At 38.1% G+C, this 54,670-nt stretch carries 69 protein-coding genes, 15 tRNA genes, 1 pseudogene and 1 other annotated feature (1 of these 86 running past the window's edge); of the genes and pseudogenes, 76 read left to right on the forward strand and 9 right to left on the reverse strand.

Translation table 11 applies throughout. The features are described from left to right. Nucleotides 1-42: 42 nt before the first annotated feature. From EPJ90_RS04545 to EPJ90_RS04570, 6 genes are all read right to left on the reverse strand, one after another. A tRNA-Asp gene (locus tag EPJ90_RS04545) sits at nt 43-118 on the reverse strand. A 23-nt stretch (nt 119-141) separates the two neighbouring features. Next, a tRNA-Gly gene (locus tag EPJ90_RS04550) sits at nt 142-215 on the reverse strand. 3 nt (nt 216-218) lie between these two features. Continuing rightward, nucleotides 219-294, reverse strand: a tRNA-Asp gene (locus EPJ90_RS04555). 235 nt (nt 295-529) lie between these two features. Next, nucleotides 530-603, reverse strand: a tRNA-Gly gene (locus tag EPJ90_RS04560). A gap of 7 nt (nt 604-610) precedes the next feature. Beyond that, nucleotides 611-686 (reverse strand) — tRNA-Asp (locus EPJ90_RS04565). A gap of 25 nt (nt 687-711) precedes the next feature. After that, nucleotides 712-802 (reverse strand) — tRNA-Ser (locus EPJ90_RS04570). Between the two features lie 120 nt (nt 803-922). Here EPJ90_RS04570 and EPJ90_RS04575 point away from each other — a divergent pair. The 39 genes from EPJ90_RS04575 to EPJ90_RS04765 all read left to right on the forward strand — a co-directional run bounded on the left by EPJ90_RS04575 (nt 923) and on the right by EPJ90_RS04765 (nt 25,731). Continuing rightward, nucleotides 923-1,459 (forward strand): thermonuclease family protein, encoded by a 537-nt coding sequence (locus tag EPJ90_RS04575; RefSeq protein ID WP_200542730.1) that lies wholly within the window; start codon nt 923-925, stop codon nt 1,457-1,459. 40 nt (nt 1,460-1,499) lie between these two features. Next, nucleotides 1,500-2,603 (forward strand): sporulation integral membrane protein YtvI, encoded by a 1,104-nt coding sequence (ytvI, locus tag EPJ90_RS04580; protein ID WP_125164259.1) that lies wholly within the window; start codon nt 1,500-1,502, stop codon nt 2,601-2,603. 209 nt (nt 2,604-2,812) lie between these two features. Next, nucleotides 2,813-3,232 carry a 30S ribosomal protein S12 gene (gene rpsL, locus EPJ90_RS04585; protein WP_003775175.1) on the forward strand — a complete coding sequence of 140 codons (420 nt, stop codon included), beginning with the start codon at nt 2,813-2,815 and terminating at the stop codon, nt 3,230-3,232. A gap of 30 nt (nt 3,233-3,262) precedes the next feature. After that, nucleotides 3,263-3,733, forward strand: a complete 471-nt coding sequence (gene rpsG, locus EPJ90_RS04590) for a 30S ribosomal protein S7 (protein ID WP_003775176.1) — start codon at nt 3,263-3,265, stop codon at nt 3,731-3,733. Nucleotides 3,734-3,763: 30 nt separating this feature from the next. After that, nucleotides 3,764-5,830, forward strand: coding sequence for an elongation factor G (gene fusA, locus EPJ90_RS04595; RefSeq protein WP_161637319.1), 2,067 nt, complete (start codon nt 3,764-3,766; stop codon nt 5,828-5,830). A gap of 90 nt (nt 5,831-5,920) precedes the next feature. Continuing rightward, complete coding sequence (gene tuf, locus EPJ90_RS04600) at nt 5,921-7,105, forward strand: elongation factor Tu (protein WP_018579501.1); 1,185 nt, start codon at nt 5,921-5,923, stop codon at nt 7,103-7,105. A gap of 362 nt (nt 7,106-7,467) precedes the next feature. Further along, nucleotides 7,468-7,779: a 30S ribosomal protein S10 gene (rpsJ, locus tag EPJ90_RS04605; RefSeq protein ID WP_003775184.1), complete on the forward strand. Its 312-nt coding sequence runs from the start codon at nt 7,468-7,470 to the stop codon at nt 7,777-7,779. A gap of 15 nt (nt 7,780-7,794) precedes the next feature. Beyond that, complete coding sequence (gene rplC / locus EPJ90_RS04610; protein ID WP_125164262.1) at nt 7,795-8,487, forward strand: 50S ribosomal protein L3; 693 nt, start codon at nt 7,795-7,797, stop codon at nt 8,485-8,487. After that, nucleotides 8,480-9,109, forward strand: a complete 630-nt coding sequence (rplD, locus tag EPJ90_RS04615) for a 50S ribosomal protein L4 (protein WP_125164263.1) — start codon at nt 8,480-8,482, stop codon at nt 9,107-9,109. Before rplC ends, rplD begins: the two co-directional genes overlap by 8 nt. After that, nucleotides 9,109-9,393 carry a 50S ribosomal protein L23 gene (gene rplW / locus EPJ90_RS04620; protein WP_003775188.1) on the forward strand — a complete coding sequence of 95 codons (285 nt, stop codon included), beginning with the start codon at nt 9,109-9,111 and terminating at the stop codon, nt 9,391-9,393. Before rplD ends, rplW begins: the two co-directional genes overlap by 1 nt. 64 nt (nt 9,394-9,457) lie before the next feature. Beyond that, entirely contained in the window at nt 9,458-10,294 is an 837-nt protein-coding gene (gene rplB, locus EPJ90_RS04625) for a 50S ribosomal protein L2 (RefSeq protein WP_125164265.1), read from the forward strand. Between the two features lie 21 nt (nt 10,295-10,315). Beyond that, the gene (gene rpsS / locus EPJ90_RS04630; protein WP_003775192.1) at nt 10,316-10,591 is read left to right on the forward strand and encodes a 30S ribosomal protein S19; all 276 of its coding nucleotides are present in this window, start codon (nt 10,316-10,318) and stop codon (nt 10,589-10,591) included. A gap of 1 nt (nt 10,592) precedes the next feature. Then, nucleotides 10,593-10,928, forward strand: coding sequence for a 50S ribosomal protein L22 (rplV, locus tag EPJ90_RS04635; RefSeq protein ID WP_003775195.1), 336 nt, complete (start codon nt 10,593-10,595; stop codon nt 10,926-10,928). A 14-nt stretch (nt 10,929-10,942) separates the two neighbouring features. After that, nucleotides 10,943-11,719, forward strand: a complete 777-nt coding sequence (gene rpsC / locus EPJ90_RS04640; protein ID WP_161637320.1) for a 30S ribosomal protein S3 — start codon at nt 10,943-10,945, stop codon at nt 11,717-11,719. Between the two features lie 2 nt (nt 11,720-11,721). Next, on the forward strand, nt 11,722-12,144 hold the full coding sequence (gene rplP / locus EPJ90_RS04645; RefSeq protein ID WP_125164267.1) for a 50S ribosomal protein L16: 423 nt from the start codon (nt 11,722-11,724) through the stop codon (nt 12,142-12,144). Continuing rightward, nucleotides 12,141-12,344, forward strand: a complete 204-nt coding sequence (gene rpmC, locus EPJ90_RS04650; protein WP_003775201.1) for a 50S ribosomal protein L29 — start codon at nt 12,141-12,143, stop codon at nt 12,342-12,344. Before rplP ends, rpmC begins: the two co-directional genes overlap by 4 nt. Before the next feature lie 14 nt (nt 12,345-12,358). After that, nucleotides 12,359-12,619 (forward strand): 30S ribosomal protein S17, encoded by a 261-nt coding sequence (gene rpsQ, locus EPJ90_RS04655; protein WP_003775202.1) that lies wholly within the window; start codon nt 12,359-12,361, stop codon nt 12,617-12,619. Nucleotides 12,620-12,631: 12 nt separating this feature from the next. Then, nucleotides 12,632-13,000: a 50S ribosomal protein L14 gene (gene rplN / locus EPJ90_RS04660; protein ID WP_125164268.1), complete on the forward strand. Its 369-nt coding sequence runs from the start codon at nt 12,632-12,634 to the stop codon at nt 12,998-13,000. Between the two features lie 9 nt (nt 13,001-13,009). Further along, nucleotides 13,010-13,318 (forward strand): 50S ribosomal protein L24, encoded by a 309-nt coding sequence (gene rplX, locus EPJ90_RS04665; RefSeq protein ID WP_125164269.1) that lies wholly within the window; start codon nt 13,010-13,012, stop codon nt 13,316-13,318. Between the two features lie 14 nt (nt 13,319-13,332). After that, nucleotides 13,333-13,878, forward strand: a complete 546-nt coding sequence (gene rplE / locus EPJ90_RS04670; RefSeq protein ID WP_161637321.1) for a 50S ribosomal protein L5 — start codon at nt 13,333-13,335, stop codon at nt 13,876-13,878. Continuing rightward, a complete protein-coding gene (gene rpsN, locus EPJ90_RS04675; RefSeq protein ID WP_003775210.1) occupies nt 13,878-14,147 on the forward strand; it encodes a 30S ribosomal protein S14 in 270 nt (89 codons plus the stop codon). Before rplE ends, rpsN begins: the two co-directional genes overlap by 1 nt. Nucleotides 14,148-14,168: 21 nt before the next feature. Further along, nucleotides 14,169-14,567 carry a 30S ribosomal protein S8 gene (gene rpsH, locus EPJ90_RS04680; RefSeq protein ID WP_003775212.1) on the forward strand — a complete coding sequence of 133 codons (399 nt, stop codon included), beginning with the start codon at nt 14,169-14,171 and terminating at the stop codon, nt 14,565-14,567. Between the two features lie 15 nt (nt 14,568-14,582). Continuing rightward, entirely contained in the window at nt 14,583-15,128 is a 546-nt protein-coding gene (gene rplF / locus EPJ90_RS04685) for a 50S ribosomal protein L6 (protein WP_161637322.1), read from the forward strand. Between the two features lie 21 nt (nt 15,129-15,149). Beyond that, nucleotides 15,150-15,506: a 50S ribosomal protein L18 gene (rplR, locus tag EPJ90_RS04690; RefSeq protein ID WP_125164273.1), complete on the forward strand. Its 357-nt coding sequence runs from the start codon at nt 15,150-15,152 to the stop codon at nt 15,504-15,506. A gap of 14 nt (nt 15,507-15,520) precedes the next feature. Then, on the forward strand, nt 15,521-16,027 hold the full coding sequence (rpsE, locus tag EPJ90_RS04695) for a 30S ribosomal protein S5 (RefSeq protein WP_125164274.1): 507 nt from the start codon (nt 15,521-15,523) through the stop codon (nt 16,025-16,027). 12 nt (nt 16,028-16,039) lie between these two features. Continuing rightward, nucleotides 16,040-16,480 carry a 50S ribosomal protein L15 gene (gene rplO / locus EPJ90_RS04700; RefSeq protein WP_125164275.1) on the forward strand — a complete coding sequence of 147 codons (441 nt, stop codon included), beginning with the start codon at nt 16,040-16,042 and terminating at the stop codon, nt 16,478-16,480. Beyond that, nucleotides 16,480-17,778, forward strand: a complete 1,299-nt coding sequence (gene secY / locus EPJ90_RS04705; protein WP_161637323.1) for a preprotein translocase subunit SecY — start codon at nt 16,480-16,482, stop codon at nt 17,776-17,778. The genes rplO and secY overlap by 1 nt, the downstream gene beginning before the upstream one ends. 18 nt (nt 17,779-17,796) lie before the next feature. Beyond that, entirely contained in the window at nt 17,797-18,447 is a 651-nt protein-coding gene (locus EPJ90_RS04710) for an adenylate kinase (protein ID WP_125164277.1), read from the forward strand. After that, nucleotides 18,444-19,214, forward strand: a complete 771-nt coding sequence (gene map / locus EPJ90_RS04715) for a type I methionyl aminopeptidase (protein ID WP_125164278.1) — start codon at nt 18,444-18,446, stop codon at nt 19,212-19,214. The genes EPJ90_RS04710 and map overlap by 4 nt, the downstream gene beginning before the upstream one ends. After that, entirely contained in the window at nt 19,211-19,429 is a 219-nt protein-coding gene (gene infA, locus EPJ90_RS04720) for a translation initiation factor IF-1 (protein WP_003775226.1), read from the forward strand. Before map ends, infA begins: the two co-directional genes overlap by 4 nt. A gap of 23 nt (nt 19,430-19,452) precedes the next feature. After that, nucleotides 19,453-19,566 (forward strand): 50S ribosomal protein L36, encoded by a 114-nt coding sequence (gene rpmJ / locus EPJ90_RS04725; protein ID WP_016357297.1) that lies wholly within the window; start codon nt 19,453-19,455, stop codon nt 19,564-19,566. A gap of 15 nt (nt 19,567-19,581) precedes the next feature. Beyond that, nucleotides 19,582-19,947 (forward strand): 30S ribosomal protein S13, encoded by a 366-nt coding sequence (gene rpsM / locus EPJ90_RS04730; protein WP_161637325.1) that lies wholly within the window; start codon nt 19,582-19,584, stop codon nt 19,945-19,947. A gap of 29 nt (nt 19,948-19,976) precedes the next feature. After that, nucleotides 19,977-20,366 carry a 30S ribosomal protein S11 gene (gene rpsK / locus EPJ90_RS04735; protein WP_003775229.1) on the forward strand — a complete coding sequence of 130 codons (390 nt, stop codon included), beginning with the start codon at nt 19,977-19,979 and terminating at the stop codon, nt 20,364-20,366. Between the two features lie 32 nt (nt 20,367-20,398). Beyond that, on the forward strand, nt 20,399-21,358 hold the full coding sequence (locus tag EPJ90_RS04740) for a DNA-directed RNA polymerase subunit alpha (protein ID WP_003775232.1): 960 nt from the start codon (nt 20,399-20,401) through the stop codon (nt 21,356-21,358). An 11-nt stretch (nt 21,359-21,369) separates the two neighbouring features. Continuing rightward, nucleotides 21,370-21,732 (forward strand): 50S ribosomal protein L17, encoded by a 363-nt coding sequence (gene rplQ, locus EPJ90_RS04745; RefSeq protein WP_018579484.1) that lies wholly within the window; start codon nt 21,370-21,372, stop codon nt 21,730-21,732. Nucleotides 21,733-22,092: 360 nt separating this feature from the next. Further along, nucleotides 22,093-23,373, forward strand: a complete 1,281-nt coding sequence (locus tag EPJ90_RS04750; RefSeq protein WP_125164280.1) for a PTS sugar transporter subunit IIC — start codon at nt 22,093-22,095, stop codon at nt 23,371-23,373. A 64-nt stretch (nt 23,374-23,437) separates the two neighbouring features. Next, a complete protein-coding gene (locus EPJ90_RS04755; protein ID WP_125164281.1) occupies nt 23,438-23,743 on the forward strand; it encodes a hypothetical protein in 306 nt (101 codons plus the stop codon). A gap of 9 nt (nt 23,744-23,752) precedes the next feature. Next, nucleotides 23,753-24,841, forward strand: a complete 1,089-nt coding sequence (locus EPJ90_RS04760; protein ID WP_161637327.1) for a DUF871 domain-containing protein — start codon at nt 23,753-23,755, stop codon at nt 24,839-24,841. Next, complete coding sequence (locus EPJ90_RS04765; protein ID WP_161637328.1) at nt 24,838-25,731, forward strand: N-acetylglucosamine kinase; 894 nt, start codon at nt 24,838-24,840, stop codon at nt 25,729-25,731. The genes EPJ90_RS04760 and EPJ90_RS04765 overlap by 4 nt, the downstream gene beginning before the upstream one ends. Here the strand turns inward: EPJ90_RS04765 and EPJ90_RS04770 are convergent. Next, the gene (locus EPJ90_RS04770; RefSeq protein WP_161637329.1) at nt 25,726-25,932 is read right to left on the reverse strand and encodes a helix-turn-helix transcriptional regulator; all 207 of its coding nucleotides are present in this window, start codon (nt 25,930-25,932) and stop codon (nt 25,726-25,728) included. The genes EPJ90_RS04765 and EPJ90_RS04770 overlap by 6 nt on opposite strands. A gap of 11 nt (nt 25,933-25,943) precedes the next feature. Continuing rightward, nucleotides 25,944-26,408: a hypothetical protein gene (locus tag EPJ90_RS04775; protein ID WP_125164283.1), complete on the reverse strand. Its 465-nt coding sequence runs from the start codon at nt 26,406-26,408 to the stop codon at nt 25,944-25,946. Nucleotides 26,409-26,610: 202 nt separating this feature from the next. On the opposite strand from EPJ90_RS04775, the gene EPJ90_RS04780 reads away from it, so the two are divergent. The 23 genes from EPJ90_RS04780 (at nt 26,611) to EPJ90_RS04890 (ending at nt 43,489) form a co-directional block, all read left to right on the forward strand. After that, on the forward strand, nt 26,611-28,758 hold the full coding sequence (locus EPJ90_RS04780) for a 5'-nucleotidase C-terminal domain-containing protein (protein WP_244660379.1): 2,148 nt from the start codon (nt 26,611-26,613) through the stop codon (nt 28,756-28,758). Between the two features lie 131 nt (nt 28,759-28,889). Continuing rightward, nucleotides 28,890-29,072: a hypothetical protein gene (locus tag EPJ90_RS04785; RefSeq protein WP_125164284.1), complete on the forward strand. Its 183-nt coding sequence runs from the start codon at nt 28,890-28,892 to the stop codon at nt 29,070-29,072. A gap of 81 nt (nt 29,073-29,153) precedes the next feature. Continuing rightward, entirely contained in the window at nt 29,154-30,380 is a 1,227-nt protein-coding gene (gene pepT, locus EPJ90_RS04790) for a peptidase T (protein ID WP_200542731.1), read from the forward strand. A gap of 16 nt (nt 30,381-30,396) precedes the next feature. Next, on the forward strand, nt 30,397-31,224 hold the full coding sequence (locus EPJ90_RS04795; RefSeq protein WP_161637331.1) for an energy-coupling factor transporter ATPase: 828 nt from the start codon (nt 30,397-30,399) through the stop codon (nt 31,222-31,224). Continuing rightward, nucleotides 31,200-32,048: an energy-coupling factor transporter ATPase gene (locus EPJ90_RS04800; RefSeq protein WP_200542732.1), complete on the forward strand. Its 849-nt coding sequence runs from the start codon at nt 31,200-31,202 to the stop codon at nt 32,046-32,048. The genes EPJ90_RS04795 and EPJ90_RS04800 overlap by 25 nt, the downstream gene beginning before the upstream one ends. Further along, on the forward strand, nt 32,045-32,842 hold the full coding sequence (locus EPJ90_RS04805; protein WP_125164287.1) for an energy-coupling factor transporter transmembrane component T family protein: 798 nt from the start codon (nt 32,045-32,047) through the stop codon (nt 32,840-32,842). Before EPJ90_RS04800 ends, EPJ90_RS04805 begins: the two co-directional genes overlap by 4 nt. Beyond that, entirely contained in the window at nt 32,842-33,576 is a 735-nt protein-coding gene (gene truA / locus EPJ90_RS04810; RefSeq protein ID WP_200542733.1) for a tRNA pseudouridine(38-40) synthase TruA, read from the forward strand. Before EPJ90_RS04805 ends, truA begins: the two co-directional genes overlap by 1 nt. 104 nt (nt 33,577-33,680) lie before the next feature. Then, nucleotides 33,681-34,118, forward strand: a complete 438-nt coding sequence (gene rplM / locus EPJ90_RS04815) for a 50S ribosomal protein L13 (RefSeq protein ID WP_125164289.1) — start codon at nt 33,681-33,683, stop codon at nt 34,116-34,118. An 8-nt stretch (nt 34,119-34,126) separates the two neighbouring features. Next, on the forward strand, nt 34,127-34,534 hold the full coding sequence (gene rpsI / locus EPJ90_RS04820; RefSeq protein ID WP_018579469.1) for a 30S ribosomal protein S9: 408 nt from the start codon (nt 34,127-34,129) through the stop codon (nt 34,532-34,534). Nucleotides 34,535-34,727: 193 nt separating this feature from the next. Then, a tRNA-Ile gene (locus EPJ90_RS04825) sits at nt 34,728-34,804 on the forward strand. A gap of 18 nt (nt 34,805-34,822) precedes the next feature. Next, nucleotides 34,823-34,898 (forward strand) — tRNA-Ala (locus tag EPJ90_RS04830). Nucleotides 34,899-35,162: 264 nt separating this feature from the next. After that, nucleotides 35,163-35,238, forward strand: a tRNA-Ala gene (locus tag EPJ90_RS04835). A 157-nt stretch (nt 35,239-35,395) separates the two neighbouring features. After that, nucleotides 35,396-35,836: a Dps family protein gene (locus EPJ90_RS04840; RefSeq protein WP_200542734.1), complete on the forward strand. Its 441-nt coding sequence runs from the start codon at nt 35,396-35,398 to the stop codon at nt 35,834-35,836. Nucleotides 35,837-36,001: 165 nt separating this feature from the next. Further along, nucleotides 36,002-36,078, forward strand: a tRNA-Ile gene (locus EPJ90_RS04845). Between the two features lie 18 nt (nt 36,079-36,096). Then, a tRNA-Ala gene (locus tag EPJ90_RS04850) sits at nt 36,097-36,172 on the forward strand. Nucleotides 36,173-36,479: 307 nt separating this feature from the next. Next, nucleotides 36,480-36,556 (forward strand) — tRNA-Ile (locus tag EPJ90_RS04855). A 22-nt stretch (nt 36,557-36,578) separates the two neighbouring features. Beyond that, nucleotides 36,579-36,654, forward strand: a tRNA-Ala gene (locus EPJ90_RS04860). Nucleotides 36,655-36,789: 135 nt separating this feature from the next. Next, a complete protein-coding gene (locus EPJ90_RS04865) occupies nt 36,790-37,233 on the forward strand; it encodes a GNAT family N-acetyltransferase (RefSeq protein ID WP_161637334.1) in 444 nt (147 codons plus the stop codon). A 117-nt stretch (nt 37,234-37,350) separates the two neighbouring features. After that, entirely contained in the window at nt 37,351-39,054 is a 1,704-nt protein-coding gene (locus tag EPJ90_RS04870; protein ID WP_200542735.1) for a Na/Pi cotransporter family protein, read from the forward strand. Nucleotides 39,055-39,178: 124 nt separating this feature from the next. Further along, on the forward strand, nt 39,179-40,867 hold the full coding sequence (locus EPJ90_RS04875; protein WP_161637336.1) for a Na/Pi cotransporter family protein: 1,689 nt from the start codon (nt 39,179-39,181) through the stop codon (nt 40,865-40,867). A 12-nt stretch (nt 40,868-40,879) separates the two neighbouring features. Beyond that, nucleotides 40,880-41,362 (forward strand): nucleoside 2-deoxyribosyltransferase, encoded by a 483-nt coding sequence (locus EPJ90_RS04880; protein WP_200542736.1) that lies wholly within the window; start codon nt 40,880-40,882, stop codon nt 41,360-41,362. Between the two features lie 115 nt (nt 41,363-41,477). Beyond that, nucleotides 41,478-42,974, forward strand: a complete 1,497-nt coding sequence (locus tag EPJ90_RS04885; RefSeq protein WP_161637337.1) for an ATP-binding cassette domain-containing protein — start codon at nt 41,478-41,480, stop codon at nt 42,972-42,974. 98 nt (nt 42,975-43,072) lie between these two features. Next, entirely contained in the window at nt 43,073-43,489 is a 417-nt protein-coding gene (locus tag EPJ90_RS04890) for a PPC domain-containing DNA-binding protein (protein ID WP_125164294.1), read from the forward strand. A 26-nt stretch (nt 43,490-43,515) separates the two neighbouring features. Here the strand turns inward: EPJ90_RS04890 and EPJ90_RS04895 are convergent. Next, a pseudogene (locus EPJ90_RS04895) lies at nt 43,516-44,022 on the reverse strand (LURP-one-related/scramblase family protein); the annotation flags it as partial. 40 nt (nt 44,023-44,062) lie between these two features. Here EPJ90_RS04895 and EPJ90_RS04900 point away from each other — a divergent pair. From EPJ90_RS04900 to EPJ90_RS04965, 14 genes are all read left to right on the forward strand, one after another. Beyond that, nucleotides 44,063-44,138, forward strand: a tRNA-Thr gene (locus EPJ90_RS04900). 234 nt (nt 44,139-44,372) lie between these two features. Continuing rightward, complete coding sequence (locus EPJ90_RS04905) at nt 44,373-44,681, forward strand: PTS lactose/cellobiose transporter subunit IIA (protein WP_013853133.1); 309 nt, start codon at nt 44,373-44,375, stop codon at nt 44,679-44,681. An 80-nt stretch (nt 44,682-44,761) separates the two neighbouring features. Then, nucleotides 44,762-46,291 (forward strand): helicase HerA-like domain-containing protein, encoded by a 1,530-nt coding sequence (locus tag EPJ90_RS04910; protein ID WP_200542737.1) that lies wholly within the window; start codon nt 44,762-44,764, stop codon nt 46,289-46,291. Nucleotides 46,292-46,366: 75 nt separating this feature from the next. Further along, a complete protein-coding gene (locus tag EPJ90_RS04915) occupies nt 46,367-46,672 on the forward strand; it encodes a PTS sugar transporter subunit IIB (protein ID WP_003775282.1) in 306 nt (101 codons plus the stop codon). A gap of 69 nt (nt 46,673-46,741) precedes the next feature. After that, a complete protein-coding gene (locus EPJ90_RS04920) occupies nt 46,742-47,164 on the forward strand; it encodes a flavodoxin domain-containing protein (RefSeq protein ID WP_161637340.1) in 423 nt (140 codons plus the stop codon). Nucleotides 47,165-47,537: 373 nt separating this feature from the next. Continuing rightward, nucleotides 47,538-48,020: a pantetheine-phosphate adenylyltransferase gene (gene coaD, locus EPJ90_RS04925; RefSeq protein ID WP_200542738.1), complete on the forward strand. Its 483-nt coding sequence runs from the start codon at nt 47,538-47,540 to the stop codon at nt 48,018-48,020. A gap of 9 nt (nt 48,021-48,029) precedes the next feature. After that, nucleotides 48,030-48,105 (forward strand) — tRNA-Arg (locus tag EPJ90_RS04930). A gap of 169 nt (nt 48,106-48,274) precedes the next feature. Continuing rightward, entirely contained in the window at nt 48,275-49,801 is a 1,527-nt protein-coding gene (murJ, locus tag EPJ90_RS04935; RefSeq protein WP_200542739.1) for a murein biosynthesis integral membrane protein MurJ, read from the forward strand. A gap of 152 nt (nt 49,802-49,953) precedes the next feature. Next, complete coding sequence (locus tag EPJ90_RS04940) at nt 49,954-51,426, forward strand: ATP-binding cassette domain-containing protein (protein ID WP_200542740.1); 1,473 nt, start codon at nt 49,954-49,956, stop codon at nt 51,424-51,426. Nucleotides 51,427-51,471: 45 nt separating this feature from the next. Beyond that, nucleotides 51,472-51,707: a binding site (T-box leader), on the forward strand. Nucleotides 51,708-51,798: 91 nt separating this feature from the next. Continuing rightward, nucleotides 51,799-52,317: a tryptophan transporter gene (locus EPJ90_RS04945; RefSeq protein ID WP_125164301.1), complete on the forward strand. Its 519-nt coding sequence runs from the start codon at nt 51,799-51,801 to the stop codon at nt 52,315-52,317. A 247-nt stretch (nt 52,318-52,564) separates the two neighbouring features. Then, nucleotides 52,565-53,182, forward strand: coding sequence for a cyclase family protein (locus tag EPJ90_RS04950; protein WP_161637452.1), 618 nt, complete (start codon nt 52,565-52,567; stop codon nt 53,180-53,182). Continuing rightward, entirely contained in the window at nt 53,182-53,646 is a 465-nt protein-coding gene (locus EPJ90_RS04955) for a hypothetical protein (RefSeq protein WP_200542741.1), read from the forward strand. Before EPJ90_RS04950 ends, EPJ90_RS04955 begins: the two co-directional genes overlap by 1 nt. 70 nt (nt 53,647-53,716) lie before the next feature. Next, nucleotides 53,717-54,415 (forward strand): ATP-binding cassette domain-containing protein, encoded by a 699-nt coding sequence (locus EPJ90_RS04960; RefSeq protein WP_161637454.1) that lies wholly within the window; start codon nt 53,717-53,719, stop codon nt 54,413-54,415. Next, nucleotides 54,405-54,670, forward strand: the beginning of a protein-coding gene (locus EPJ90_RS04965) for a hypothetical protein (RefSeq protein WP_200542742.1). The gene runs 1,318 nt beyond the window's last position; only the first 266 of its 1,584 coding nucleotides appear in the window; its start codon is at nt 54,405-54,407; the stop codon falls past the right edge of the window. The genes EPJ90_RS04960 and EPJ90_RS04965 overlap by 11 nt, the downstream gene beginning before the upstream one ends.

The following is a 54,670-nucleotide window of genomic DNA, read 5'->3' on the forward strand; positions in this document are numbered from 1 at the left end:
CCTTGGCAAGGTCGTGTTCTACCATTGAACTACACCTGCAAATGGCGGTCCAGACGGGAATCGAACCCGCGATCTCCTGCGTGACAGGCAGGCATGTTAACCGCTACACCACTGGACCATTTGCAAACATTAAATTTTTCTTGGAGCAGGTGAGGGGAATTGAACCCCCGCCTCAACCTTGGCAAGGTCGTGTTCTACCATTGAACTACACCTGCAAATGGCGGTCCAGACGGGAATCGAACCCGCGATCTCCTGCGTGACAGGCAGGCATGTTAACCGCTACACCACTGGACCATTTGCAAAACGTTAAACCTTTAACGCTCATATATATTACCATAGATATATTCTTATTCCAAGCCTTTTTTACAACATAAACTAGTTTTTTTTGTCTGATTTCAAAACAACACTGGAATGCAACCTTACAGTCAACAACACGACGGAAAAATACGAAAATTCACTTCTAAAAAGTACCATGAAGTTATTATACGAAAAAAAAAGAACGTTACGTTCTATATTATTTTAATATTTTTGGAGCAGGTGAGGGGAATTGAACCCCCGCCTCAACCTTGGCAAGGTCGTGTTCTACCATTGAACTACACCTGCAAAAAAATGGCGGTCCAGACGGGAATCGAACCCGCGATCTCCTGCGTGACAGGCAGGCATGTTAACCGCTACACCACTGGACCATTTTTTTATTTAAGAAACAAATAATGGCGGAGATGGGGAGATTTGAACTCCCGCGCCAGTTACCCGACCTATACCCTTAGCAGGGGCACCTCTTCAGCCACTTGAGTACATCTCCAAGTTTGTTTCTTGCGCTCTTCTTTGAGTGCTCATTCATATTATCACAACAATAGGTCTTAGGCAATAGCCTTTTATTGTTTTTTTTAATATTTACCGTTGTTTGGGGTATAATGAGTCTATGAACAATAAAAATAAACAAAAGACTGCAAATATGTTACTTAAAATCACGCTATTCGCCGTTTTAGTAATCGTATTTATTCTAACAGAATTTATGAAACCAAATATAAATTCAAACAAGGAACAGGTTACACTAAGTAAGTGTATTGACGGGGATACAGCACAGCTAAACATTGGTGGGAAAAAAGAGAAAGTTCGTTTTATTGCTGTTGATACACCTGAATTACGTCAAAATGATGAGTACAATCCTCAGTTTTATGCTGAAGAGGCAAGTTCGTTCACATGCAATCATTTAAAAAGTGCAAAAACGATTGAACTTGAATATGATCCCAACGCAGATAAATACGACAAGTATGGACGTGTGATAGCGTGGGTGCGTGTTGATGATGTACTTTTGCAAGAACTCCTGGTTTCGGGCGGCTACGCTAAAGTGAAATACATTTACGGAGACTATCTTTATGTAGATCAACTGAGTCGTTTGCAAAATCAAGCGAAAAAGCAAAATATTGGCCTGTGGCGTGATAAAGGTAGACATTAAATCGCTATATCTTTAAAATAAATTATAGATGGAGGAAATTATGATCGAAAAACGTAAAAATTTTATAATTAATATTTTATATTTTGCAATAAGTTTTAGTCTTGCTGCTTTAGTACTTAAGTTTTCAACAAAATACTTGATGCCCTTTATTATTGGTTTTGTGATTGCATTCTTGTTGAAGCCGGTAATATCTAAATTAACGAAAAAAATTGGAAATCAAAAAGGGTCTTCACTTTTAGTTGTTATTCTTTTCTATATATTATTAGCTGCGGCTATTTTTTGGATCTTGGTAGCGGTTATTGCAGGCATCCAAAATTTTGCTAAGGCTGTTCCAAGTTTTTATCAAACGACACTCTCTCCAGCAATCGAATCAATTATTGTTTGGGTTGAAGGTGCGGTCGTAAATCTCGACCCTGATGTAATTGATATTATTGAATCAATCGGTCGCTCTGTGGTGCAAAGCATCGATGGGATTTTCAAAGGGATTTCGGGTGGTACAATAAACTTTATAACACGATTAATTTCCTCGATTCCAAGTGTATTAATTTCAATCCTTATCGCGATTATTTCATCGTTCTTCTTTACACTTGACTATCAAGGGATTGTAAATAGTGTAATGGGAATGATTCCACTTAAACAAAGAACGTTAATCTTAGATATTAAAGATGGACTCATTTCAGTTCTAGGAAAATATTTAAGAGCATATGCCAAGTTGATGTCATTAACGTTTGTTGAATTATCAATCGCATTCTTTGTTCTTGGAATTCATAACCCAATAGGATTAGCCTTTATGGTAGCAATCATTGATATTCTTCCAGTTCTTGGTACTGGGACAGTTATGATTCCTTGGTTCATTATTGAACTCATTATGGGAAACACACCACTCGGTGTTGGTTTAATGATTACTTACATCATTATTACCGTCATTCGAAATATCTTGGAACCAAAGATTGTTGGAGATCAAATTGGATTGCATCCCCTTGCAACCCTTATCCTTATATACGTAGGGTTGAAGATGTTTGGTTTCGTAGGTTTATTCGCACTTCCAATCTCGGCAACGATTCTTAAAACGCTTCATGACGAAGGTAAAATAACCATCTTTCGCAGAGATGAAGATTTGAATCAAACGGCCATAGAGGACTAGAAGAATTTAATAATCGGATGCAGTCACATTGACTGCACTCTGATTATTATATTTTTTTTGTTTAATATGTTGACAACAACGATTAGTGTGATAAAATGTAAAGGCTTATGAATTAATACTGGGTTTCTTTCGTGGAAACCTAATTAATATGTGAGTCGTGGCACACATGGTACTGTGTGCACAAAAAAAACTAAGAAGGGAGAAAATTAATGCCTACAATTAACCAATTGATTCAAAAAGGTCGTACAAAACGCGTTTACAAATCGAAATCACCGGCATTAGGTCGTAGTTTAAATACGATTAAACGTCAAACAACTAAAGTAAATAGTCCACAAAAACGTGGAGTATGTACACGTGTTGGTACAATGACACCTAAGAAACCTAACTCAGCATTACGTAAATATGCACGTGTTCGTTTGAGTAATGGTATGGAAGTTACGGCTTATATTCCAGGAATCGGTCACAACTTACAAGAACATAGTGTTGTTCTTATTCGTGGTGGTCGTGTTAAAGACTTACCTGGGGTTCGTTACCACATCGTTCGTGGAACAATGGACTGTGCTGGTGTAACTGACCGTCGTCAAAGCCGTTCACTATACGGTACTAAAAAACCAAGACAAGAAGATTAATTAACATCAAAAATGAGAGGAGTGAATTAAATGCCTAGAAAAGGACATGTTCCAAAGCGCGACGTAGTTGCTGATCCAATTTACAATTCAAAATTAGTAACACGTTTAATCAACAGAATCATGATTGATGGTAAAAAAGGTTTAGCACAATCAATTCTTTATAACGCTTTTGCAATTATTGAAGAAAAAACAGGTCGCCAACCAATGGAAGTATTTGAGGAAGCTTTAGACAACGTATTACCAGTCTTAGAACTTAAAGCTCGCCGAGTTGGTGGATCAAACATCCAAATCCCTATTGAAGTAACTCAAGAACGTCGTTTGACACTTGGACTTCGTTGGATTGTTCAATATTCACGTTCACGTGGAGAAAAAACAATGGAAGAACGCTTAGCTGCTGAAATCATCGATGCATCAAATGGTGTAGGTGCTTCAGTTAAGAAACGTGACGATGTGCATAAAATGGCTGAAGCCAATAAAGCATTCGCACACTACCGTTGGTAAGATTAACGTAGAAAAGGAGACTTACATCTTATGGCAAGAGAATTTTCATTAGATAAAATGCGTAATATCGGTATCATGGCTCACATCGATGCTGGTAAAACAACTACAACAGAACGTATTCTCTATTATACAGGTCGTACACATAAGATCGGGGAAACTCATGATGGTGCTGCAACGATGGACTGGATGGCGCAGGAGCAAGAACGTGGTATTACAATCACTTCAGCTGCTACAACTGCTGCTTGGAAGGGCCACCGCGTAAACATTATTGATACTCCTGGTCACGTTGACTTTACTGTTGAGGTTGAACGTTCATTACGTGTTCTTGATGGTGCGGTTACAGTACTTGATGCTAAATCAGGTGTTGAACCTCAAACAGAAACTGTTTGGCGTCAAGCAACAAAATATAACGTACCTCGTATCGTGTTCATTAATAAGATGGACGCAACCGGTGCAGATTTCTATATGTCAGCAAAAACTATTGTTGATCGTTTAGGAGCTAAATCAGCACCAATCCAAATCCCTATTGGGGTTGAAGACTATTTCGATGGTCTCATTGATATCGTTGAGCAAGAAGCACATATGTTTGCTGACGTATCACAAAAAACAGATGATATTGTTGAAATTCCTGAAGAGTTTAAAGCTCAAGTAGCTGAAGCTCGTGAAGTATTATTTGAACAAATCTCTGATTTCGATGAAGACTTTATGATGCTTATTCTTGAAGGTGTTGAACCAACAGTTGAACAAATCAAGACTGCTATCCGTAAAGCTGTAATCAGTGGTGAATTCTTCCCAGTACTTTGTGGTGCTGCTTATAAGAATAAAGGTGTTATCGCGATGCTTGATGCAGTTATCGATTACTTACCTTCACCAGTTGATATTCCAGCTGTGAATGGTACTTTACCAAGTGGTGAAGAAGCTGTTCGTGAAGCAAGTGATGAAGCACCATTCTCAGCTCTAGCTTTCAAAGTTATGACTGACCCATTTGTTGGACGTCTTACATACTTCCGTGTGTACTCAGGTGTTGCAACATCAGGTGGACCAGTATATAACTCAGTAAAACGCAAACGCGAACGCTTCGGTCGTATCATGCAAATGCATGCTAACCACCGTGAAGAAATCGATAACGTTTATGCTGGTGAAATCGCTGCTGCTGTTGGTCTTAAAGTTACAGGAACAGGGGATACACTTTGTGATGAAAAGAATGAAATCATTCTTGAATCAATGGTCTTCCCAGAACCAGTTATTAACGTTGCCGTTGAACCAAAATCAAAAGGTGACCAAGATAAGATGGGGCTTGCTTTAGCTAAATTAGCTGAAGAAGATCCAACATTTAAAACATATACCGATGATGAAACAGGACAAACAATCATTGCGGGGATGGGTGAGTTACACTTAGACATTCTTGTAGATCGTATGAAACGTGAATTTAAGGTTGAAGCTAACGTAGGTGCTCCACAAGTTGCTTACCGCGAAACAATTCGTAGTGCAGCAGACTGTGAAGGTAAATTCGTTCGCCAATCTGGTGGTCGTGGACAATATGGACACGTTTGGATCAAATTCGAACCAAACCCAGGTAAAGGTTTTGAATGGGTTGATAAAGTTGTTGGTGGTACAGTTCCTCGTGAATTTATCAAACCAGCACAAGAAGGGCTTACAGCTGCACTTCAAAATGGTTTAATTGCTGGATATCCTGCAATTGATATCAAAGCTACTTTATTCGACGGATCATCACATGATGTTGACTCCTCAGAAATGGCTTATAAAATCGCTGCTAGCATGGCTTTCAAGGAAGCTGCTAAAAAATGTAATCCAGTACTATTAGAACCAATCATGAATGTTGAAATCACAGCACCAAGTGAATACTTAGGAGCAGTTATGGGAGATATCTCAGGACGTCGTGGACAAATTCGTGATCAAGAAGAACGCGGTAACGCAGTTATCGTTAAAGCTTGGGTTCCACTATCAAATATGTCTGGATATACAACTGACCTTCGTTCATTTACACAAGGTCGCGGTAACTCATCAATGCAATTCGATCACTACGAAGAAGTGCCTAAGAGCATTGCAGAAACAGTTGCTAAAAAGAAAAAATAACCAGTTGATATTTACGTATTGATTTTATATGAAGATTATCTTAATATATAGTTGATAGGCAATATTTTATACATAGGAGGAAAATTGCACATGTCAAAAGAAAAATTTGATCGTTCCAAACCCCATGTTAACGTTGGTACATTAGGACACGTTGACCATGGTAAAACTACATTAACAGCTGCTATTACAAACGTATTAGCTAAAAAAGGTGGCGGGGCTGCTCAAGCTTACGACCAAATCGATAAAGCGCCTGAAGAAAGAGAACGTGGAATCACAATCTCAACTTCACACGTTGAATACGAAACAGAAGCTCGTCACTACGCACACGTTGACTGTCCAGGTCACGCTGACTACGTTAAAAACATGATCACAGGTGCTGCACAAATGGACGGTGCTATCTTAGTTGTTTCAGCTACAGATGGTCCAATGCCTCAAACTCGTGAGCACATCCTACTTGCAAAACAATTAGGTGTTCCTTACTTCGTAGTATTCTTGAACAAATGCGACATGGTTGATGACGAAGAGTTAATCGACTTAGTTGAAATGGAAGTTCGTGAATTACTATCAGAAAACGATTACGATGGAGATAACTGTCCAGTTATCCGCGGATCAGCTCTTAAAGCATTAGAAGGCGAAGCACAATGGGAAGAAAAAATTATCGAACTCATGGATGCTATCGACGCTAATGTTCCAGAACCAGTTCGTGATACAGACAAACCATTCTTAATGTCAGTAGAAGACGTATTCACAATCTCAGGTCGTGGTACAGTTGCTACAGGACGTGTTGAACGTGGAGAATTAAAACTTAACGAAGAAGTTGAAATCGTTGGTATTCACCCTACATCAAAAACTGTTGTTACAGGTATCGAAATGTTCCACAAAATGTTAGATTCAGCTATGGCTGGTGATAACGTTGGGGCACTTCTACGTGGTGTTAACCGTGAAGAAATCGAACGTGGACAAGTTCTTGCTAAACCAGGTTCAGTTACACCTCACAAAATCTTCAAAGCTCAAGTTTATATCTTAAGCAAAGAAGAAGGTGGACGTCATACTCCATTTGTTAACAACTACCGTCCTCAATTCTACTTCCGTACAACAGACGTAACCGGAACAATTCAATTACCTGAAGGTGTTGACATGGTTATGCCTGGTGATAACGTAGAAATGACTGTAGAACTTATCGCTCCAATCGCTGTAGAGCAAGGTACAACATTCTCAATTCGTGAGGGTGGACGTACAGTTGGTGCTGGTAACGTTACAGAAATCGTTAAATAATTACTTTTTAATAAATGAACCTCTACTAAGTAGAGGTTTTTTTATGCAAACAAGTCAAATTGTGGACTCTTACCTATTGTCGCTATTTATATAAGAAAAAAATAGATTTTTCGAGATCAAACAGAATGTAATTACAATCAATAGAACCGCTTAAAAGGAGGATTTTTATACCAATTTATTTTTTTTGAAATAATAGTCCAAAAGTCCTTGAATTTATAGATAGATAGTGTATAATACTAAAGCGACTGCATAGAAGTGCAAGGTTGCCGGCACACTGAATAGCGTTGTCATGGTCAGTGAGAAGCCGGGGAATTTGTACAGAGCAGGTCTATTGGAAATAGACAGTAGAAGGAGGAATTTCCATGGCAAAGAATTTTATTCGTATTCGTCTAAAAGCTTATGAACACCGTACTATTGATAGTGCAGCACAAAAAATTGTTCAAGCTGCTAACGATCACGGCGCACAAAAGGTAGTAGGACCAGTTCCATTACCAACAGAAAAACAAATCGTAACAATCTTACGATCAGTACACGTTAATAAGGATTCTCGTGAACAATTTGAATCAAGAACTCACAAGAGATTGATTGAAATTGTTGGCCCAACGGCAGAAACTATCGACGCATTAAGTCGTTTAGATCTACCAAGCGGTGTTGATATCGAGATCAAACTTTAGTAGAGAGGAGTTATCATGAAAGGATTACTAGGACGTAAATTAGGAATGACACAAGTCTTCACAACTGACGGTAAATTAATTCCAGTTAGTGTTGTCGAAGTATTACCAAACGTTGTTCTTCAAAAGAAAACAATGGAATCAGACAATTATGAAGCAGTTCAATTAGGTGCCTTCGACGTGAAGGAACAACGTGCAAATAAATCTGAGATTGCTCACGCTGCTAAAGCAAGCACTGCTCCAAAGAAATTTGTTCGTGAAATTGCTGGCTCAGAAATGATGAATTTTGAGGTTGGCGCAGAAATTAAAGCTGATTTATTCAGCGAAGGGGAATATGTTGACGTAACTGGAACATCACGTGGACATGGTTTCCAAGGTTCAATCGTTCGTGCGAACCAAAAAACAGGACCTAAAGCTCACGGTTCAGGATACCACCGTGGAGTTGGTTCACTTGCAACAGGTGGATTAAACCCTGCTGTAATTAAAAAAGGTCGTATTTTACCAGGACAACATGGTGGATACACTACAACAAACCAAAAATTAGAAGTTATCAAAGTTGATACAGAAAGTAACTATCTATTAATTAAAGGAAACATTCCTGGACCTAAGAAAGGTTTCGTAATTGTTAAATCAACAGTTAAACGCGTTAAATCTAAAGATCCAGTTGAATTAGTTGACTTTGCAGTTAAGGAGGATTCCGAAAATGCCTAAGTTAGATATTTTAAACCTTGAAGGCAAGAGTCTTCGTGAACTTGAGTTAAACGAAGCAGTATTTGGAATTGAACCAAATAATCAAACAATCTTTGAAGCCGTTGTTATGCAACAAGCTTCACTTCGTCAAGGTACACACAAAACTAAGAACCGTACAGAGGTTCGCGGTGGTGGACGTAAACCATGGCGTCAAAAAGGAACAGGTCGTGCTCGTCAAGGGTCAATCCGTTCTCCTCAATGGCGTGGTGGTGGAGTTGTTTTCGGACCTACTCCAAGAAGCTACAAATACAGCCTTAACCGTAAGGTTCGTCGTTTAGCTCTACGTTCAGCATTATCACAAAAAGTTATGGATTCAGAAATGTCAGTTGTTGAAAACTTAACAGTTGCAAACGTTAAGACTAAAGAATTCATTACAGTGATGGATGCACTTAAATTAAACAAGAAAACTCTATTTGTTGTTTCAGCTGAAGAAAATGTTGACAATGCTTACTTATCAATGCGTAACCTATCAAACACAATGATGTTAGATGTTCAAGGTTTAAACGTTTATGATATCGTAAATTGCGATCAAATTGTATTCACTGAAAAAGCAGCTATTGAAGCTGGGGAGGTGCTTGCATAATGAAACGTAACCCTAGAGATATTATTGTTCGTCCAATTATTACTGAGAAAACAGTAGCGATGCAACAAAATGATAACAAAGTTACTTTTGAAGTAGCTAAGGGATCAAACAAAATCGAAATTCGTCAAGCTATCGAAGAAATTTTCAATGTTAAAGTTGAAAAAATCAACGTTATCAATGTTTTACCACGTAAAAAACGTGTAGGACGTTACGAAGGACAAACTAAGGCAGTTCGCAAAGCAATCGTGAAACTTGCTGAAGGTTCAAAAATCGAAGTTCTTTAATCAATAAAACTTATCGGAAGAATTACGCTATTTCCGGATAACTTGCGTAGGGAGGAATTATTACATGGCAATTAAACATTATAAGCCAACTACTCCTGGACGTCGCGGAATGACAACTTTAGCTAACGAACAGTTATCTAAAAATGTTAAACCAGAACGTTCATTAGTAGCTCCACTAAGTAAAACTGGTGGACGTGGTAATACAGGTCGTATTACAACTCGTCACATCGGTGGTGGACACAAACGTCAATACCGTATTATTGACTTTAAACGTAACAAAGATGATATTCCAGCAAAAGTTGCTACAATCGAATATGATCCAAACCGTTCAGCAAATATTGCTTTATTAAACTATGCTGATGGTGAAAAACGATACATTTTAGCTCCAAAAGGGTTAAAAGTTGGAGATGTAATCTTTAGTGGCGCATCTGCTGATATTAAAGTTGGTAATGCTAAAGAATTAGGCCAAATGCCTGAAGGTACATTAGTACACAATATCGAATTAAAACCAGGACGTGGAGCACAATTAGTGCGTTCAGCTGGAACATCAGCTCAAGTTCTTGGTATTGAAGAAAAACATGTTACTGTTCAATTAGCATCTGGTGAAGTTCGTAAGATTTTATCAACATGCCGTGCAACAATCGGTGAAGTTGGAAACTCAGAACATTCATTAGTAAACATTGGTAAAGCTGGACGTAAACGTCATATGGGTGTTCGCCCAACTGTACGTGGTTCCGCTATGAACCCTGTTGATCACCCTCATGGTGGTGGGGAAGGACGTACTCCAATCGGACGTAAGTCACCTATGACACCTTGGGGTAAAAAAGCTATGGGTGTTAAAACTCGTAGAGATAAGAAAGCATCGACTAAGTTAATTGTACGTCGACGCAATGATAAGTAGACGAAAGGAAGGAAGAAAGATATGAGTCGTAGTTTAAAAAAAGGACCATTTTGTGATCTTCATTTAATGAATAAAGTTGAAAAACTAAATGCTGAAAGCAAAAAAGAAGTTATCAAGACTTGGTCACGCCGTTCAACTATTTTCCCTCAATTCGTTGAGCATACGTTTGCGGTGCATAATGGTAAGGAACACGTTCCTGTGTTTGTTACTGAAGACATGGTAGGACATAAATTAGGTGAGTTCGTACCAACACGTCGTTATACAGGTCACGCAGCTGACAAGAAGGCGGGTCGTTAATATGGAAGTAAAAGCAATAGTTAAAACAGTTCGTGTTACTCCACGTAAAGCACGTCTTGTTCTAGATGAAATTCGTGGACTTGATGTTGATCATGCAGCAGCTATCTTAAGATATACACCTAATTCTGCTTCAAAAGTAATTGCTAAAGTTTTAGATTCAGCAATTGCAAATGCAACAAACAATCATCAATTAGATGAAGAAAAACTTTACATCTCAGCATGCTATGCTGACGAAGGTGTAACAATGAAGCGTTTCAGACCTCGTGCTAAAGGTTCTGCAGCGCCAATCATGAAGCGTACAAGCCACATTACTGTTGTGGTTTCGGAACGCGCCTAAAGGGAGGACAGACAATGGGACAAAAAGTACATCCGATCGGTATGCGCGTTGGTGTCATTCGTGATTGGGAATCACGTTGGTATGCTGAAAAAGATTTCGCAAATTTATTACACGAAGATAAATTAATTCGTGACTATATTTTCAAAAATCTTAAAGATGCATATGTATCACGCGTAGAAATCGAACGATCAAAGAATCGTGTTGACATCATTATCCGTACAGCTCGCCCAGGAGTTGTTATTGGAGTTAATGGTGCAAATATTGAAAAAGTTAAAAAAGATATTGCAAAAATCTCAGAAGGCAACACAGTTAACATTAAAGTGTTAGAAGTTGCTAACCCAGATTTAGATGCTCATTTAGTTGCTCGTAATATTGCTGAGCAATTAGAACAACGTGCATCATTTAGAACTGCTCAAAAACGTACAATTCAACGTACAATGCGTGCAGGTGCTAAAGGAATCAAAACAGCCGTTTCAGGCCGTTTAGGTGGAGCAGATATGGCTCGTACAGAAGGATATTCAGAGGGAATCGTTCCTCTACATACACTTCGTTCAGACATTGACTACGCACACTATGAAGCTAATACTCAATTTGGTATCTTAGGTGTTAAAGTATGGATCTGCCGCGGAGAAGTATTACCAGGTCAAAAGGTTCAAGAACCTGAAGCACCTAAGGGTGGTAAGTTTGATCGTCCACGTCGTCGTCGTAACGACCGTCGTCCAAACAACAACCCACGTAATGCTAAACCAGCAGCTTCAGCTGCATCAAAAGACGAGCAAGGAGGTAACTAGTTATGTTAATGCCAAAACGTACAAAATATAGAAAACCACATCGTCTTTCATACGAGGGACGTTCAAAAGCTGGACGTACAGTTGCTTTTGGAGAATACGGTTTGGTTGCTGAATCAGGAAACTATGTAAGTAACCGTCAAATCGAATCTGCTCGTATTGCAATGACTCGTTATATGAAACGTGGTGGGAAAGTTTGGATTAAAATCTTCCCTCACTTAGCAATCACTAAAAAACCATTAGAAGTTCGAATGGGTTCTGGTAAAGGTGCACCTGAAGGTTGGGTAGCCGTTGTTAAACCAGGTCGAGTAATGTTTGAAATCGCTGGAGTATCTGAAGAAGTAGCACGCGAAGCGTTCCGCTTAGCTTCACACAAACTAGCAGTTAAAACTCGATTTGTTAAAAAGGGAGAGGAGGAACAAGTATGACAACAGTAAAAGAAATCCGTGAAAAAAATGACGCTGATTTATTAGTTGAAATTGATGCTTTAAAGGAAGAGTTATTTGATTTACGTTTCCAACAAGCAATTGGTCAACTTGAAAATCCTGCTCGATTAAGAGAAATCCGTAAAACGATTGCTCGGATTAAGACAGTGATCACTGAGCGCGAGCTTAGTGACAATAAGTAGGAGGTCACAACGCGATGGAAAGAAACAAGCGCAAAGTTTACCGTGGTACTGTTGTATCTGATGCAATGGATAAAACGGTAGTAGTAGAAGTAAAAACGTCAAAACGTCATCCATTGTATGGAAAACGTGTAAACTATTCAAAAAAATTCAAGGCTCATGATGAAACTAATGAAATCAAAGTTGGAGATATTGTTGAAATTATGGAAACTCGTCCATTATCAGCAACAAAATTCTGCCGCGTAACAAAATTAGTTGAAAAAGCCGAAGTATTGTAGGAGGTTGTCAAGATGATACAAAATGAATCAAGATGTAAAGTCGCTGACAACACTGGTGCTAAGGAAATCTTAGTAATTCGTTGCCTAGGTGGTAGCCGTCGTCGTTCAGCAAGCATTGGAGACATTGTTGTTGGTACGGTTAAACAAGCTATTCCTGGTGGAACAGTTAAAAAAGGTGATGTCGTTAAAGCGGTAGTAGTTCGTACTAAATACGGTGTACGTCGTGAAAATGGATCATACATTAATTTCGATGATAACGCAGTTGTTATCTTAAAAGATGATATGACTCCTCGCGGAACTCGTATTTTTGGACCGGTAGCTCGCGAGCTTCGTGAATATAATTTCATGAAAATCGTATCATTAGCACCGGAAGTGTTATAGGAGGCTTTTATGAGAATCAAACGTGGAGATAATGTTCAAGTAATTACAGGCTCATACAAGGGCACCATTGGTGATGTCATTGAAGTTTCACCTAAACATGACAAAGTAAAGGTTGAAGGTGTTAATTTAATTAAAAAACACATGAAACCAAGCCAAATGAACCCAGAGGGTGGTATTATTGAACAAGAAGCATGGATTCATGTTTCAAACGTAATGTTATACGATGCTAAAGCAAAAGCTCCAAGCCGTGTAGCTTACAAAGAAGAAAAAGGTAAAAAAGTTCGCGTCTATAAAAAATCAGGCGCAGCAGTAAAATAAGGAGGTATAGCTAAATGAACTTAAAAGAACAATACAAAAATGAAGTAGTTGCTAAATTAGTTGAAGAATTTAACTATACTTCAGTAATGCAAACACCTAAACTCGAAAAAATCGTTGTTAACATGGGTGTTGGTGAAGCAATCAACAACGCTAAATTCTTAGATGATGCTGTTGCTGATTTAGAAATTATTACTGGTCAAAAACCAGTTATCACAAGAGCTAAAAAATCAATTGCTAACTTCAAATTACGTGAAGATATGCCTATTGGATGTAAAGTAACACTACGTGGTCAAAAAATGTATGACTTCTTAGAAAAACTTATCAAAGTTGCTCTTCCTCGTGTACGTGACTTCCGTGGTATTAACGGTGGATCATTTGACGGACGTGGTAACTATACTATGGGTGTTAAAGAACAATTAATCTTCCCAGAAATTGATTTTGATAAAGTAAATAAAGTTCGTGGTATGGATATTACTATCGTTACTACAGCTAAAACAGATAAAGAAGGTTATGCTTTACTTTCAATGTTAGGCATGCCATTTAAAAAGGAGGGTAACTAATGGCTAAGAAATCAAAAATCGCTCGTGAAAAACAACGTCAAGAGATCGTAGATCGCTACGCAGAAAAACGTGCTGAGTTAAAAGCCAAAGGTGATTACGAAGGACTTCAAAAACTTCCACGTAATGCATCACCTGTACGTCTTCACAACCGCGACATGGTTGACGGACGCCCTCACGGATACTTACGTAAATACGGTATGTCTCGTATTCGCTTCCGCGAAGCTGCTCATAAAGGGCAAATTCCAGGCGTTAAAAAGGCAAGCTGGTAGTATAAAGGAGGAGCTTTTCAGATGTATGTAACAGATCCAATCGCTGATTTACTTACACGTGTTCGTAATGCTATTCAAGCAAAACACGATGTAGTTGAAATTCCAGCAAGTAAAGAAAAAACAGAAATCGCTAGAATTTTGAAAGAAGAAGGTTTTATCCGCGACTACCTAGTTAGTGGTGAAGGAATCAAAAAGACAATTACAATTGTTCTTAAATATGGTCCTAACAACGAACGAGTAATTAGCGGGTTAAAACGAATTTCAAAACCTGGTAAACGCGTATACGCGAAGACAAATGAAGTTCCACGTGTTCTTAACGGACTTGGAATTGCAATCATTTCAACTTCAGAAGGTATGCTAACAGACAAGCAAGCTCGCGCTAAACATGTTGGTGGCGAAGTCTTAGCTTACGTTTGGTAAGAGAGGAGACACTAAATGTCACGTATCGGAAATAAAACGATTACCATTCCGGCAGGCGTTGAAGTCGAAGTAAAAGCTGGCAATGAGGTGACAGTAAAAGGTCCTAAGGGAACTTTAACACGTCAGTTCAGTGAGCTTTACGAAATCGAAATTAACGAAGGCGAAATCAACGTTAAACGCCCGAATGATTCAAAAAAAGTTAAACAATTACATGGTACTACACGATCACTAATCGCTAACATGATTACTGGAGTAAGTGAAGGATTCACTAAATCTCTAGAATTAGTTGGTATCGGGTATCGTGCATCTAAGTCAGATAACAAGTTAGTCTTGAATGTTGGATACTCACATCCAATCGAGTTTGAACTAGAAGATGGTGTAGATATCGAAGTACCTAGCGCAACAGCTATCAACGTCAGTGGTGTTGATAAGCAACGCGTTGGAGAATGGGCAGCAAATATTCGTGCTACTCGTAAACCTGAACCATATCTCGGTAAAGGTGTTAAATACAAAAATGAAGTTATCCGTCGCAAAGAGGGTAAAACAGCAGCTAAGAAATAGTGGGAAAGGAGAATTTGAACGATGGCAAAAAAATTATCAAGAAATCAAGAACGAGTTCGTCGTCATGCTCGAGTTCGTCGTAAAGTCAGTGGAACGCAAGAACGCCCACGTCTTAGCGTGTATCGATCAAATGGAAACATTTCTGCACAAGTTATTGATGATGTTACAGGTAACACATTAGTATCAGCAGGATCGGTACAAATGAAACTCGCAAATGGCGGTAATATTGAGGCAGCAGCGCAAGTTGGTAACGCTGTAGCTAAATTAGCATTAGAACAAGGAATTAAATCTGTAGTGTTTGACCGTGGTGGTTATATTTATCATGGACGTGTTAAAGCATTAGCAGAGGCAGCTCGTGAAGCTGGACTAGAGTTTTAATAAGGAGGAACATGATGAATCGTAAACCTAGAAGAGAACAACGCGAACAAGAATTCGAAGAACGCGTTGTTGTCATCAATCGTGTAACTAAAGTTGTTAAGGGTGGTCGTCGTTTCCGCTTCGCTGCTCTAGTTGTAGTTGGTGACAAAAAAGGTCGTGTCGGTTTCGGAACAGGTAAAGCCAACGAAGTTCCAGATGCAATCCGCAAGGGTGTAGAAGCCGCAAAGAAAAACTTAATTAACGTTAAGATGATTAACGGAACATTGCCACATGCAAACACAGGTAAATTTGGTGCCGGAGAAGTATTTGTACGTCCTGCAGCAGAAGGTACTGGAGTTATTGCTGGTGGAGCAATTCGTGACGTTATGGAGTTAGCAGGTGTTACTGACGTGCTAACAAAATGTATTGGTTCACGTACACCAATCAACATGGTTCGTGCTACATTTGAAGCACTAGAATCAATGAAAACAGTTGATGAAGTTGCGAATTTAAGAGAAATCAAAGTCGAAGACGTACGATAGTAGGAGGCCTTTATGAAATTACATGAATTAAAATATAATGAAGGTGCACGCCAAGATCGTAAACGTCTTGGTCGTGGACAAGGTTCAGGAACTGGTAAGACATCAGGAAAAGGTCACAAGGGTCAAAATGCTCGTAGTGGCGGTGGTGTTTCACTAGGATTTGAAGGTGGTCAAACACCATTGTTCAAACGTATTCCAAAACGCGGTTTTAAAAATGTTAACCGTGTGGACTATGCAGTTGTAAACTTAAGTTCATTAAACGTATTTGAAGACGGAACTGAAGTTACAATTGAAGCACTTTTAGAAAAAGGAATTATCAAAAAAACACTTGACGGAGTTAAAATCTTAGGTCAAGGTGAATTAGAGAAAAAATTAGTTGTTAAAGCTAACGCATTCTCAAAATCAGCAGTTGAAAGTATTGAAAAATTAGGTGGAAAAGTAGAGGTAATCTAATGAGATTTTTTACTGATTTATTCAAAAATAAAGAAATCAGAATAAGAATCATTTTCACACTTGCAATGTTATTGATTTATCGACTAGGGACAGTTATTCCTGTTCCTAACGTCGATAGCGTTAAAGTCGCAGGATCAATGGCTAGCGAACTAAATTCAAATACATTAGTTGGAATGATGAATATTCTTGGTGGAGGGTTTATCCAATCATTTTCAATTTTCGCTCTAGGTGTAGGACCTTACATTACCGCATCAATTATTATCCAATTGTTATCAATGGATGTTATACCATATTTAACTGAGTTAACGAAGTCTGGTCAAAAGGGTAAATTACAACTTGACCGAATTACACGTTACCTTGGCGTGGTATTAGCATACATTCAAGCGATTGGAATTATTAGCTTACTCAACAATCAACATAAAATTCTGTTGAGTAGTACTGTAGCGGACTACTTCTTTATGGGAACTGTAATGGCTGCGGGAACAATGTTCCTTCTATGGCTTGGTGATCAAATCACTCAAAAGGGTGTAGGTAATGGATTATCAATGATTATTTTCGCAGGTATCGTATCAAATCTACCAAGTCAATTTAAAGGCGCTTTTGCTGAAATGACTAAAGCTGGTACAACTATGGGCTTTGTATGGTGTGCAGTCTATGTGCTCTTATACTTAGCGATTATTATTCTTGTTATCTACATGAACGGTGCCGTTCGTAAGATTTCAATTCAATATACATCAAACGTAGGTGGAACCACTCGTGGTAAGAGTATGAACCATTTGCCATTAATGATTAACTCTGCATCAGTTATTCCAGTAATTTTTGCTGGAGCAATTATGCAAGCACCTGTTATTGTTATGAGTTGGATTAACCAAAATAGTGGTTTCTACAAGTTTATGACAACAACAATGAGCTTACAACAACCGGTAGGATTAATTGTCTATGCATTATTAATAATTGCATTCACATTCTTCTACACACACTTACAAGTTGACCCTGAAAAGATTTCAGAGGATTTCGGTAAGAATGGATCATATATCCCAGGTGTACGCCCGGGTAAAGATACAAAGAATTACATCAGTACAATTCTAAATAGAATTACGGTATTAGGAGCCTTATTCCTAACATTTGTAGCATTACTCCCTCATGTGCTACCGATGATTACACAGGGAGCAATTCCAGCAAGTACAGCAATTGGTGGTACAGGTATCATCATCGTTGTCGGTGTTGCACTTGAAACAGTTAAAGAACTTGAGGGTCGTATGACACAACGTTCATACAAAGGTTTATTTAACAAATAACAATTAGGAGGACAGTTTATGAATTTATTAATCATGGGTCCTGCTGGTAGTGGTAAAGGTACAATGTCAGCGCATATTGTTGAATTGTTCAATGTTGCTCACATTTCAACTGGAGATATGTTTAGAGAAGCTATCTCAAATGCTACTCCAGTTGGAATTGAAGCAAAATCATATATTGATCAAGGAAAACTTGTGCCTGACGAAGTAACCGACCGCATGGTAAAAGAGCGTATCTCAAAAGATGATTGCTTGAATGGTTACTTATTGGATGGCTATCCACGTAACTTACATCAAGCAGAAGCACTTGAGGTAATGTCAAATGATATTAACCGCCCTATTGATTTAGTAATCAATCTTGAGGTAGAATATGAGGAGCTTGTAAAACGAATTACGGGCCGTCGTCTATGTAAAGATTGTGGTGCGATCTATCATATTGACAACAATCCACCTAAAGTAGAATCTAAATGTGATATTTGCGGTGGAGAACTATACCAACGAAGCGATGACAACGAAGAAAAACTTCAAGTTCGTTTTGAAGAGTATATTAACCAAACAAAACCAGTTATCGATTATTATCGTGAAAAAGGTTTAGTTCGTGACGTTAATGCATCTCAACCTGCAGAAACCGTTATGAATGAGATAAAAAACATCTTGGAGGCGGTTAAATGATATCAACCAAGTCTGAACGTGAATTAGAATTAATGCGCGAAGCAGGAAGAATTGCTTTTGAGTGCCAAGAGGCAGTCAAGGATGCAATCCAACCTGGTGTATCAACCAAACATTTGGATGATATTGCTCGTAATTATATTCTAAGTCAAGGTGCAACACCAGCGTTTCTTGGTTATGATGGATTTCCGGGTTCAATTTGTGCTTCGGTAAATGAAGTTTTAGTTCATGGTATTCCTAGTTCAGAGGTAATCCTCAAGAATGGCGATATTATCACGATTGATGTAGGCGCTATTTATAAAGGTTATTACAGCGATCATGCTTGGACATATCCTGTTGGGGAAATAAGTGATGAAGCAAAAAACTTATTAAAAGTAACTGAAGAGTCGTTATTTGCAGGAATTGAAGCTGCTGTAGCGGGAAATCGTATTGGAGATATTGGTCATGCGGTAATGACAGTAGTTCAACCATTTGGTTATGGACTTCCTGTTGAATACTCAGGACATGGTGTCGGAACTTCGATGCACGAAGCTCCATACGTACCCAATGTTGGTGTTCCTAATAAGGGAGCGCTTCTTCGCAAAAATATGGTTATTGCGATTGAACCTATGGTTCAAATTGGAACCAATAAAACATCTGTATTAGATGATGAGTGGACTGTTGTATCAGAAGACAGATCCTTAACAGCTCATTTTGAACATACAGTGGTAATTCTTGAAGATAGTTATGAAATTTTAACTCGAACAAAGGAGGCTTTTAAACACTCATGAGCAAAGAAAATGTTATCGAAGTAGATGGAGTAGTTCTTGATACATTGCCTGGAGCAATGTTTAAGGTGGAACTCAGTAATGGTCATGAAATTTTAGCTCACGTATCTGGTAAAATCCGTATGCACTACATTCGCATTTTACCGGGAGATCGCGTGACTGTTGAGATTTCGCCTTACGATTTATCACGTGGGCGCATTACATTTAGACATAAATAAGATAGTTTTAGGAGGATAATACTATGAAAGTAAGACCATCTGTAAAACCAATGTGTGAAAAATGTAGAGTTATTCGACGCAATGGTAGAGTAATGATTATTTGTGAAAATCCAAAACACAAACAAAGACAAGGATAGGAGGACGTCATATTAATGGCTCGTATAGCAGGAATTGACATTCCACGTAATAAACGTGTAGTAGTCTCATTAACATATATCTACGGTATTGGCTTAACAACATCAAAAGAAATCTTAGAAAAATGCGAAATCAGCGAAGATATCCGCGTTAAAGATTTAACTGAAGAACAAGTTAATGCAATCCGTCGTGAAGTAGAATCAATCAAAGTTGAAGGGGATCTTCGTCGTGAAGTTAACCTTAACATCAAACGCTTAATGGAAATCGGTTCAAACCGAGGAATCCGTCATCGTCGTGGCTTACCAGTTCGTGGACAACGTACAAAAACAAATGCACGTACACGTAAAGGACCTCGTCGTACAGTAGCAAATAAAAAGAAATAATAAGGTTAATTAATTAGGAGGAAAACGTAATGGCAAAAGCAAAAGTAGCTCGTAAACGTCGTGTCCGTAAGAATATAGCACGCGGAGTTGCACACATTCATTCGACATTTAACAATACTATTGTTACAATTTCAGATGAACAAGGAAATGTTATCGCTTGGTCAAGTGCTGGTGCTTTAGGCTTCAAGGGTTCACGTAAGTCAACACCTTATGCAGCTCAAATGGCATCAGAAGCAGCAGCTAAAGCGGCAGTTGATCATGGTATGAAAACAGTTGAAGTTAGTGTTAAAGGACCTGGACCAGGTCGTGAATCGGCAGTTCGTGCACTTCAAGTAGCAGGACTAGAAATTAGTGTAATCAATGATGTTACACCAGTTCCGCACAATGGATGCCGTCCACCAAAACGTCCACGTGGATAATAATATAAACTATAACAAGGAGGTATTCATAGATGAACAAGTTTGAACGTGCGAAATTTGAAGTAAAAGAATTTGATGAAACAGCACATTATGGTAAGTTCGTTATCGAACCACTTGAACGTGGTTTTGGTAATACTATCGGGAATGCGCTAAGACGTGTACTCCTTTCATCTTTACCAGGCGCAGCAGTTTACTCAATTAAAATTGAGGGTGTGTATCATGAATTCACATCAATTGCAGGCGTAGGAGAAGATGTTACAGGTATCGTTCTCAACGTTAAGGATCTTGTTTTAAATGTTCAAGATGAAGAAGTTTATACACTTCGCATCTCACAAAAAGGTCCTAAAGTTGTTACAGCAGCTGACATCGAATGCCCAGCAAATGTGGAGATCTTAAATAAAGATCACATTATTGCAACACTTGCAGAAGGTGCAGTGTTAGAGATGGAGCTTAAAGCTCGTAATGGTCGTGGCTATGTAAGTTCTGATGAAAACAAATTAATCTATCAAAATGCATCACAAGGAATTGGCACGATTTTTACAGATTCTATTTATACTCCAATTGAAAGAGTTAAGTATCATATCGAACCGACACGTGTCGGTCAAGACTCTAAATATGATCGTTTAATTATGGAAGTTTGGACAAATGGTTCAATACAACCTCAAGTAGCGTTATCATTAGGTTCAAAAATTTTAATGGACCATTTAGAGCAAATTGTTGCAATTAAAGATTCAGTTTATGAAACAGAATCTGTAATTAAACCTGATGTTTCAGGCGTTGAAAATCCAATGGCAACAATGATGATCGAAGATTTAGACTTGTCAGTTCGTTCATATAACTGCTTAAAGCGCGCAGGTATTCAAACAGTTGAAGAGTTAACACTTAAAACTGAAGATGAAATGATGCGCATTCGTAATCTAGGTAAGAAGTCACTTAAAGAAGTTAAAGACAAACTCCATGATCTTGGATTAGGCTTTAAATCATTTGAATAGGAGGAAATAGAATGAAAAACCGTAAATTAGGTCGTGATTCAGCTCACCGTAAAGCATTGCTACGCAATCTTTCAACTAGCTTAATTGTTCATGGTCGAATCGAAACAACAGAAAAGAAAGCAATGGAACTTCGTTCAGTTGCAGATAAACTTGTAACTCTTGCAAAACGCGGGGATTTACATGCTCGTCGTGAAGCAGCAAAAATCGTTTTTAACGTTGTTGCTGATGAAAAAACTGGTCAAACAGCTCTTCAAAAACTTTTTGATGAAATTGGACCTAAATATGCAGACCGCAATGGTGGTTACACACGTGTAATCAAAACTGAAATGCGTCGTGGTGATGCAGCTCCAATGGCTATTATTGAATTCGTTTAATATTAGTTAAAAAAAGATAATCGATACAGTATGCACGGGAGTATCCACTCTCGTCTCGAGGTATTGTACTCAAAATATACTCTTTTAAACCGCTTTAATCATTTAAGGCGGTTTTTTTGTGCTCTAGAGCCCGTGTAGGTCCCCTTAACAGTACAAAATCGTTTTTAAGGTAAAAATACACATAAAGATGATATTGATCATAGGATAGGATTTAGGAGAGGCATAATAATAATCCATCACGCATCCATAACGAAATATTATTTCAAACTGTGTCCAATATCGGTGAAAATATTATTTGACATATTCGTATAAATAAGGTAATTTATTGATAGAGGTACATCAGTACCGAGGAGGAGAAATATGGACGCATTTGTAAAGTTTTTGGATGAAAAATTGTCCGCGCCAATGGCTAAACTTGCGAACCAACGACATCTGCGAGCAATTCGTGACGGGATCATCGCTACATTGCCGTTAATCGTTGTGGGATCTTTCTTTTTGATTCTTGCAGCACCGCCATTACCACAGAGTTGGAAGCTCTATCAATTTCTAACAGGCCATGCCGCTAAAATTCTACTGCCATTTAGATTATCGATGGCAATCATGACGCTTTATGCTACATTTGGAATTGGATCAAGCTTGGCTAAGTCTTATGATTTGGATGAACTTTCGGGAGGAATTTTAGCGACTGCAGCCTTCCTATTGACTTTTATACCGATAAACATTCCTGCAGATGCAGGGTTGGAAGTATCGGGATGGGTATTACCAATGGCAAACCTTGGTGGAGCAGGGATGTTTGTTGGAATTATCACATCAATCCTTGCAGTCGAAATATTCCGTTGGACTGATAAATCAAACTTCAAGATTTCAATGCCGCCTCAAGTTCCAACATCTGTTGCGCGCTCGTTTGAAGCACTTGTTCCAACCGCAATCATACTTGTACTCATGGCAACCATTACGTATTGGATTGGCTTTAACTGGCATACATTTATCGCTGGACTTGTAAAACCAATTGTCCATGCTGCCGATACACTACCAAGTGTTCTTATCATTGTTTTCCTTGTTACATTCTTCTGGTCATTTGGGATTCATGGTGTCTCTATTATTGGGACATTAGCACGTCCGATTTGGCTACAACTATTGGATAATAATACCGCTGCATCCGTAGCGGGACAGGCACTTCCAGCAATCAGTGCAGAGCCCTTCTATCAATGGTTTATTTGGATTGGTGGTTCAGGGGCAACGATTGGTCTTGCAATTGCCATGGCCTTCTTTTCAAAATCCGCATATGCTAAATCATTAGGTAAAACCGCATTTATTCCTGCATGTTTTAATATCAATGAACCGATTATATTTGGTGCACCTATTGTGATGAACCCAATATTAATCATTCCATTTATCATTACACCACTTGTAGGTACGGTTATCGCGTGGTTGGCAACTTCAGCCGGCTTGGTTAATCGTGTTATTGTTACAGCTCCGTGGACGTTGCCTGGACCTATTGGGGCCTATATCGCAACAGGTGGCGATTATCGAGCAGCGATTTTAAATATTCTACTCATCGTAATTTCAGTTGTGATTTACTATCCATTCTTTAAAATCTATGATAATAAACTATTAGAAGAAGAACGCGTAGGAAGTTAAAAAATTGTGATCTAGACGGGGGTCTTGCAACTGCAAGACCTCTTTCGTTAAAATGAGGTATACTATGTATAAATACGAAAAAAGTAATTCAGCACCCCTAATCAGTTTTAAAAGTGCATTTATTATTGTTGGGAGTATTCTTCTTGGCACAATCATAGTACCGGCAATGTTAAATCAAGTTGGTTTAAACCAAAAATGGATACAAGTAATCGTAGTATCAAGTATTACAGCATTATCTACCAGTTTTTGTTTCTTTTTTATTGAAACAAATAAACGATTATCACGTTCATTTTGGTTGGTATTTTTGATTTTATTTCTTGTCATAGGGCTTATCTCGACATTTTGGATATATGAAATATTATATATATAAGGAGTAATTATGAGAAAACTTGGAATTTCAATCTATCCTGACAAATCGTCAGTAGAATCAATGAAGCACTATATCGATGACGCAGCAGATGCGGGCTTCTCACGAATCTTTTCGTGTTTGTTATCGGTTGAGAAACCTAAAACAGTTATTAAAGAGGAATTTTTAGAAATAAATCGTTACGCACGATCAAAAGGTTTTGAGATTATTGTTGATGTTAGCCCTAGAGTCTTTAAAGATCTTGAAATTAGCTACGCAGATTTATCATTTTTCTCAGAAATAGAGGCGGATGGTCTTCGACTTGATGCTGGATTTGGGGGGAGTGAAGAAGCAATGATGACCTTCAATCCTTATGACTTAAAAATTGAGATTAATATGAGTAACGATACACACTATATTGATACAATTATGGACTATCAGCCCAACCATTATAATTTGATTGCATGTCATAATTTTTATCCGCATCCATATTCGGGACTTAATGAAGATTATTTTATGAAGTGCACTCAAAACTTTACCAAATACGGTTTGCGCTCTGCTGCATTTGTGACCAGTCAAGCGGAAGGATCTTATGGCCCATGGCCCGTTTCAGACGGACTTGTAACACTTGAAAAACATCGATACTTACCACTTGATGTTCAAATTAAAGATTATATCGCGATGAACATTGTCGATGATATTATTATTTCTAACTGTTATCCTACTCAAGCAGAAATGGATGCAATAAAAAAAATCGATTTATATAAGCTTAATTTAAAGGTTGAATTGGTTAAAGAAATACCAGAAATTGAGCGTAAAATTGTCTTAGAGGAGCCTCATTTTAATCGAGGTGATCGAAATGATTATATTATCCGTTCAACCATGTCACGCGTGAAATATAAAGGTCATGATTTCAAAGTTTTTAACACTCCAGATATGATTAAGCGTGGCGATATAATTATTGAAAGTAGTTTATTTGGTCATTATGCTGGGGAACTTCAAATTGCAACTCAAGACATGAAAAACACAGGGAAATCGAATGTTGTGGGTCATGTCGTTGAGGAAGAACTTTGCCTGTTGGATCGTATTAAGCCATGGCAAAAATTTAGTTTTACGCTATGAAGTATTACTTAGGCATTGATGCAGGAGGAACTTATACGCGCATGGTGATGTTTAATCAGGCTGGTATAGAAGTAGACTTCGTACGTCTGGAAAGCATCCATTATATGCAGGTTGGTTTTGATGGGATTACAAAAATTCTTCAACACGGTAAGACTGAGTTGGAACAACATGGTTATTGTTTTAAATCGGTAGATGTTGCAATTGGAACAGCAGGTTATGGCAATGATCCTAAAATTAGAGAAAAAATTGAACATGCAATTTGGTCTGTATTTCCCCAGGCACTTATTATGAATGATGCGCAATTCGCGATGGTTTCAGCATTGGATAACCATGACGGTGTTTATCTTATTTCGGGAACAGGGTCCATTGCTATGCGTAAAATAGGATGTTCTACGGACCGCAGAGGTGGTTATGGGTATTTGCTGGGTGATGAAGGAAGTGCTTTTTGGATTGGACGCAATTTATTAAGTGTTTTTACCCAAGAATCGGATGGGCGCTTACCGAAATCTGATTTTTATCATGCGATGATGGAGCATTTCAAATTAAACCAGCCTTATGATCTTGTGGGTGTTGTGAATGAATCCCAAGACCGTTATCGAGGCTTTGCGGCAGAGGTTAGTCTTGTGGGTTCTAAATGTTTGCATGTTGACCATGTTGCCACAATCTATCGAAATGCGGGGATCGAACTTGCGAAACTGGCAAACAGTTTTGAGCTTAATGGAAAAACGAAAATTGCCTTTGGTGGCGGTGTCCTATTAAATAATGAATGTGTTCGAGCTTCAGTTATCGAGCACATTCAGGAAGGTTATGATGTCGTGGTGAACCATCAAGCTGTAGAATATGCCGCCTATCTACTTTTAAATCAAAAAAAACCTTATGAAATTTCATAAGGTTTTTTCTTCGTATTGAAAGAGTTCATCAAGAGTACAATTCAAAATGATTGCACATTTAAATGCGAGTTCTAAAGACGGATTATAAGACCCTTTCTCAAGAGCAATAATGGTCTGCCGTGACACCCCGACTTGATCGGCGAAAATCTGTTGGGTATAGCCACAAGCTTCTCGTTTTTCACGAATATGATTGAGTATCAAAAATAAGCCTCCTATCGGTAATAGAGTTGTTTTAATTTAAAGTAATAGCTTAACTCGTAGACTGTAAAAAGGATTGCGATGGCATAAAGAATCGTGCTACTTTGCACAGAGAGTGGCCCCATCATGAGTGCAAAAAGATAAATGAGCATTGTCATTACAAGAATATTGCCTGCAAAGCGACGTGCAGGCGCATCAATTAAAATACTTCGTTCATCTTCATTCAATTGATCAATCTCTTCAAACAGAAATGTTTTCCAAGAATCTCCACTTTTTTTCTTGTAGATAAAAAGAATCGTTAGGGCAAATGTAATGAAAAGGAAGACCCATATAATAGAAATTTTAGCCTGAATTGTGACGGGTTCCACACCCGCATCAGTTATAATGAGTTGTTTTATCTTATCAAATTGGATCATGGTTCCAAGAAATCCCCAAATTAGAATGATGACATAAATAATTCGATTACGTGTTTGTTTCATAGTATTCCTCCTGTTAAGTTAACTTTACATCAAAGGAACCGCTATGTCAAGTTTGATTTACATGAAAGCAATAAGCACTTTATTTATTTCGTTTTGATAAATGGCTTTAAGTTGCGGAAATGCACCAACGGCATCGAATTCATCAGTTCATGCTTGAACTTACATCTTTAATTTCTTACGATTGATATGGTAGGAGGAAGTTATGATGAAAAAACCGAAAATAGTACTTCTTGTTTTATCGCTTTTGACACTTATTACTCCTGGATCTACAGTCCTCTCTGTGGCTGCAGATACTTCGATACAAGCGCAAAATACTGTTACGATTATGCACACCAATGATATGCACGGTCGTTTTGGTACGAAATCGCTTGGGCTTGCACACATTAAGACACTAAAAGATGAGATAAATCCACTACTATTAGTCGATGGTGGCGATGCCTTTCAAGGTCTACCGATTTCAAATGTAGATAAGGGTGCAAGTATGGCAAAAGTCATGAATGCCGTTGGCTATGATGCAATGGTCGTTGGAAACCACGAGTTTGATTTTGGTACGGCGGTTGCATTAGGTGAAGCGGAAGGTTTTGGTTCAAACGTAAAGTTTCCAGTCCTTTCATCAAATACGGTCTATACTGAGTCAAATCAAAAAGTCTTTAAAGAGTCGACGCTTATTTCAAAACCAAATTCAAACGCTGCCCTTATTGAAAAGGATGGTTATAAAATTGCGGTGATTGGGGCAACAACACCTGAAACTCAGACTAAAACGCATCCTAAAAATATTGAAGGCATATCATGGTTGGACCCAATTCCAACCGTTACACATGAAATTCTAAAAGAAGACTATCAGGATGTTGATTTTTATGTTGTCTTAACACATCTCGGTATTGATAATGAAACTAAAAATGCATGGCGCTCAGATACGCTAGCACAATCTTTATCTGAAAACAGTAGTATGAAAGATAAGAAGATTCTCATTGTAGATGGTCATTCTCATACGCCTATTGAAAATGGAATTCATGTCGGGGATAATGTAATCTTAGTTCAAACCGGAGAGCATTTAAACAACGTAGGACTTGTAACGCTTAATCTAGATGATTTCGGTTCAAGTGTTGCGAAATTAATTCCCTTAAAGGACATTGCAAATCAACCAGATCCAGAAATAATGAATATTATTCATACTTCAGATGCGGCATATTCAGATCTCGTCTCGAAAGTCATTAAAGAAAACAATATGATTGAATTCCAAGGACAACGGGATTGGGTACGTGTTCAAGAAACAAACTTGGGTAATATCATTACCGACTCGATGGTAGCTTATGGAAAAGAAGGATTTAAGAATCCTACAGATTTCGCGGTCATTAATGGTGGTGGTATTCGGGCAAATCTTTCGAAAGGACCGATAACATTAGGTGATGTGATCAGTGTATTGCCCTTTGGAAATGTCATGGCTCAAATTTCGGTAAACGGCCAACAAGTTTGGGATATGTTTGAGTTCTCGCTGCGTACTGATGTGCAAGATGCTCTTGATAATCATGGACTTCCAAAATTAGGTTCAAACGGAGGTTTCTTACATGTATCGGATACGATCCGCATCCATTATGATCCCACAAAAGATGCATCCAGTCGCGTCCTAGGAATTGAAATTTATGATGCTAATCAAGATCAATTCGTTCCAATTGATTTCGAAAAAACTTATTACATGGCGACCAATGATTTTCTTGCTGCTGGTGGCGATGGATACTCGATGTTGGGTGGTGCGCGTGAAGAAGGACCATCCCTTGATGCAGTCTTCGCAGATTTTATAGAACATAACGCATTTATCGATTGGGGACGCTATGATGAAACCCAAATTCCGCAACGAATTATTTCGATTCTTGAAAAAGATTATGCCAGCCCAGGTGTATCTCCTTTAGAATTTGGAGCGCTTGAGCAAATCTTGGATAAAGCAAAGGCAATTAAGGCGAATGATTATACAGAAGAGAGTTTTCAAAACCTTCAAGATGCGATTGCTATCGGAGAATCTTACCTTCAGACGCTAAGCAAGAGAACCGCTTCGCCTATTTCACAAGCCGATATTAATAAAGCGATTGAGCAGATTGAAGCGGCGATTGCGAATCTCAAACTTAAAGACATGAAGAAGCCAATCGTGGTTCCTGAAAAACCGGAAACACCTGGAATCGGTACAAAAGATCCAATTCTATCAAGTGAACAAGAAAGTTTAAATATTTCGACCTTACCCAAAACAGGAATCAACAATCGTTTTACTTACGGTCTAGGGAGCGGTTTAACAGTTCTTGGCTGGATTTTTGTGAGAGGAATTCACAAAAAGAAATCAATAACTAATAAGAAATAAGAGGCTAAATAAATATCAAGAATGAATATTAGAATTAACACGAAGTTTACACAATCTTCCGCGTCTTATAACTTTAATTTCCACTTGAATCTGTGGTAGAATAGTAATAGATAAGAAAGGGAGGATCATGTATGAAAAAAGTATTTCCACTCGCAATTCTTGGCGCCGCAATTGGAGCTGCAGGTTATTATATGAATCAAAATAACAAAAAGCATGTTGAGAAAACGATTGAAACTCTCGATGAAATTAGCCGATCAGCTGAAGATACGGTCTCAGAACTTGCACAAGAAATTGATGAATCGGAAGAAGCTTAGTAAAACTAAGCTTTTTTTAGTTTTACGGTCTCAAATATGATAAAATATCATAAGTAAACACATAAAAAGGTGAGGTAAATAATGAAAAAGACACTAATAGAACGACTTGTTCGTTATACAAAAATTAATACCCGTTCCGATGCGGCGTCCCAAACGATTCCATCATCGAAAAACCAATTTGATTTAGCTGAGGTTCTCTATAATGAGTGTATTCAAATCGGTCTTGAAAAAGTTCATATGGATGAATTTGGAATTGTGACGGCGCTTTGCCCATCAAATGTTGATGAGGAGGTACCGACCATTGGATTTATTGCGCACATGGATACAGCAGATTTTAATTCAGAGAATGTAAATCCTCGTGTTATTGAAAACTACGACGGATCTGATATCGTTTTAAATGAAGAACTTAATATAGTTTCTAAAGTATCGATGTTTCCATCACTAAAAGATTACGTAGGGAAAACATTAATTGTGACAGATGGTACAACGTTACTTGGCGCCGATAATAAAGCTGGAGTTACGGAAATTATGACTGCCATGGAATATCTTATTGAGCATCCAGAGGTAAAACATGGAGCTATTCGAATTGCGTTTACCATTGATGAAGAGATCGGTACAGGGGCTGAAAGTTTTGATGTTGAAGCATTTGGGGCTGATTTTGCCTATACTGTTGATGGTGGTGCTTTAGGCGAAATGGAATATGAAACATTTAATGCGGCGGAATCCGTTGTTACGGTGAAGGGTGTTTCGGTACATCCCGGTTCTGCAAAAGATACAATGGTAAATGCTTCTGTGGTAGCGCATGAATTCTTTGCGATGTTACCAGTTCATGAGCGACCTGAACACACTGAGGGTTATGAAGGATTTTACTTATTAACCGAAATGAGTTCAACTATTGAAGATGCAACGATGTCATTTATCATTCGTGATCATGATATGGATCGATTTATAAGTCGTAAAGCAATGTTGGACACCATTGCATCAAAACTTAATGAAAAATATGGTTATGACTGTGTTTCTGTGAAAACAACGGATACATACTACAATATGAAAAACATTATTGAAAAAGATATGAGTATTGTTGAACTTGCAAAGAAGGCAATGGTTTCCATTGGTGTTGAACCTATTATTGCGCCAGTACGTGGTGGTACCGATGGATCACGTCTTTCTTACATGGGATTACCAACTCCCAACCTCTTTACAGGTGGTGAAAACTTCCACGGTAAACATGAGTTTGCGGTCGTGGAAACAATGGCAAAAGCTACAGAATTAATTATTGCGATTTCAGAATTAAATACAGAGCGCTAGTTTGGAGTGATTAGAGTTGAAACAATTAGCAGTTAATGGATTAACGTTTTCATATGATGGTTCAAGAAATGCTGTTGATAACGTATCATTTGATGTTAAAAAAGGGGATTATGTAACCGTAATTGGTCATAATGGAAGTGGTAAATCTACCCTTGCAAAACTAATAATCGGATTACTTGATTGTAAAGAAGGAACCATTGAAATTGATAATTTACGCTTAAATCCTGACAATGTATATGATATACGCGAGAAAATTGCAATCGTATTTCAAAATCCGGACAACCAGTTTATTGGTTCCACTGTTCGCGATGACATCGCATTTGGATTGGAAAATCGAATGATTGATCCAAGTGAGATGGATGCTTTGATCCACGCGTATTCAAAACGTGTTGGGATGGAAGATTTTCTGAGTCATGAACCTACTAAATTAAGTGGAGGACAAAAACAACGTGTTGCAATTGCAGGTGTTTTAGCCATGCAACCGGAGTTGTTAGTTTTAGATGAGGCAACAAGCATGCTTGATCCCAAGGGTCGAAAAGAAGTGAATGATCTCGTTCATGAATTGCATACAGAAAATAAAATGAGCATTTTATCCATTACCCATGATATCGAAGAAGTGACAATGAGTGATTATGTCATCGTTATGAATGACGGAAAAATTGCAATGCAAGGAACTCCAGAAGAAATTTTAGTTCACGCGGAACGTTTGGTTAAACTCTCATTGGATATTCCTTTTAGTCTTAAATTTTACCAAGCAATGAAGGCTTATGGAATTACATTATCAACGCCATATGATTTAGAAGGGATGGTGGAAGAATTATGTCAATTACATTCGAAAATGTAAGTTATGTTTATGCACCCAATTCGCCATTTTCCCATCATGCGTTGACGGATATTAATACATCCATCCAAACAGGTAAGATTACGGCCATTATTGGAGCAACAGGAAGTGGTAAATCAACTTTGGTCCAACATTTGAATGGACTTATCCAGCCCAGTCATGGCAGGGTAACAATCTTAGACCATAAAATACAAGCAAATGATAAAACACATAATTTGAAGCAATTACGTTCAAAGGTTGGCTTGGTATTTCAATTTCCAGAGATGCAACTCTTTGAAGAAACGATTTACAAAGATGTTGCTTTTGGACCGAAGAATTTTGGTTTTGATGAGAAACAAATTCAAGAGAACGTTGCCCGATCATTAAATCTTGTTGGAATTCAACCGGAAATATGGGAGCGATCGCCTTTAGATCTTTCAGGAGGCCAAAAACGTCGCGTTGCAATTGCAGGGGTTCTTGCAACCAATCCAGATGTAATCGTTCTTGATGAACCGACTGCAGGCTTGGATCCACAAGGAAGCAAGGACATGATGGATTTATTTGTTCGATTGAATCAAGAGATGAACAAAACAGTGATTATGGTTACCCATGATATGGACCATGTCCTAAGATATGCAGATAATGTTTTAGTGCTAAATCAAGGCCGCGTCTATTACGATGGACCTGTTAAGGAATTCTTTGACGATCCAAATAAGCTTGAGACCTTGGGCTTTGTAGCGCCGAAAATATTGCAGTTGAAGCAACTACTCAAAAAGCGTGGTTTTGATACAGACTCGTCTTTAGAACTTGATGAGATTGCTGGAATGATCAAGGGGGAATTAAAATGAACGATATTGCACTCGGTCGTTATGTCCCACTCGATTCTAAAATTCATAAAATGGATCCGCGAATTAAAATTATTGCAATGCTTGTCTTAATGGTATCGATTTTTATGGTTAAAAATGTTTGGGCGAATGGGTTGCTCTTCCTCTTTTTTGTATGTGCAATCCTTGCCTCCAAATTAACATTTAAATTTATTCTGAAATCAATTAAACCGATGATGTTTATGCTTATCTTCTTATTTGTGATGAATATGTTTCTAATACGAGATGGGGAATTGTTGGTACATGTTGGTTTCTTTAAAATATACAGCGGAGCACTATATCAAACGGCATTTATTGTTACGCGATTAGTCTTGATGATTATGGTCACAACACTTCTGACGGCAACAACGGCACCCCTCGATCTAACACTTGGTATTGAAGATTTGTTGAATCCCTTGAAGAAAATTGGCGTGCCTTCTCATGAAATCGCGATGATGATTTCGATTGCGCTTCGCTTTATCCCAACGCTTATTGAAGACACGCAACGAATAATGGATGCTCAAGCGAGTCGTGGGGTTGATCTCAAAGAGGGAACATTTAAAGAGAAAATAAACGGTGCAATTTCTATGTTGATTCCTTTATTTGTTTCAATTTACCATCGTGCGGAAGATCTAGCGGATGCAATGGAAGCACGTGGTTATTATCCTGGTAAAACCCGAACCCGTTATAAGCAACTTAAAATTACTGCTTCGGATTGGATGATGCTGTTTCTCTGTATCATGATCCTCATTGCTGTGATTGGAATGGGGCGCTTCTAATGCGATTTAAAGCGACAGTTCAATACGATGGATCTATGTTTAAAGGCTGGCAAAAACAGCCGTCAGGTCGTTGTATTCAAACTGAAATTGAATCAGTCCTCACAAGAATCAATAAAATTCCAATTCATATCAGTGGATCAGGACGCACTGATGCAGGCGTTCATGCCTTAGGTCAAGTCTTTCATTTTGATAACATCGTAAATATGGACGAAAAACAATTGTTTCGTGCACTTAATACACTTTTACCCGATGATATCTCAATAACAGATATCCATCCAGTTCATTCTGATTTTCATGCTCGTTTTGATGTTGTGTCGAAAACGTATGAATATCGGTTAAACATGGGGTCTTACAATCTTTTCGAACGAAACTATGTTTATCAATACAATAAGTCTTTAGATCTTCAAGCTATTCGAGAAGCGATGCAAGTTTTTATTGGAACGCATGATTTTACTTCATTCAATGCGACCGGTCTTGATGAAATTGAAAATCAGGTTCGAACCATTTCTGATTTTGATCTCATCGTAGCGGGTGATCAATTAAGTTTTGTAGTTTCTGGAGATGGATTTTTGCGTTATATGGTTCGCATGATCGTTGCGACATGTGTTGCATGTGGGAGTGGTAAATGTACACCTCACGATATCAATTTGATGCTCAAAGCAGCAGATAAAAACAGTGTTTCCTACAATATTGATGCTTGTGGTTTATACTTGAAGGAAGTTAACTATAAATAAAGCTTGTTTTCTTGACATGAGCCTTTAAAAAGCATACAATAGTAATCGGCACTTTATGCCAATAGTAGCCCCGGAAACTACTTTTGGTTTAGGAGGAAATTATTATGCGTCAAACAACTATGACGAAACCAGCAGAGGTTGTACGCCAATGGTACATCGTCGACGGAACAAACATGACATTAGGTCGTCTTGCGAGTGAAGTTGCACATGTATTACGTGGTAAACACAAACCTTCATACACACCTAACGTTGATGGTGGAGATTACGTAATCGTAATCAACGCTGACAAGATTAAAGTCAGTGGAGATCAAGAATATAAGAAAATGTACTACAATCACTCACACTACCCAGGTGGTATGAGAGAGCGTTCAACACGTACAATGCGCGAAACATACACAATCGAATGGGTTGAAAGAGCTATTCATGGTATGTTACCACATACACGTTTAGGCGATAAACAACGTACACACTTATTTGTATACAAGGGCGAAAACCACCCTCACGCAGCACAACAACCTGTGGAAATGGTTATTAAGGGATAGGAGAATATATGACAACAAAAAATAAAAACGCTGTACAATACCTAGGTACAGGACGTCGTAAGACATCTGTTGCTCGTGTTTATTTAACTCCTGGAACAGGTGTGATTACAATTAATCACAAACCAATTGAAGAGCATTTGCCTTCAGAACTATTACGTATGACAGTTCGTTCACCATTTGAAGTTACTTCAACTCAAGATACATTTGACGTAAACGTTAATGTTAAAGGTGGCGGTTTAACAGGTCAAGCCGGAGCAATCCGTCATGGTATTACTCGTGCTTTAATGGAAGCATCAGCAGATTACCGTCCATTGTTAAAAGCAGCTGGATTCGTTACACGTGATCCACGTGCTAAAGAACGTAAAAAACCAGGTCTACGCGGCGCTCGTCGTGCACCTCAATTCTCAAAACGTTAATCTCAAAGATTTTCAATTTTGGAAACTCTCACTTCGGTGGGAGTTTTTTTTATCTTATTCACAAGATGGGTGTGTTAAAAATGATGCACTAAAATCACGATTGTGATTGTTCCTAAAGGAAATTTCACAATTTTAGAAATATCAATTGACACCCTTATTTATAGATGATATATTGTTAAGGCAGTTAAGAAATGGGCCTGTAGCTCAGTTGGTTAGAGCGCACCCCTGATAAGGGTGAGGTCGCTGGTTCGAATCCATTCAGGCCCACCATTTCTTTAATAAATTTTTGGGGTTTTAGCTCAGCTGGGAGAGCGCCTGCCTTGCACGCAGGAGGTCAACGGTTCGATCCCGTTAAGCTCCACCAATTTTAAATTAACAGCCATTCAATGAATGGCTTTTTTTATTGATACTTCAAAATTTGGAAGGGTGAAATTATCACTTATCCAGGCGTTTTAGCGATTCTAAGCCCTGTTTGATGCATTTATAACTATAACTGGCATACATACCGTTTAACGCTTAGGAGCGCCCAAATAAAGGGGTGTAAATATATTGGAAATATATACTATATTGCCGAATTTACTATTGTTTTTTTTAGGAACCTGTGATATTATAAATACACGAAATACATGGGGTTTTAGCTCAGCTGGGAGAGCGCCTGCCTTGCACGCAGGAGGTCAACGGTTCGATCCCGTTAAGCTCCACCAAATTTCAAATAACAAACGACATCAGATGTCGTTTTTTTTATTGCGATTCGTAGTTTAATCTTGAATTGTGTGATGATTGGGCACAAGATTATCACAGTCATTTCATTGCAAATATTTAGGTATCGGCGTTATACTATACATATAGGAGGATTTTGAGATGAATAACTTGTATGAAGAAATGAATGTATTTTTGGCTGATCAAATTGTTTTGGGTATGAAAATTCATAATATCCACTGGTTCTTAAAAGGTGAAGGCTTCTTCCCTGTTCACGAACAAATGGACACCTATTATGAAGAAGCAGAAGAACGTATTGATGAAGTTGCTGAACGCCTTCTAACAATCGGATCAAAGCCTGTAGGAAGCTTAGCAGAAGTCCTAAAAATGACTTCGATTAAAGAATTGGATCAATCTTGGAAAACAGCAAAAGAAGGTTTTGAGCACCTTATTGTTGATTTTGAACACATGAATCGTTCTGCATTACGATTGGTTGAACTTGCTGAAGCAGCAAACGACCCTGGAACTGCGGACTACTTTACGGCAGTGTCACAAGATCTTGGCAAAAACTTATGGATGTTTAATGCTTACATTCGTGACTAAGTTGTTATTTTAGAGCATCTTTTGATGCTCTTTTTTTTATATTTGAACTTATTTTGTCGCGGTTTAATCACGTTTTTTGGTTTATTTTTTTATTTGTTTGATTTGACTCATTTCGTGTTGACATGGCTGTTTGAGAGTGGTATATTATTAAGGCAGTTAAGAAATGGGCCTGTAGCTCAGTTGGTTAGAGCGCACCCCTGATAAGGGTGAGGTCGCTGGTTCGAATCCATTCAGGCCCACCATTTCTTTTGTTTAAATTTGGGGTTTTAGCTCAGCTGGGAGAGCGCCTGCCTTGCACGCAGGAGGTCAACGGTTCGATCCCGTTAAGCTCCACCAATTTATCAATTCGTAAACGTTCTACTGAGATCGATGATCCTTGTATGAACGTTTTTTTTTTTATAGATTTGATGAGTGAATGAGAGAGTCCGTGTTCTCTTATTTAGAGACGATTCGATACGTTTTAGAGTCTTTGGATGTCCTTATCCTTGATGATGTCTTGAGTGTGTTCGGATTGCTGAATTTGGAACATTTGCGGCATATAGGGTGATGTAAAAGCACGGTAGCGTAAAAAGTGATAATTGTTTGAAAATCTTATTGACACACTATGTTTTGGGTGGTATATTATTAAGGCAGTCAAGGAAATGGGCCTGTAGCTCAGTTGGTTAGAGCGCACCCCTGATAAGGGTGAGGTCGCTGGTTCGAATCCATTCAGGCCCACCATTTTTACTTGACAATAAGATTTGGGGTTTTAGCTCAGCTGGGAGAGCGCCTGCCTTGCACGCAGGAGGTCAACGGTTCGATCCCGTTAAGCTCCACCATATATAAATTAACGCATGACTACGGTCATGCTTTTTTTGTATGGGGATGTTTATCACAATAATACATAGAACTGTCGACAAAATGTCCCTGTTGTGAACTCATTTCCCGTTATAATAAGGATAAGAGGTGGTAGGATGATTAAAACAATTGATTTACATCATGATGACGTGATGCGACTTGTGGATGTATGGGAGCAGTCTGTGCGTGATACGCATGATTTTATTACTGAAGCAATGATTGATGCGATGCGTCCAGAAGTTCATACCGCATTTGCATCAATGGATGCAGTCGTTGTCTATGAGGATCATCATATGATTTCAGGGTTTATGGGCGTATTAAATCAAAAGGTCGAGATGCTCTTTCTTGATGCATCTGCTCGAGGGCATGGTGTGGGTTCGCGTCTCATCCACTATGCGATTTCAGAATTCTCTGTAAATCGAGTTGATGTGAATGAACAAAATTATCAAGCGCGGGGATTTTATGAACATTTGGGTTTTGAGGTGTATGACCGTTCAGAATGTGATGATGCAGGTCGTCCGTTCCCAATCTTACATATGAAGCGTTCTAGGGTGGTTTGAGTGTGTTTTTTTTTCGATTTACATGCTTTATTTGAGAAATGTTAATTTAATTTCATATTCACCGTTTTTTCACGTGGTATCATGAGAATGGTCGAATTTTATAAATGGAGGCATACTATGCAATTATTGGCTGCACAATCACAGTCTATTATGGATTTGGGAATTCACGTAATTTTAGGTGGGTTCGGTTTATTCATGTTGGGAATTAATTTATTGGGAGATGGTTTTAAAAAAGTAGCGGGAAACCGCATGCGGGATTATATTGATAAATATACGAGCAATCTTTTTTCTGCAATTTTAGTGGGGGCTTTGATTACAGGAATTATGCAATCGAGTTCTGCGGCTACGGTTATTTCCATTTCGCTTGTTCGCGCGGGCTTAATGCGCTTAGATCAAGCAATCGGAATTTCTTTAGGCGCAAATATTGGTACGACTGTAACGGCGATTATCGTTGGATTAAATATTGATGAAATGGGTTATTTCTTCTTATTTATTGGGGCAATGATGGTGCTCTTTGCGTCACGTCGTGATATTAAAAACTATGGACAAGTTGTTCTTGCATTTGGTTTAACATTCGTTGGGTTACAGATTATGAGTGAAAAGCTCATGCTTATACAACAAATGCCATTTTTTGAAGCGTTAATGGTGCAACTCTCTGATCATCCTTGGTTTGCGATGTTAGGTGGTACGGTGTTAACTGGAATTATTAATTCATCTTCCGCAACAATTGCGGTTGTTCAAAAGATTTATGGTAACGGTGGTATGTCCATGGTTGCTGCGACGGCGTTTGTATTTGGTTCAAATATTGGTACGACGGTGACAGCATTGTTTGCGTCAATGGGTGGTTCCATTGCAACACGTCGTGCTGGTTTGTTCCATACTATGTTTAACGTTATTGGGGCAGTCTTGATGATGTTATTTGTAACACCTTATTCACAATTTATTTTAAAAATTAATGCCTTAATGGGTGGTACGGATGCTATGGCCGTGGGAATTGCGCATTTTGTATTTAACCTGTTCTTTGCAATTCTGGTAATTCCGTTTGTTCCAGCCTTTATACGTCTTCTTAAGATCTTAATTCCTGGTGAAGATAAAATTAGAAGTCGTGAAAAACTGAAACCTCTTGATCGTGATATTATTCATACTTATCCAGAAGGCGCGCTTCAACTGGCAAAAGCACGCACCACCAAAATGGGTGACTTGGTTCTGGAAGCCGTGGATGCATCTCATGGTTACTTACATTCTAAGGATGACGAGGATTATGAGATTGTCATGCAACTTGAAGGTATGGTGAACCAGTTGGATACGGAATTGACGGAGTACCTCCTTGAAATTATGAAACATAGTAATTCTGATTCACATATCGCGGATACGTATACAAAGTATTTAGAAGTAATTAAAAATTATGAACGTATGAGTGATTTATCAACCAATCTCGTTGAGTTTTATCGTATGGTTTTTGAAAATCGTGAGAATTTCTCTGAAGATGCTTTGCATGATTTAGATACAATGTATAAACTTCTTATGGATATGATGCGTCGTTCACTCAAAATCTTTGATACTGAGGATTTAACGCGTTTTGATGCTTTAATCCGCGATGAGGAGTATCTAGACTTGATTGAAGATAAATATCGTGAGAAACACTTCCAACGCATGGCGGAAGGGATTTGTGATGAAAAGGTTGCAAGTTCTATCTTCATTGACGTTCTCGGTATTTTAGAACGTATTGGAGATCATGGCGTTAATGTTTCACGTTATGTACATTCCGCAGTTGGTGTGCATTCCAATCGTGAAGATGTTATTTTAAAATCAAATAATTAAATCGAAAACTGAAACGCATAAGTTTCAGTTTTTTTCTTTTAACTCTTTTAAAGAAATATATACCATGCTTGATTGATATTGTGATATTATGGTGATGGTCTAAATTTTTTTTATGGAGGAAAGAATGAATAGTTTATTCTTGGCAACTCAAAATCCATCGTTTTCGGATTTGGGTATTAATGTCATTCTAGGTGGATTCGGCCTTTTTATTCTTGGAATTAAATTTCTTGGAGAAGGATTAAAGGAAGCCGCAGGGCCTAAAATACGAGATTATATTGAAAAATACACGAGTAATACCGTGATGGCGATTTTAGTTGGTGTTGCAATTACTGCAATCATGCAATCAAGTACTGCAGCAACGGTTATCTCAATTAGTTTAGTACGCGCAGGGTTAATGCGTTTGGATCAAGCGATTGGTATTTCAATTGGAGCGAACGTAGGAACAACGGTAACCGCGTTAATGATTGGTTTAAATGTTGATGAATTGGGTTTTTATTTTTTATTTGTAGGTGCGATGATTATTGCATTTTCAAAACGCAAAAAATATAAAAATATCGGTCAGATTTTATTTGGCTTTGGAATTACTTTTGTTGGTTTAAAACTGATGAGTGATAAGTTAATCCTCATTCAAGAGTATCCATTCTTTGAAGCATTTATGCTTAAAATGTCACAAAGTCCTTGGCTTGCTCTTTTTGCAGGTACCATAGCGACGGCAATTATTAATTCTTCTATGGCAGTCATCGCACTTGTTCAAAAGATTTATGCGAACGGCGGTATGTCGATGGTTGCGGCTTCTGCCTTTGTATTTGGTTCGAATATTGGAACGACACTTACGGCAGTGCTTGCATCCATTGGTGGGTCCGTGTCAACGCGACGTGCCGGATGGTTTCATGTAATTTTTAACTTTACTGGGGCAATTATTGTTATGATATTCATAGAGCCTTACGCTGCCTTTATTGTAAGTGTTAATGAATTAATTGGTGGCTCACCCGCTTTTGCGGTGGGACTGAACCATTTCTTTTTTAATCTAATTTTCGCGATTGTGATCATACCTTTTGTACCAGCGTTTATTCGTTTGATGGAATTTTTAATTCCTGGTGAAGATAAAATCAAAGAACGTGAAAAGATTAAACCTCTTGATTACGGTTTGATTGGAACCTTTCCAGAAGGGGCGCTTCAATTAGCACGTAAAACGACGGTGAAAATGGCAGATTTAGTTCTAGAATCAGTCGAAACATCGAATCAGTTCTTGCATTCGCGAGATATGGAAGATTATGATGTTGTGATGCAACTTGAGGAAATGGTGAATGGTTTAGATACAGATCTTACTAAATATTTACTCGAAATTGCGAAGCAAACGGATGTTTCCGGACATATTACCGAAGAATACACCAAAAACTTAGAAATAATAAAGAATTATGAACGCATGAGTGACCTCTCGACAAATCTAGTGGAATTTTATAAAATGAGTTTTGAGAATCGTGAGTCGTTTTCAGAAGACGCGCTTCGTGATTTGGATACTATGTACCAACTGCTTATGGATATGTTGAAGCGTTCAACGAAAATATTTGAACGTGAGGATTTATCAGGATTTGAATCTCTATGTCGTGATGAAGAGTATATGGATCTTATTGAAGAGAAATACCGCGAGAAGCACTTTCAACGCATGGCAGAAGGAATCTGCGATGCAAAGGTTACGAGCTCAATCTATATTGATATCTTAGGTATTCTTGAACGTATTGGAGATCATGGCGTTAATATTGCACGGAATATGTTCTCGGCTGTGAAGTTGCATACTTCTGACGAACACTAAAAGGGGGATATTATGAAGAAAATTTATTTTGCAAGTCCATTGTTTACGCATATGGAGTTTCGTTATAATGCGGAAGTTGTTGCGCAAATTCGATCGGTTTACCCAAATGTGGAGGTCTACCTTCCTCAGGAACAGATGGAAATTAACGATAAGAATAGTTATGCGAATTCGATGATGATTGCACAGGCAGACACGGAGGCGCTTTTGAAATCAGATCTTATTGTTGCGGTATTGGATGGGCAAACCATTGATGCCGGTGTCGCATCAGAGGTGGGTGTTGCTTATCAAGCAAATATTCCGATGATCGGACTCTATACGGATAGTCGTCAACAAGGGGCTGACAACGCAGAAAAAATCAATGCTTTGCGTGAAGTTGCGGAATCACAATTTTCTTATGTGAATTTGTACACTGTGGGTCTTATCAAACTTAAGGGAACAGTCGTAACGGATGAACAAACACTTATTGAACTTATTGGTGAAATATTAGGTCAATAATTGACCTGTTTGACACCACCTTTGTTTTTGGGTATAGTATCAATAACAAGGCGGTGGGAACATGGACAGAATTTCTTTCTAAATCATTAATAATAAAATAGGAGGAAGTTTTGTCATGTTTAATTTTAGTCTTAATATTAAGACGGAAGCAGGGCGCGAGCTTATCGCACCTTTTTCTATGTCTTTAAATCAAAATGATCGCGTCGCATTAATTGGTGAGGAAGGGAATGGAAAAAGTCTAACCCTTAAGGCACTCGTCCAAGATAATTCTTTAGATGAGCTTCATGTTTCAAGAACGCTAAACAGTCGTCATGTGGTATTTGGCTATCTGAGTCAAGAAATGCCTCGAACGTTGCTTGAACAGGATGCGCTTTCGTATATCATTAAAGAACAATGGAATCGATATGGTGATGTGTCTCGGAAAATGAAGGAAGTCTTACCTCATTTTGAAATGGAGGATTTAAATCGTCCCATGCACTCATACAGTGGTGGGGAGCGCGTGCGCTTGCAGTTATTACAGTTGATGGTGCATCCATGTGACTGTTATCTTCTGGATGAGCCCAGCAATGACTTAGATTTAGAAACGTTAATGTGGCTTGAAGGGTGGATGCTTGCGCAAACCAAACCCATTATCTTTGTATCGCATGACGTCATGTTCTTGCAAACGTGTGCGAATCGTATTGTTCATCTTGAACAAACACATCGTAAAACACGCTCACATGTTACAGTCTATGAAGGTGATTATCAAGGATATTGTGATGCCTTTCTCAGTCAGATTCAAAAACATAATCATGATGTTAAGTTGCGTCAAAAAGAAAAACAAAAACAAGAAGCGCGATGGCATCAGTTATACCAAAAAGTAGAGCATCGTCAACGGACACAAACCCGTCAAGATCCAGCAAAAGGACGTCTTTTGAAGAAAAAAATGCATACGATAAAATCGATGGAGCGACGTTTTGAGCGGGAAGTCGTGCCGGAAAAACGCGATTTTGAAGGTGCGATCAAGCTATCGTTTGAGGAACAAGCGAAAATCCATCAAAAAAAGATCTTAGATTTTCATCTTGATGAATTGGTGCGAGAAGGACGTATTCTGGCTTGTGATCTCGATCTTGTGGTGTATAGCCGTGATCGCATTGCCATTGTTGGGTCCAATGGTGTAGGGAAGACAACGTTACTGCATGAAATAATAAAAGAAATTGATGCTGAAGATGTCGGTGTAATGCATCAGTCCTACGATCTTAACTTGGATTATGATTTGTCACCGATTGAAAACTGTGTTCTTGAAGGGTCCCGCGATGAACGTGGTCTGATCACAAATCATCTAGGGAGTTTGAAATTTACAGAGGATGAGATGAACACGCCGATGGAACGGCTATCGGGTGGTCAAAAAGCTAAGGTATCACTGCTGAAATTAGTTCTTAAGAATCCGAAAATAATCATTCTCGATGAGCCAACACGAAACTTGAGTCCACTCAGTGTTGGTGTGATCTATCACTTACTTAATAACTATCAAGGGGCGATTATTTCTGTAACGCATGATCGTGCACTGATTCAAGAAGTGATGGATGATGTTTATTCATTTGATGCATCTGGACTTAAGAAAATATCTTAATATTTCCCGGGTGAATTTTTTGTGAAGAAAATTGTTTTCGAATCAATTTGAGACTTTGCGTGAAAACGAGTAGAATAAAAGATAAGGATGGTGGAACTATGAAAGAACACGTAATTCGTTTAATGCCGGGTGATGATTTATTGCAAGGAATTGATGCTTACTGTAAGAAATTTCAAATTACATCAGGCTATATTGGAACCTGTGTTGGCAGTTTATCCAGTGTAGTGTTTCGAAAAGGACATAATAAAAAAGAGATACAACTCAAAGGGCCATATGAAATTGTTTCGTGTGTGGGAACCGTTTCTCAAGGAGGACACCATATTCACGCTTCCATCAGCGATTTGGAATTTAAAGTAATGGGTGGTCACGTAGCGCTGGGATGTACGGTAAAGTCAACGGCAGAGATTGTTATTATTGAGCTGGAACATCATCAATTAACACGAACTAAAGGTGAATTATCTGGATTTAAGGAGCTTGAAATCGAAGTTACCGGTAGTGTATGTAAAGAGCGTTAAAAAAAGAACGGAGGCCTCCGTTCTTTTTATGTATTTGAATTATTAACAGTTTGTTTAGATTTCGCAAGTTCTGCGTCGATGGCAATGGCGATACAAAGACATATTAATGCATTGCGATCGTCATTAATATCAAGTTCATAACTATCACCCCAACGCAGCCATTTTTTTGAAATCGTCATGATGGTATTATCGCGGGACGTAACTTTATAATGGTGATCAAGATAATCACCACTTAGTTTCCAATCAAGGTGTTTAAGTGAAAATTTCATTTTTAAAAATGTGAAGTTCTTTTTTAAGTTAATCTTGTGATCAGGGGTGATCAGGGTATATTCAGATAAAAATCGAAATGGTCTTTGTTTTACGGTTGCAACTGATTTTTGTGTTGCATCTTGAATTGTAAATTTTCGACCGATGGTTAAGACTGAGCCTTTGACTGTGTATACGGTAGTTCCGTTTTCGTCCTTGACCTCAAAGCGATCACGAATTGAGAAGACGTGTTGTTTTATATATAATTTCATATTTTTTCTCCTTAGGTCTTGATTTGAAAGTCAATGAGATGTACAATTTAATCACGCCGGCTTAGCTCAATTGGTAGAGCAACTGAATCGTAATCAGTAGGTTGGGGGTTCAAGTCCTCTAGCCGGCACCATAACATTTACACCAGATGGTGTTTTTTTTTACAGTCTCAGTTTATCACAATCAATTCATGTCGTCGATGGATGTGTTTTGAAATATATAGAAAAAACATTTCATATAAGTATTTGAGTGTAAGGGGTTTATGTCCTTTATTTAAAGGAAATCTATGAAATATTATTTCAATACATTAGGCTACCATTTTGAAAATGAATTTGATATAATGACACTGTACATAAAGGAGAATATCATGGAAGGTTTAGAATTACTTAGTTTTCAAATGATTTCATTTAACGGGTCGGCTCGTTCATGTTTTGTGGAAGCAATTCAGGCAGCGAAAGAGGGCGACTTCGAACGTGCAGAACAGCTTATGGCTGAAGGTGAAGAACAATTTGTTGAGGGACATCGTGTTCATGCACAATTAATTCAACAAGAAGCTCAAAATGGTGCTACTCAAGTCAATTTATTGTTGATTCACGCAGAAGACCAAATGATGAGCGCAGAAGTATTAAAAATTATGGCTACAGAGCTTATTGACATTCACAAGAAAATTCAATAAGAGCTGTGGCTCTTTTTTTATTATTTAGCACATGGTACAATGCAATTAGTTAGATAGAAACATAAAATGAGGAGATCATCATGTTAAAAGAAAATAAAATATGGATTGCACAGGGCGAAACCCCAGTGTATATTTTACCGCAGATGTTAAATCGTCATGGACTTATTACTGGTGCTACGGGTACCGGAAAGACGGTTACATTGAAAGTTTTAACGGAAGCATTAAGTGATTTAGGTGTTCCTACGTTTTTAGCGGATATTAAAGGTGATGTGTCCGGTCTTGCTTCCGCAGGGATTGAAAATCCAAATGTTTCCAGCCGTGTTGAAAAATTTGGCGTGGACGGTTTTGAGTACAAAGGGTTCCCGGTAACGTTTTGGGATATTTACGGTAAGGGTGGTATTCCAGTTCGTACTACTATTTCAGAAATGGGCCCCATTATGCTCTCAAAACTTATGGATCTTAATGAAACACAGGCAAGTGTACTCTCGTTAGTTTTCAAAATTGCGGATGCTCAAGGGCTGTTACTGCTTGATATTAAAGATCTCAAAGCCATGTTAGATTATGTTTATCAAAACAATAAAGAGCTCACTGCCGAATATGGATTGATGTCTACACAAACCATTGGTGCGGTTGTTCGCAAGGTTGTGTTTTTAGAGGAACAAGGTGCAGACATCTTTTTTGGTGAACCAGCTTTAGATATTCAAGATTGGATTTGTACAGATTCGAATGGCCGAGGTATGGTTAATATTCTTCATAGTGTGGAACTGTTCCGCCAACCAACACTGTATGCGACGTTTTTACTTTGGATGTTATCGGAACTCTTTGAAACCTTACCTGAAGTGGGTGATGTCGAAAAACCGAAGATGGTTTTCTTCTTTGACGAAGCCCATCTACTCTTCAAAGATGTACCTAAAGCATTGGTGGACCGTATTGAACTTGTTGTTAAGTTGATTCGATCAAAAGGTGTGGGCGTTTATTTTATTTCTCAAAGCCCATCGGATATCCCCGACCGTGTTTTAAGTCAATTGGGAAATCGTATCCAACATGCCCTTCGTGCCTATACCCCTGGCGAACAAAAACAAGTACGAGCAGCAGCTCAAAGTTTTAGAGCGAATCCAAATTTTAATACTGAAACTGCAATAATGGAGTTGGGTACAGGTGAAGCTATTATCTCAACACTCGATGAGAAGGGGACGCCACAAATTGCGGAACGTGCTTTTGTCTTGCCTCCACAAAGTCTTATGGCTGAAATTGATGCAAGCTTACGTACATCGATGATTCAAAGCAGTAGTTTTAATCAAAAATATATAGAATCTATTGATCGCTTTTCGGCCTATGAATCGTTAGCTGAAAAAATGACACAAGCAGGAATTGAAGAGGAACAAGATAAAATGAATTTAGAACTTGAAAAAGAACGTCTCGCTCTTGAAAAAGAAAAGCAAAAATTAGAAAAAGAAAAAGAAAAATTACAAAATCGAAAGAAGACAACAACACGTCATCGTCAAACACCGATTGAAAAAGGCATGAACCGAACGATGAGTACCATTGGGAATGAACTCGGTAAAGCGATTACAAGAAATATTATGGGAATTCTTACTGGAAAGAAATGATTGGAAATGTTAACGCTTTCTTATAGACACTATTTGCCTTTGTTGTTATAATAGTTTCATATCGAGGAGGATATTATGAGAAAAATTATTTTATTATGTTCAGCAGGTATGTCAACAAGTATCCTTGTTACAAAGATGCAAGAAGCCGCTGCTGCACAAGGATATGATGTAGAAATATCAGCTCACGCTGTAAGTGAAGCCGCACGCGTTGGTGCTGATGCAGACATCATCCTATTAGGACCCCAAGTTCGATTCAATTTAAGTACAGTTCAAAAACAATTACCAGAAAAACCAATTGAAGTTATCGATATGCGTGCTTACGGTACGATGAATGGTGAAGCCGTGATTGCGGAAGTTAAAAAAGTACTTGGCGATGCTTAAATCTAAAAATGTTAGTGAAAACTAACATTTTTTATTTTATAATAGAAAGTAATTACGATGGAGGTTGTTATGAAAATAAATATCGTGTATTATTCAGCTTCAGGAAATACGCAAATGATTGCGGATTCAATTTATGAAGCGGTTGAAGATTTGGGAATTAATGGGAGTAATGATTTTGTGACAGACGTAACAGCGGATGCTGTTATTGATGCAGATATCCTATTTCTAGGATCACCAGCAATGAATGATGAGAATGTTGAGGAGTATGAGTTTAGACCGTTCTTTGATGATTTGCTTCCCATGCTGTCAGGGAAACGTGTGGTGTTGTTTGGTTCTTATGATTGGGGCGAAGGTGTTTGGATCGAAAATTGGGAACGTGAGATTGTTGATGCGGGTGGAATTGTGGAACGAAAATTTGCATATCAATGGGAACCGACCGAAGCACAATTAAAAGAAGCATATGAGGAAACGAAAACACTTCTCACAATGTAAATTGTTTCAATGAATGTATAATTTACATATTCTTTGTAAAAAGTGTTGACATTTTTCATTGTGTCGGTATAATTAGTTTATAGATAGTTCATCTATCTAAAAAAACTTGTCCTTTAGACCATCGCTCATAGATAATCTATTTCCTCAAAATTATATAAATTAAGTATTCCTCCAATAATACTGACGATGGATCTTAAAAAACACACATCACTCCCAGATGTGTGTTTTTTTGTAATTCATCACAACTATTAACATTAAAACGACCGATTCGCTTAAACCATTCTTTTTAAATCATAAAAGTCATAAGTACATCAAATTATGACTTTTTTAAAAAACACAAATACGTTATAATAAGTTCAAGTGAGGTAAGTCTATGAAAGTAATGTATCCAGGATCTTTTGATCCAATCACAACAGGTCACATTGATTTAATCGAACGTTGTGCAAATATGTTTGATCATGTAGTTGTGGCAATTATGGTTAATGAAAAGAAATCAGGAACGTTTACAATGTCAGAACGTTTAGAAATGGCTTGTGACTGTTTATCTCATCTGTCCAATGTTGAGGTTGTTATTGGCGAAGGTCTCACCATTGATTTTGCGGAAAAGCAATCATGCTCAATTCTTGTCAGAGGGATTCGCGCAGTTATGGATTATGAAAATGAATTGCAGTTAGCGACTTCCAATCGTGTTCTAAATGAATCCATTGAGACGCTTTTTTTGGTCGCATCACCCAAGTATTCATACATTTCTTCCAGTGTAGCGCGTGAGATTGCTCGTTACGGAGGTGACCTTACTGGATTTGTTCCTCAAAGTGTTGCAGTGCGACTGTATCAAAAATATGATGTTGTGGTTTAGGTCTATAACGCGGCTTTAGCTCAGTGGATAGAGCAAGTGCCTCCTAAGCGCTGTGTCACAAGTTCGATTCTTGTAAGTCGCACCAAATATTTTTACTCTTGAAGTTGTATCAAGAGTTTTTTTATTGATATTGGCTCGTTTCGTGAGCACATTAGTTTTATAGAAATCTATGATATAATAACAAGTGCACATATAAAAAATAAAAACAAAAGTCAAAGGTCTCATTCTATGAGTATAAGAGAGGAATACATTTTATGAAAAAGAACGCAATAGTTTTAATATTGCTGATGGTATTTAATAAATTCTTTGGAATTTTTAGAGAATTGTTACTGGCCAAGTATTTTGGTGCGACGGCGATTACTGATGCATACATCATCGCATCGTCCATTCCTAATTCATTATTTAGTTTTATTGCAACAGGGATTACGACGTCATTTATCCCGATTTTTAGTAAGATTCATAAGCGTGAGGGAAGTGACAAAGCTGAAGGATTTACAAGTAATATCATTAATATCTTACTTGTAGTTTTCGTGGGTGTTATTCTTTTAGCGGAAATCTTTACTGAGCCGCTTGTACGTCTATTTGCTTCTGGATTTAACGCAGAAACGATGGCTTTGGCAGTTTCCTTTACAAGAATTACATTACTTGCTGTGTTTTTCCAAACCATTCTCGCTGTATTACAAGGCTACTTACAAATTAAGGAACGCTTTGCAGCTCATGGTATAAGCTATGTAATTATGAATATCGTAATTGTTATAAGTATTATTTTATCAAAAGGAAATTCTATATACCTTCTAGCCTATGGGGTAACCCTTGCGATTGCCAGCCAATCACTCTTTATCTATTTGATTGCGAAACGCTCGGGTTATAAACATCAATTCAAATTAAAAGTTCGCGATGAACACATTAAAATTATGCTTGTTATGGCAGTTCCTGTAATTATTGGTTCGTCGATTGATCAAGTTAACGCTATTTTTGATAAGACAATTGCTTCAGGGGTTATTGAAGGTGGGATTTCAATTGTAAATTATTCAAATAAAATTAGTGATTCAATTATCGGTCTCTTTGTGAGTTCGATCATTACAGTTTTATTTCCGGCTATGGCGAAGTTTGCTGCCAATGGTGATCATGATGGACTTAAAAAATCAATTTCCAATACGCTGATAGCGGTCAATATGATTGTTGTTCCAGCAACATTGGGGATGATGGTGTTATCACAACCTCTGGTTCAGTTGTTCTTTGGTCGTGGGGCTTTTACACCGGAAGCGGTTGTTTTAACGTCGAATGTGTTAATTGCCTCGTGTTTGGGTCTTATTGTTAATGCGAATGCAATGATTTTACTCCGTGTCTTTTACTCATTAGGGGATACCCGTCGTCCGGTTGTATACGGTGCAATTTCTGTTGGCGCAAACATCGTCGCGAGCTTATTCTTTGTTCAGTTTATGGGATTACCGGGTCTGACCCTTGGTACAAGTATCTCAAAACTGGTTTATTTTATCCTAATCTATTATTTCTTGTATAAAATGATCGGAGATTTCAACAATCAATATATTTTTAAAACCGTTCTTAAACTGATCGTGTCAGGATCAATCATGGCGGCTGCGGTATTCTTTGCCTATCCATTTATCAGTGCGAAATTGAGTTTGGTAACGGGTCTTGTTCTTGTAGTTTTACTGGGAATCGTTGTCTACTTTGTTGCGGTTAAATTAATGCGAATCGAAGAATTTGATCAAGCAATCGATAGTGTGAAAGCAAAATTTATCAGTAAACTTAAACATTAAAGTTCTCATTTGAGAACTTTTTTACTTGTAAGGGATAAAAAGCCATGTTATATTATAAATAACTAGAAAGGTAGCAGATTGCTATCCGGTGAGACTTATGGGAAATGCGCCTCGACTTAAAACATAATAACTAAAAAGGAGGCGTTTTTTCTATGTTTAACATAAGTCTTGATGTTAAGACAGAACAAGGACGTGATCTTATCACGTCTTTTTCTATGTCCGTAAATAAAGGGGATCGTGTGGGCGTGATTGGAGAAGAAGGAAATGGTAAAAGTGTATTTCTTAAATCACTTGTCAATCGTCCCGAAATTCAAAAACTAAGAATCCACCGTTCCTTGCATCCAGAATCCATCGTTTTTGGATATCTAGGTCAGGAGTTGGAACCGCAGGAGCGCGCTCTAACGCTCTTGGAATTTGTGTTAGGGAGTGCTTGGGATCGTTTTGGGGAGTTTGTCCCCTTGTTTTTAACGATGGTACCAACATTGGATGAAAATGACTATAATCGCACCATGGACTCATTAAGTGGTGGTGAATGTGTTCGTATTCAATTACTAAAGCTTCAGATGCAAGATGTTGACTGTTATGTTTTGGATGAGCCCACCAATAATTTAGATATAGAAGGCTTAATCTGGTTTGAACACTGGATGGAAATGCAAACCAAACCCGTTATCTTTGTATCACACGATCTTAATACGTTAAAACACGGTGCAAATCGCATTCTACACTTTGAACAATTACATCGTAAATCAATTTCAAAATTAACACTGTTTGAAGGATCCTATGATGCATATATTGAAAATCGTGAACGAGCCAGAGCGCACCATAATCAACAAGTTCGTTTTCAGAAACGATTTGAAGCGAAACAAGAGGCAACATGGCAAAAGCAGTATCAAAAAGTGGGTCATCAACTTCGAAATGTGAACCGGGCAGACCCTGGTCTTCAAAAGAAAATGAAAAATTTAAAAGCACAAAAGAAGCGACGTTCTAAACAAGTGACCTTGGAACACCAAGATCAAGAAGAAGCAATTAGAATGGAATTCGGCAAACAAAAACCAGTCCATTCGAATATTGTTTTATCCATTGATATTCCATTTTTAGAGACCGATTGGGGTGTCCGAGGCCGGAACTATTACTACCGTTTACATGCAGGTGAAAAAGTTGCGCTTGTAGGTCTAAATGGTAGTGGTAAAACGACTCTTTTTCATCGGATGATTCAGGGGCTTGAAGGGAATGTAGGTGTGATGCATCAGGATTATCATCAAAATCTTGATGTGAGAAAAAATGCAATTGAAAATTGTATGCGGTTTGGGGAAGCGGAAATGGAAGTTCGAATTGAACTTGGCAGACTTAACTTTACTTCTGATGAGATGGAACTTCCGATTATCCATTTATCCGGTGGACAAAAGGCAAAATTATCGCTGTTAAAGATATTACGGACAAAACCGGATGTGTTGTTATTGGATGAACCGACGCGTAATTTAAGTCCATTTTCATTAAAGGTGATCTATGAGATGTTAGCGGATTATCACGGTGCGATTTGGTGTATTACGCATGACCGCCAACTTATCCAACATGTATTTAAAGATGTTTTAGAAATGACACCCAATGGTTTTACGAAACGTTAAGAAATGCTTGACAGCAAGGATATTCGTGCTATTATTGCATTAATAACAAACTTTATGATTGAGAGGAGTAGCTTTCAAGAAGTAAGTTCAGAGAGTCTGTGGTTGGTGTGAACAGATCTTACCTCGAAGGTGAATGGGCTCATGAAAGGCGGAATGAACACTTCGGTAAGTAGTTTACGACGGTTGCCCCCGTTAAATGGGCAGGAATATGATAGTATTCCTATTGAGCTACGTAGATTACGTAGAGTTTCAGGTGGTACCGCGAAGACTTCGCCCTGTATGGGTGAAGTTTTTTTTGTTCTTAGGGAGGTGATGACCGTGGTATGAAGTGATTGGTGTTTGTTGAATCATTTTGATAAAGGAGCGAAACATATGAAAATCAAAAATTTAACCCTTTCGACCTTGTTTTTAACACTGGGTCTTGTATTACATATCACGGTCCCGGGTACCGTAGGTTTTATGAAACCCGATTTTATGCTTGCGATGTTTTTCTTTGCGCTTTTTGGACTGCAATCGTTTCGAGAGGTTATCGTTGTAAGCATAGTTTGTGGCTTTTTGACTGCCATGACCACGGCAATGCCTGGTGGGGAAGTTGCTAATGTCATCGATAAACTCATTACCGGTCCACTTGTCTTCTATGGATACCAATTCTTAGTCAGAAAATTGGATTTAAAGGTTTCGTCGTGTTTGATTACGTGTCTTGGAACTTGTATATCCGGCTTGATTTTTTTAAGCATCGTTCAAGTTCTGGGTGGGATTTCCCTCCCGCTACAATTTTTCCTATTGGGTATCATTCTTCCGGCGATGGTTGTAAATAGCATCCTTGTTTTGCTAATTTCAAAGGTGATGGAACGCATTCAACCGAAAAAAGAGCCTAATCTTCATTATTAAATATGAGATGGTTTCGTATCAAAAAATAATGTTTTGGATCAGATTATTTTCTCTGTTTTTAAAGATAAGTTTGATTAAGAAGATTAGAGTGGGTATACGTCCATGGAACACGATTGTATCAGTGTGTGTTTTGAGATTAAAAAGTCTTATACGTTGATAGTGCGCTTTGATTATGTGTATAAATCCGATAATTTCACACTAGCATTCACATAGTTTTTCGTTATAATAGGAACGAGGGATAAAATATATGAAACTGATCGATTTAACACAAACATTTAATGAAGCAACTGGGGTCTTCCCAGGCGATACGAAAACAAAATTTGACTTGGATGCATGTTTTGAAGATGACGGCTACACAAACTATTCGGTGACGGCATCCTTGCACACAGGAACTCATGTGGAAGTTCCCATGCACTTATCAAGTGATGAGCGATTTATCAGTAATTTCCCCATTGACCGGTTTATTGGTCGTGGCGTTATGATTGATGTTCGCAATCAAAAAGAAATTGGTTATAAACCGGATTACGAGCTCTTGGTGAATCAAGGGGATGTCGTCGTGTTTTATACTGGATTTGATGAGCGCCGTGGTGAGAAAGCGTATTTCGAAGATCATCCAGTCTTTACTGAGGAACTTGCAATGTTTCTTGTGGAAAAACAAATTAAGATGGTAGGGATGGATATTCCATCACCTGATTTGGAACCTTATTATGTCCATAATATTCTTATGGATGCGGATATTATGATCTTGGAGAATCTCAACAACTTAGATTCATTACGCTATCATAAAGATTTTATTATTTCGGCAGTGCCGCTCAAAATCGAAGCAGAAGCAAGTCCTGTTCGTGCTTATGCTGTTTTAAAATAATGAGGCGTAACGTAACGTATGTGTGTATTGTGATGCTTTTTGGACTTACAGGCTGTCAAACACATCAAAACTTCGTCTGCGAAAAAGACTATGTTGTCGATGGAAGTCTAATCCATGAAACGTATCGTGATACAATCTCGGATAATTATACAATTGAGCGTCTCCATACTTTTCAAATCAGTGATTTAAAGGAAAATATCGATGACTGGTTTTTAACGCAATTACCCCAGAAGGAAATCGTGATGTTCAAGGAAATTTTGAATCAAGAATCGTTGCGGTTTACCATGTTAAGTACAGACCAAGATTTTAATCAAGGAACGTTTTTAATTTCTCATCGTTATGTTTTTGATATGATGAGTTCGGATGAATTGCATCTTGTTTCCACAACATTTAATCAGTCCGTTTTAACTTTTGAAGCGTTAAAGACTTATCGTACACAACAAAATTTTAAATGCACGTATTAACGTGCATTTTTTATTGCTTCGATAAATGCGTTGTGGTATTGTATCGGTATAACGATACAGAGGTGGAACTATGAAATTAGAGATTAATAATCTTTCAAAATCGTTTGATCAACAAGTAGTTTTGAAGGACATTAATTTAACGCTTGAAAAGGGAAAGATTTATGCGTTATTGGGGCGCAATGGAGCAGGGAAAACAACATTTTTTAACTGTATTAGTCAAGAAATTCCCTATGACCAAGGGACGGTTTGTTTTGAGGATGGATCACCCTTAACCCAACAAGATGTCGGGTTTGTTTATACAAATCCGATGTTGCCTGAGTTTTTGACAGGACTTGAATTTCTGACATTTTTTATTGATATTCATAAGGATCAAGGATTTAAACGTGAAGATGTTCATTCTTATTTTGATACAATACAATTCAATCAAGATGACCGTTATAAACTTATCAAAGACTATTCACATGGAATGCGTAATAAGCTTCAGATGCTCTGCATTATGATGTTGAAGCCAAAAGTTCTCTTTCTTGATGAACCATTAACTTCATTTGATGTGGTTGCATCCATTGAAATGAAACGTCAACTCGTAGCGCTTAAAGAAGACTGTATTATGGTTTTATCAACCCATATGATGCAGATCGCTAAGGATATTTGTGATGAGGTGATTATCTTACATCACGGTGAAGCATCCATCTTAGATTTTGGGCGATTGCATGATCCTTCGTTTGAGGAAGATATCATTCATATCTTAAGTGATAATCATGAATCATAATGTTTTAAAGGATATTACAAGGGTAAATCGAACGAATCAATTTATTTACTACCTTCGTTCGATTAAACCACTACGTAAAATCATCTATGCCAATATTTATGAAAAAACGGATCAAAAAAAGAAACTGGGGCGCGTTGTATCGGTTTTTCATTTTATACGAATCGTCGTGAATCAATTTGTTTATCTATTTATTGTTTTTGGTCTGATTGCGAAAATATTTCCATCCGTTCCGATTGCGTTTATTTGGTTGCTCTT

This window comes from Erysipelothrix sp. strain 2 (EsS2-7-Brazil) (genome assembly GCF_016617655.1).
Taxonomy (GTDB): Bacteria; Bacillota_I; Bacilli_A; order Erysipelotrichales; family Erysipelotrichaceae; genus Erysipelothrix; species Erysipelothrix piscisicarius.

What these genes read in the sequence shown, in the direction of transcription:
- rpsI (WP_018579469.1), top strand. Translation starts at nt 34,127, where the DNA reads ATGACAACAAAAAATAAAAACGCTGTACAATACCTAGGTACAGGACGT.
- murJ (WP_200542739.1), top strand. Translation starts at nt 48,275, where the DNA reads ATGAAAAAGAACGCAATAGTTTTAATATTGCTGATGGTATTTAATAAA.
- rpsN (WP_003775210.1), top strand. Translation starts at nt 13,878, where the DNA reads ATGGCTAAGAAATCAAAAATCGCTCGTGAAAAACAACGTCAAGAGATC.
- EPJ90_RS04880 (WP_200542736.1), top strand. Translation starts at nt 40,880, where the DNA reads ATGAAGAAAATTTATTTTGCAAGTCCATTGTTTACGCATATGGAGTTT.
- truA (WP_200542733.1), top strand. Translation starts at nt 32,842, where the DNA reads ATGCGATTTAAAGCGACAGTTCAATACGATGGATCTATGTTTAAAGGC.
- rplR (WP_125164273.1), top strand. Translation starts at nt 15,150, where the DNA reads ATGGCAAAAAAATTATCAAGAAATCAAGAACGAGTTCGTCGTCATGCT.
- rpmJ (WP_016357297.1), top strand. Translation starts at nt 19,453, where the DNA reads ATGAAAGTAAGACCATCTGTAAAACCAATGTGTGAAAAATGTAGAGTT.
- EPJ90_RS04885 (WP_161637337.1), top strand. Translation starts at nt 41,478, where the DNA reads ATGTTTAATTTTAGTCTTAATATTAAGACGGAAGCAGGGCGCGAGCTT.
- EPJ90_RS04955 (WP_200542741.1), top strand. Translation starts at nt 53,182, where the DNA reads ATGAGGCGTAACGTAACGTATGTGTGTATTGTGATGCTTTTTGGACTT.
- EPJ90_RS04910 (WP_200542737.1), top strand. Translation starts at nt 44,762, where the DNA reads ATGTTAAAAGAAAATAAAATATGGATTGCACAGGGCGAAACCCCAGTG.
- rpsE (WP_125164274.1), top strand. Translation starts at nt 15,521, where the DNA reads ATGAATCGTAAACCTAGAAGAGAACAACGCGAACAAGAATTCGAAGAA.
- rpsL (WP_003775175.1), top strand. Translation starts at nt 2,813, where the DNA reads ATGCCTACAATTAACCAATTGATTCAAAAAGGTCGTACAAAACGCGTT.
- EPJ90_RS04575 (WP_200542730.1), top strand. Translation starts at nt 923, where the DNA reads ATGAACAATAAAAATAAACAAAAGACTGCAAATATGTTACTTAAAATC.
- rplF (WP_161637322.1), top strand. Translation starts at nt 14,583, where the DNA reads ATGTCACGTATCGGAAATAAAACGATTACCATTCCGGCAGGCGTTGAA.
- rpsM (WP_161637325.1), top strand. Translation starts at nt 19,582, where the DNA reads ATGGCTCGTATAGCAGGAATTGACATTCCACGTAATAAACGTGTAGTA.
- coaD (WP_200542738.1), top strand. Translation starts at nt 47,538, where the DNA reads ATGAAAGTAATGTATCCAGGATCTTTTGATCCAATCACAACAGGTCAC.
- EPJ90_RS04960 (WP_161637454.1), top strand. Translation starts at nt 53,717, where the DNA reads ATGAAATTAGAGATTAATAATCTTTCAAAATCGTTTGATCAACAAGTA.
- rplN (WP_125164268.1), top strand. Translation starts at nt 12,632, where the DNA reads ATGATACAAAATGAATCAAGATGTAAAGTCGCTGACAACACTGGTGCT.
- rplW (WP_003775188.1), top strand. Translation starts at nt 9,109, where the DNA reads ATGAAACGTAACCCTAGAGATATTATTGTTCGTCCAATTATTACTGAG.
- rplV (WP_003775195.1), top strand. Translation starts at nt 10,593, where the DNA reads ATGGAAGTAAAAGCAATAGTTAAAACAGTTCGTGTTACTCCACGTAAA.
- rplM (WP_125164289.1), top strand. Translation starts at nt 33,681, where the DNA reads ATGCGTCAAACAACTATGACGAAACCAGCAGAGGTTGTACGCCAATGG.
- EPJ90_RS04740 (WP_003775232.1), top strand. Translation starts at nt 20,399, where the DNA reads ATGAACAAGTTTGAACGTGCGAAATTTGAAGTAAAAGAATTTGATGAA.
- rpmC (WP_003775201.1), top strand. Translation starts at nt 12,141, where the DNA reads ATGACAACAGTAAAAGAAATCCGTGAAAAAAATGACGCTGATTTATTA.
- EPJ90_RS04920 (WP_161637340.1), top strand. Translation starts at nt 46,742, where the DNA reads ATGAAAATAAATATCGTGTATTATTCAGCTTCAGGAAATACGCAAATG.
- rpsG (WP_003775176.1), top strand. Translation starts at nt 3,263, where the DNA reads ATGCCTAGAAAAGGACATGTTCCAAAGCGCGACGTAGTTGCTGATCCA.
- EPJ90_RS04945 (WP_125164301.1), top strand. Translation starts at nt 51,799, where the DNA reads ATGAAAATCAAAAATTTAACCCTTTCGACCTTGTTTTTAACACTGGGT.
- EPJ90_RS04785 (WP_125164284.1), top strand. Translation starts at nt 28,890, where the DNA reads ATGAAAAAAGTATTTCCACTCGCAATTCTTGGCGCCGCAATTGGAGCT.
- rplD (WP_125164263.1), top strand. Translation starts at nt 8,480, where the DNA reads ATGCCTAAGTTAGATATTTTAAACCTTGAAGGCAAGAGTCTTCGTGAA.
- EPJ90_RS04780 (WP_244660379.1), top strand. Translation starts at nt 26,611, where the DNA reads ATGATGAAAAAACCGAAAATAGTACTTCTTGTTTTATCGCTTTTGACA.
- EPJ90_RS04940 (WP_200542740.1), top strand. Translation starts at nt 49,954, where the DNA reads ATGTTTAACATAAGTCTTGATGTTAAGACAGAACAAGGACGTGATCTT.
- rpsQ (WP_003775202.1), top strand. Translation starts at nt 12,359, where the DNA reads ATGGAAAGAAACAAGCGCAAAGTTTACCGTGGTACTGTTGTATCTGAT.
- rpsH (WP_003775212.1), top strand. Translation starts at nt 14,169, where the DNA reads ATGTATGTAACAGATCCAATCGCTGATTTACTTACACGTGTTCGTAAT.
- EPJ90_RS04950 (WP_161637452.1), top strand. Translation starts at nt 52,565, where the DNA reads ATGAAACTGATCGATTTAACACAAACATTTAATGAAGCAACTGGGGTC.
- rplC (WP_125164262.1), top strand. Translation starts at nt 7,795, where the DNA reads ATGAAAGGATTACTAGGACGTAAATTAGGAATGACACAAGTCTTCACA.
- rpsK (WP_003775229.1), top strand. Translation starts at nt 19,977, where the DNA reads ATGGCAAAAGCAAAAGTAGCTCGTAAACGTCGTGTCCGTAAGAATATA.
- EPJ90_RS04905 (WP_013853133.1), top strand. Translation starts at nt 44,373, where the DNA reads ATGGAAGGTTTAGAATTACTTAGTTTTCAAATGATTTCATTTAACGGG.
- EPJ90_RS04800 (WP_200542732.1), top strand. Translation starts at nt 31,200, where the DNA reads ATGTCAATTACATTCGAAAATGTAAGTTATGTTTATGCACCCAATTCG.
- rplB (WP_125164265.1), top strand. Translation starts at nt 9,458, where the DNA reads ATGGCAATTAAACATTATAAGCCAACTACTCCTGGACGTCGCGGAATG.
- EPJ90_RS04755 (WP_125164281.1), top strand. Translation starts at nt 23,438, where the DNA reads ATGTATAAATACGAAAAAAGTAATTCAGCACCCCTAATCAGTTTTAAA.
- EPJ90_RS04760 (WP_161637327.1), top strand. Translation starts at nt 23,753, where the DNA reads ATGAGAAAACTTGGAATTTCAATCTATCCTGACAAATCGTCAGTAGAA.
- rpsJ (WP_003775184.1), top strand. Translation starts at nt 7,468, where the DNA reads ATGGCAAAGAATTTTATTCGTATTCGTCTAAAAGCTTATGAACACCGT.
- EPJ90_RS04865 (WP_161637334.1), top strand. Translation starts at nt 36,790, where the DNA reads ATGATTAAAACAATTGATTTACATCATGATGACGTGATGCGACTTGTG.
- rplE (WP_161637321.1), top strand. Translation starts at nt 13,333, where the DNA reads ATGAACTTAAAAGAACAATACAAAAATGAAGTAGTTGCTAAATTAGTT.
- EPJ90_RS04805 (WP_125164287.1), top strand. Translation starts at nt 32,045, where the DNA reads ATGAACGATATTGCACTCGGTCGTTATGTCCCACTCGATTCTAAAATT.
- fusA (WP_161637319.1), top strand. Translation starts at nt 3,764, where the DNA reads ATGGCAAGAGAATTTTCATTAGATAAAATGCGTAATATCGGTATCATG.
- EPJ90_RS04765 (WP_161637328.1), top strand. Translation starts at nt 24,838, where the DNA reads ATGAAGTATTACTTAGGCATTGATGCAGGAGGAACTTATACGCGCATG.
- infA (WP_003775226.1), top strand. Translation starts at nt 19,211, where the DNA reads ATGAGCAAAGAAAATGTTATCGAAGTAGATGGAGTAGTTCTTGATACA.
- EPJ90_RS04775 (WP_125164283.1), bottom strand. Translation starts at nt 26,408, where the DNA reads ATGAAACAAACACGTAATCGAATTATTTATGTCATCATTCTAATTTGG.
- rplP (WP_125164267.1), top strand. Translation starts at nt 11,722, where the DNA reads ATGTTAATGCCAAAACGTACAAAATATAGAAAACCACATCGTCTTTCA.
- pepT (WP_200542731.1), top strand. Translation starts at nt 29,154, where the DNA reads ATGAAAAAGACACTAATAGAACGACTTGTTCGTTATACAAAAATTAAT.
- tuf (WP_018579501.1), top strand. Translation starts at nt 5,921, where the DNA reads ATGTCAAAAGAAAAATTTGATCGTTCCAAACCCCATGTTAACGTTGGT.
- EPJ90_RS04750 (WP_125164280.1), top strand. Translation starts at nt 22,093, where the DNA reads ATGGACGCATTTGTAAAGTTTTTGGATGAAAAATTGTCCGCGCCAATG.
- rplO (WP_125164275.1), top strand. Translation starts at nt 16,040, where the DNA reads ATGAAATTACATGAATTAAAATATAATGAAGGTGCACGCCAAGATCGT.
- rpsC (WP_161637320.1), top strand. Translation starts at nt 10,943, where the DNA reads ATGGGACAAAAAGTACATCCGATCGGTATGCGCGTTGGTGTCATTCGT.
- rpsS (WP_003775192.1), top strand. Translation starts at nt 10,316, where the DNA reads ATGAGTCGTAGTTTAAAAAAAGGACCATTTTGTGATCTTCATTTAATG.
- rplX (WP_125164269.1), top strand. Translation starts at nt 13,010, where the DNA reads ATGAGAATCAAACGTGGAGATAATGTTCAAGTAATTACAGGCTCATAC.
- EPJ90_RS04915 (WP_003775282.1), top strand. Translation starts at nt 46,367, where the DNA reads ATGAGAAAAATTATTTTATTATGTTCAGCAGGTATGTCAACAAGTATC.
- secY (WP_161637323.1), top strand. Translation starts at nt 16,480, where the DNA reads ATGAGATTTTTTACTGATTTATTCAAAAATAAAGAAATCAGAATAAGA.
- EPJ90_RS04710 (WP_125164277.1), top strand. Translation starts at nt 17,797, where the DNA reads ATGAATTTATTAATCATGGGTCCTGCTGGTAGTGGTAAAGGTACAATG.
- EPJ90_RS04870 (WP_200542735.1), top strand. Translation starts at nt 37,351, where the DNA reads ATGCAATTATTGGCTGCACAATCACAGTCTATTATGGATTTGGGAATT.
- EPJ90_RS04875 (WP_161637336.1), top strand. Translation starts at nt 39,179, where the DNA reads ATGAATAGTTTATTCTTGGCAACTCAAAATCCATCGTTTTCGGATTTG.
- ytvI (WP_125164259.1), top strand. Translation starts at nt 1,500, where the DNA reads ATGATCGAAAAACGTAAAAATTTTATAATTAATATTTTATATTTTGCA.
- rplQ (WP_018579484.1), top strand. Translation starts at nt 21,370, where the DNA reads ATGAAAAACCGTAAATTAGGTCGTGATTCAGCTCACCGTAAAGCATTG.
- map (WP_125164278.1), top strand. Translation starts at nt 18,444, where the DNA reads ATGATATCAACCAAGTCTGAACGTGAATTAGAATTAATGCGCGAAGCA.
- EPJ90_RS04890 (WP_125164294.1), top strand. Translation starts at nt 43,073, where the DNA reads ATGAAAGAACACGTAATTCGTTTAATGCCGGGTGATGATTTATTGCAA.
- EPJ90_RS04840 (WP_200542734.1), top strand. Translation starts at nt 35,396, where the DNA reads ATGAATAACTTGTATGAAGAAATGAATGTATTTTTGGCTGATCAAATT.